A 56,920-nucleotide genomic window follows, 5' to 3' on the forward strand; every position below is an offset into this window, starting at 1 on the left:
TAGCCGCGCTCGGTAATCTGCGCGACAGCATCGCGCTTGAACTCGTCACTGAAATTGCCAGACCCCATCATGGCCTCCTTGCCTCAAAAATAGGGAAGAAAGCGTCCACAAATCTAGGGGCTATTCACATCTCCCCGCCTATTCGTTAAAATGCAGTGGAGATACTACGCCCTGAGACAGGAATTGCAGAGTCTCGCATTGACGACAATATGCTCCGGAAAGCCATACGGCCAAATCTCGCGAATATTCAGCGGCTGATGATCTATTGAAACAGAAGAAATGGCTGGGGCGCCTGGATTCGAACCAGGGAATGGCGGTACCAAAAACCGCTGCCTTACCGCTTGGCTACGCCCCAACAAATCACACCGAAGCAATCGGTTGCGCGGCCTTATAGCCGCTTCGAAACCCAAGTGCAATCGCCTAATACCGAAATCCTGCCCAAGCTGACAGGCCCTGTGAAGAACCTTTTCAACCCCATATCGCCACCGTCCCAGCAACAAAACAAAAGCGTCGATTTGCGTCCAGCCCCAAAGCTGCTACTTCCTACCAACGAGTGTATTTCCGTCGGTATTCGCCATGCTGTTCTTGTTGATTTCGTTTCTCGTCAGTGCCGCCCTCTGCGGTCTTGGTCTCTATCTGCTGAACCGGCTGTTGCCCGCACAGTTTCTGGCGGCACGGATGAGTTCGCGCTCCAACCATACAACCGTCGCGCGGCAGATCGGCGGCCTGGCGCTTATCCCCGCCATCATCGTGACCTTGCTCATCTTTGCGCCGGATCTGGAGGTGAACGCGCATCTGGCGCTTTGCCTTTCAGGAGCTTCGCTGCTGCTCTGGATCGTCGGCGGTCTGGACGATCGCTATGAGCTTTCGGAAATCATCAGGCTGGGATCGCAGTTCATTGCTGCCGGGCTGGTCGTCTACGGTCTGGGACCGGACTTCCGGCTGTTGCCCGGCCTCCTGCCCCACTGGCTGGAAGCGGCTCTCATTGTTCTGGCGCTGGTGGTTGCGATCAATGTCACCAATTTCATGGACGGTCTCGATCTCATGACCGCCGCGGGCATCGGGATTCCACTCGCCGGCATCGGTCTTCTGGCCGCCCTTGGTCTTGCGGGGCTGCAAAGCGGCGGCATTGGCATCATCGCGGCAGGCGGGATTGTGGGTTTTGCCATCTTCAACCGTCCACCGGCCACGATTTTTCTGGGCGATTCCGGCAGCTTGCCGCTCGGCCTGATTGCCGGCACCGCACTAATCCTGCTTGCACGAGAAACGCACATTGCCGTCGCGCTGATCCTGCCGCTTTATTATGTTCTCGATGCGGGAACGACCATCGTGATGCGGCTTGGCCAGGGCGAGAATATCCTGAAAGCGCATTCCAAGCACGCTTATCAGACGGCCAAGCGTTCAGGCTGGAGCGTCTTGAAGGTCGTCGGCCATGTGGCGTTCCTGAATCTCATCCTCATCGCCTGCGCCGTCGCATTGCTGGCGCTTGACCACACGATCACCCAGATCGCCTTCCTGCTGGTCGCCATTGTCGCGACGCTGGTTCTGCTGCTGGATTTCCGGGGACGCTTCAGGAAGCTATAACGTCGAACAACACCTTGCGGACCGCAGCCACGTCGCCGCTTTCCATGGCAGCGCGCAGTGCCTCGAGGCTCGCCGGAACATCGATCGCAGCCTTGCTGCCTTGCGGCGCGCGCATGATTTTCGGATGGCGCGTCGGTTCTGCCAGCGAAGGATCGTAGAAGAGTTCTTCATACATCTTCTCGCCTTCGCGAATCCCTGTCGTCTCAATGGCAATATCGCCATGCGGATTCTCATCATTCCGGACGGTCAGCCCGGCCAGAAGAATCATGTTTTCCGCCAGATCGCGGATTTTCACCGGCTCGCCCATTTCCAGCAGGACAGTGTCGCCGGATTCGGCGATGGCGCCCGATTGCACGATAAGCTCGGCCGCTTCCTTGATCGACATGAAATAGCGGGTCATGTCTTCATGGGTCAGCGTAACCGGGCCGCCATTGGCGATCTGTTCGCGAAAAAGCGGAACCACGGACCCGTTCGATCCCAGAACATTGCCGAAACGGACGGAATAGAATGCCTTTTTCTTCCCTGACTGTTCAGCCAGCTTGCCGCAATAATAAATGACGAGTTCAGCCCAGCGCTTGGTTGCCCCCATCACATTTGTCGGCCGCACGGCCTTGTCCGACGAGATGAGCACCATGCGTTCGACATCGGTGTCGAGAGCCGCTTCAGCCACTTCAAGCGTGCCGAAAACATTGTTGAAGATGCCGATCAGCGGGTTTTTCTCGACAAGCGGCACGTGTTTATACGCCGCGCAATGATAGACCGTGTCGACATGATGGTCGCGAATGGTTTTTTCCACGCAGGCCCGGTCACGCACCGAACCCAGGATCGGCACGATCTCGCAATTGGCGATCTGCCTCAATTGCCTGTCGATCGTGTACAGCGCAAACTCGCTCGACTCGAACAGCACGATGCAGGCGGGGTTCCACTGCGAAATGGTGCGGCAAAGCTGACTGCCGATGGAGCCGCCCGCTCCTGTTATCATGATGCGCCGCCCTTCGACAACTTCCCGCAGCAAGGCGACATCCGGCGGCACGGGTGAACGCCCGAGCAGATCGTCAATCTCGACATTGCGGAGCGAACTGACCAGATATTTGCCAGCCGTCAGATCGGCGATCGGCGGAAGAATACGCGTATTGACCGGAAGGCGTCCGAGCAGCCGCGCAAAATCCTGACGCTTTTTCTGGTCGAGCGTCGGTTCGGACACGACCACCTGCTTGATTCCGTAATTGTCGATCAGGGCAGGAATGTCCTCCACCCCATAGACGCGCAATCCGCTGATATCCATGCCGTTGAGCTGGCCATCGGGATCGATGAAGCCGACGATCAATGTATCGCTATGGCTGCGGAGCGCGGTGGCCAGCTGGCGGGCGGGCTCGCCCACGCCGATAATCAGCGCCGAGCTTGAATAATGCTTGTCCGATTCAGCACTGCGCAGAAGCCACTTCGCTCCAAAGCGGCTGGCGGAAATGAAAACCGTGCTCAAAAGCCAGTAGAGAAGCGGGACGGAACGCGGCAGACCGGCGCCGCCGTTGAGTTCCATCAGGAACACAAGCGCCACCCAGAACAGCGCGGCAATGGCGGTGGCCTGAAAAATCGGCCAGATCGAGCGTTCGGCCAGATAGCGGATAATGGCGCGGTAAAGTCCAAACCGGACAAAAACCGGGATCGCCAGAACCGGCGCGATGAAGATCAGAAATATTTGTCCTTCGTTCGGTACAAAAACGAAGCCGAGACGCATGACAAAGGCCAGATAGGCACTCAGCAACAGCAGAATACAGTCGCTCAGCATCAGAATGATCTGTTTGCTGGCGCGCGGCAAAAGCGCCAATCTCTGCCATGGATATTTCAAACTCATACGCGTTTTATCCCGCTCTCACTCAGAGAGAAATACCGGAAAGATTCCAGCACCATAAGGCTCATCAAACGACTATCAAGGACTGAAACCCAGTCAACGTCTCCGCAACATGTGTATCTGTTCTGGCTGCGAAGCGCTCCAATTTCTCGCCACCGTTACCATGAGTCCTCTGGCCAAACTATATGAATTGCCGTTTCAAGCGCTTAACAAACATGTTTTGGCGAAATTGCGGCCTATATGTTCTTGTCCGGCAATTGTGCGGACCAGTCCGCCGCACCTTTTTGTCAGGCGATGACAATGCCGCTGCGAACACTGCGCCAGTTCGTTCCATCCGAACAGGCCATTTCCGCACCCGATGGCGCATCGGTGACGAATACGATTGCGCCCGCCCCCTGGCTCCCGGCAGGGGGAAGCGATGCAACCGCATAGGATGCCGGACGGATCGGGCCGTCGACATCGAGCCGGGTCTGCGGCCAGATCGAACCGACGGCGACATTGCCGGTCGCGTGATCGATCCTGATCGCCTCGCGCCATTGTCCGCTGTCGCTGCTTACCTTCACGCTGAAATCATTGCTGCCATTCAGCCCCATTTCAGCAAAGCCCGTCCAGTTCGTCTGGTACAGAAGGCTTGCCGTATCGCCAGCCGCCTGCTTGTTCACCTTCACCTGATGCCCTGCCCCGGCATTGTTGAACAGGCTGGCATCCGACGAGATTGCAAGCCGGTTGACCGCATCCGCCGTGGCATGAACGCCCAGCATGGACAGGGACAGGTTTTCGGGCACCGATGAAACAGCCTTCCAGAGAGCGCCATCGTAAACGAGCAGCCGCGCTTCGTCCTCGACATAGGCCTGCCAGCCGATAGCAGGCACGACAAACAGCCAGCCACCATCGATGAAAGAGGCAATCGCGCCATCTTTTCCCGACCAGCTTCCGGTCGCCGGCGCGGCCACGAGATAGCGCTCTCCTTCGCCGGGCGTTGCGGGCGCCTCGGTCCGGCTTTGCGACTTGACGCTCAGATGCACCACCGCGTCAAGCAAGCGCAGGGCCTCGTTATGGGTGATATGCTTCTGCGCCTGGCTGGGCAGGATATAGGGCAATTTCAGATTTGGGGTTTGGTCCATGAACAACTCCTCGCAATGGATGATGCGAGAAGTCTAGTCCGCGAGCCCCGGAGGGGGATAAGTCCGGTTCAACTGCCCCGATAGGTCGAATAGGACCACGGGCTGACAAGCAGGGGCACATGGTAATGGCCATCGGCATCGGCGATTGAAAACCGGATCGGCACACGATCGAGGAATGGCGGATTGGCCTGATCCGCACCGCGCCCGTCGAAATATTCGGCCACATGAAACTGCAATTCATATGTGCCGGTCCGCATCTCATCCTCCGAAAGCAAAGGCGCGTCGGTGCGTCCGTCGAGATTGGTCACGGTGCGCTTGACAAGCTCGGCCGCGCCGTTTGCGCCGATGCGATAAAGGTCGACGCGCATCGCCGCCGCGGGGCTGCCATGGGCGGTATCGAGAACATGCGTGGAGAGTTTTCCCATAATATCCCTCGGATGAAGCTCAGGCCGGTTTGGTCGTTTCAATGCGGTAAGCGATGTCGGAGAAGAAGAACTCCTCCAGATTGTCCTCCCTGCCGGCCCGATCGACAACCAGAAAATCGGATTTCCGCTCAAGCGCAAGCAGCGGATGGTGCCATATATTGCGCAGATAATTGACGCCCTGATTGCCCTGCGCAAGAAAAACGCGCGGGCGGGCGGGCCTGCCGCCGGAATCTTCCGCGACCACCACGAGAAACGGCCTGCCGTTCAACGGAATGAATGCCTGCGAGCCGAAAGGATGGCGTTCCATCATGACGATGTCGATCGGCGCTTCGAACGACTGCCCCCGGAAGATATTGACGAGAACCCTTGCCTCTGTGCCAGCGGCTTCGACACGCGCGAGATCATGATACCGCTCCGTGGTGCCGTTGTTGATGAGCCGGAGCTCGGCCCCTTCCGTCTCGATGACATCGCCAAAGGGTGCAAAAGCTTCTTTTGTCAGCGGTTCAACCGCCAGCGTTTCGACGTGCAAATCAACCTCCCCGTAAGAACAGATTTCTTGGAGAGACAAAGCTTGGTGATCGCGCATCTGTCAATCGCGAAGCAGTTTCAACCGAAACAAAAAGCCGGGCGGACGGCCCGGCTTTCAGCAAGCGAATTGTCAACAACTCAGCGTTTGACAAGCGACATCATGGCGGGCACACCGCAGGCTGCGAGCGCAAGCTTGACCAGATCTCCGACGATAAAGGCGCCGAAACCGAAGGCGATGGCCTTTTCCAGACCGAAGAGATAGGCCATCCAGCCAGCGCCCATGACAAGAATGACGGCTTCCGCGAGCAGCATCGCACCGCCGAGAGCAAGCGGATTGCGCGCCAGCCCCTTGTCGGCGGCGCGTCCGACAATCCAGGCGGCGGCAAGATAGGAAAGAAGGTAGCCGCCCGTCGGGCCGACCATATAGGCAAGGCCGATGCCCTTTTCCGGCGTTCCGGTGAAGACCGGCATGCCGAGCGCGCCTTCCAGCAGATAAAGCGCGACAGTCGCCATGGCGAGCCGCGAGCCGTAAAGCGCTGAAATGGCAAAGAGAGCAAAGGTCTGCATGGTCACATTGAGGTAGACCAGATCGACCTTGATCTTGGCGGAAATGGCAAGAACAGCCGTCCCGATCAACGCAAGCCCGACAAACCAGAAGGCGCGGGCCAATTGTCTGGTCGGCAGATATTCTGCGGCGAGAGAGGCAGTGGCAATGCGAGACTTGGCTCTGTGAGGCATATCCAACTCCACTTTTGACGCGGCGGCAATTCTCCGGAAACTGCCCTCCGACACGATTGTCAGCGCGCGCGACTGTTCACGTTTGCAACCCGACTATATAAGGCCTATGCCGTTTCATCAATCAAACCAAAGAAGAATGGAAGCCGCTTCAATGGCGCTTGTTTTCGACAGCAGTTTCACGCCCCAATATGGGAAGCCGGTTGAACTGGGTAAAGGCATCTTGCGCCTCACCGTCAACAATCCGAGCGCCTTCACCTTTCATGGCACCAACAGCTATATCATCGGCACGGATACGCTGGCGATCATCGATCCCGGCCCGGAGGACGAGGCGCATTACAACGCCCTGATCGCGGCCATTGCCGGGCGCCCGGTCAGCCATGTTTTCGTCAGCCACACGCACCGCGACCATTCCCCTTTGGCGCGGCGCCTGAAGGAGAATCTTGGCGCCCGCACCGTCGCCGAAGGGCCGCATCGCCCTGCCCGCCCCTACTATGCGGGCGAAACGAACATGCTCGAAGCCAGCGCCGATACGGACTTCGTTCCGGATATCGTGCTTAGCGACGGCGATTCAATCGAAGGCGACGGCTGGACGCTGGAAGGAATTCATACGCCCGGCCATGCCGCCAACCACATGGCCTTCGGCCTGAAGAATACGGGCATCCTTTTTTCCGCCGATCATGTCATGGCCTGGGCGACATCCATCGTCGCGCCGCCCGATGGCTCGATGAACGACTATATGATTTCGCTCGAAAAGCTTTTGGCACGCGACGACAGGGTCTATCTGCCGGGCCATGGCGGCGCTGTGACCAAGCCTGCCGCCTTCGTTCGCGGCCTGCGCGCCCATCGCAAGATGCGCGAGCGCGCCATTTTGGAGCGCGTTCTGCAGGGCGACCGGACAATCGGCGACATGGTGAAGGTGATCTATCGCGACACAGATCCGCGCCTGCATGGCGCGGCTGCGCTCTCCGTGCTCGCACATCTGGAAGATCTGGTCGGGCGCGGAGAGGTCACGACCGATGGTCATCCGTCGCTCGACAGTATTTATCTTCCAGCCTGATCATTCCACATCCGCCGGAGCCTTGTTGACCTCACCCTCCAGCGCGCCCAGAAAATCGGTGATGAAGCCCGCATTCTGCCCCATATCGCGCTTGCCATAGCGGGAAAGCGAACGCACATCGACATAAGTTGTTTCGCCCTCATCGAGCAGGCGGATGACGATATCGCTTTCGAGCCCCAGGATGAAACTGTGCGCGGTCACGACAAATCGCGTGGTGTTCTGTTCCGGCGAAGAAGCGTTGCGCGCCAATTCCTGCCATCCGAAAGCCTTGAGAACCGTCTCGACCCCTTGCGCGACGCGGTCGGGCGCCGCTTCATAACGGCGTCCGACCACATCGGGATAGGCGGTCAGCTGGGTCAGCGCATCGCCGCTCACCGTCATCGTCAAGGGGTTCATCCATGGCAGGCGCGGCGGCATGCCGGACGGGAATTGCGGCGGCGTCTCGAAATCCGTGGAGATGTCGTAAAGCGGCGGGGAGAGATACCACAATGCTGTCACCAGCCCGACCGGGAGAAGCACGGCAAAGGCGAACATGCCGCCCCAGAAGGAGCGCGCCCCGCCCTTGTCGCCATTGACCCAGAGATTGCGAAAGCCTTTTGCCGAGCACAGGAGAGCCAGAATGGCGAGAGCGGTGCTCAATCCGGCAACCAGCACCAGATCCGGCGTCTCCAATGTCCAGAAACGATGCAGCACAAACGCCAGCGCAAGCAGCACAAGCGCAAAAAGGCCAAGCCGAAGCGCCCAGACCGCAGAGCGCGACTGACGCCGCTGGTAGCGAAGTTTTCTCATGCAGTCTCCGCGAGCATTTCCCTGTCTTCACGCCGTATGAATAGCAGAGAGATTTTCGCGCGGCAAAACCCCAACATGGAAATTCAAATGTCCCGCCTGTCAGGACGGGACATTTTTCCGCGCAATACCAATCAATAGCGCGCGTCTTTCGGCTTCTTCGTGTTCGGCCAGTCCTTCACCTTGCCCGCGAAATCAGGACGCGGCATGTGGGTGAAATATTCCGATACGTCAATCGCTTCCTGATCGGTCAGAACACCGCCCTGCCCGATGGGCAGATTGTCGTTCTGGGCAGGCGGCATCGCATATTTGACGAACTGCGCCGCCTTGTAGGTGCGCGCCAGCCCCGCGCCGATATTGAAGCTTTCATCGCCCCAGAGCGGCGGGAAGATATAGTCGCCCGCCTGATCCTTCATGCCCTGTCCGCCAGCGCCATGACAGGTCGAACATTGGGCCGCGTAGATTTTTGCACCGTTGACCGGATCGGGAACAAGGCTTTCGTCAATGGGACCGGCATTGCGGATCGCCACTTTCGTCCCCTTTTTCACATCCTGCCGCAGCCAGTCCATATAGGCGACCATCGCCTTCATGTCGGCTCCATCCGGCGGCAGCGGCTTGCCGTTCATCGAACGCTGGAAACAGCCATTGATGCGCATCACCAGATCGACTTCCTTGCCTGCACGCGGCATCACGGCGGGATAGAAGTTGCTGGTATTGATGTAGGAGGCGACATTATCCATCTTGCCCTGCCCCATATGGCAGGAATTGCAGTTCAGGCCGTTGCCGACATTGTCGGGCAGAAGCCGCGCCGTTTCGTTGAGCAGCCGCTTGCCATGCATGATCTCGGATGCGTTCGGCCGGGCGAGAATGTCCCGGTCCGGCGGGATGACATAGGTTCCAACCTGTTTCTTGTCCTTGTCCAGAACCGCATAGGCTTGAGGAGCCGGGGCATCCATCGAGGGCCGCAGGTGATTGAACAGGAAAGCACCGCCCGTTACAGCCACGGCAAGACCCGCACCAAGAACGACAATCGCACTGGTTTTCATTGCTTGTTCTCCGGAACGTAATGGACGGGCTTGTGAGCGATTTCACGCCGCATGCGCGCGATATCCTGCTCTGTTATGGGCGCGCCGTGATTGCCCCAGCCATTGCGGATGAAGTTGAGGATTTCGGCGACCTGCCAGTTGGGAAGACTGGCGAAGCCCGGCATGGTGAAAGCCATCCCGTCCGCCGGCGTATCCGGTGTCCTGCCCCCGGTCAGCGTGACCTGCATGAGCGAGCTTGGATCGTCGGCAAACACAATCGAATTGCCTGCAAGCGCGGGATAGATGCGCGGCGCGCCCTTGCCATCCATGCGGTGGCAGACCGAACATTGCTCGACATAGGACAGGGCGCCCGGCGCACTGAAATCTCCCGCCTTGAGCGCCGCCGTCGTGACGTCTTCCTTCGGCTGCCATTCGCGCGCGCGGCCTTCGCTCGGCGGCAGCGACTTCAGATAGCGGGCAATCGCACGCAGATCATCTTCCGCCAGATATTGGGTCGAGTGCTGCACGACATCGGCCATCGAACCGAACGCCGCCGTGCGATCGGTGCGCCCGGTCTTGAGGAAAGTGACGATCTCGTCTTCGGCCCATGTCGAAAGGCCCGTATCCTGATCGCGCAGGTTCTTCGCATACCAGCCTTCCAAAACCGAGCCGGACAGGAACCTGCCTTTCGGATCGTTCTTCACCGCCTTTTCCTCATAGGCGAGGCCGCGTGGCGTGTGGCACGCGCCGCAATGGCCAAGCCCCTCGACCAGATAGGCCCCGCGGGCGATCACCGGATCGGTATCGCCCGCGATCTCGAACGGACGCGAACTTCCAAAGAGAAGCTGCCAGTAAGCGAGCGGCCAGCGCATATTGGCCGGCCATGGCAGGGTGCTTGGCTGATTGTCCTGTCGTACCGGCTCCACCTTGGACATGAAGAAGGCATAAAGCGCCTTCATGTCCTCATCATTGACGACCGTATAGGACACAAACGGCATTGCCGGATAAAGATGGACATTATCCCGGCGCACGCCCTGCCGCACCGCACGCTCGAAATCGGCATAGCTGTAGCCGCCGATCCCGGTTTCATTGTCCGGCGTGATGTTTGTGGAATAAATCGTGCCGAGCGGCGTCTGCATGCCCAGCCCGCCGGCAAACGCCTTGCCCCCCGGCGCCGTATGACATGCGGCGCAGTCGCCCGCATGAGCAATATATTCGCCCTTTTCGATCAAGGACCTGTCGGTGATATCGACAGCGCTTTCGTGCCTTGCCGTCAGCCAATGGGGGGTTGAAAGCGCAAAGAGCCAGGCTGCGGCAAGCGCGCCTGCGCCGCCGACCGCCGCTTTCCAGATCAGTTTCATGTGCCCTCCGACACCATTCCCTCGTGATGTGGAGACTGTCGGAGATTCGCTCCCAATGAGCATTGAGCGCGATCAAAACCCGGCAGCAGGAATAGTCAGCAATCTATGAAAGTAATAGCTAATATATATTCAGCCTGCCTGATCGATGCGGCAAATCGCAGGGGAAGCAAAGCTTCGCGGCGCGCAATTGGACCGGATTGCGTCACATCAAAACCCGATGCGCCATCCTCATCCAGGCCCGGTATTAGCCTGCAAAGATCACCAGCTTTAAGAATAAGTGAAAAAAAAGCTAGCTAAATCAAATAAAAAGACATTGCAGCAGTCGCTAACAAAAGGCATGATTGCCCAAGGGGGGCTTATATTGCAATCGTCGGAGAGGACGGAATGGATCGCGCCCTTCAAAATGGCAACCAGTCATCGGATGGCACAATAGCGAACGACACGATGACGCTTGAGGCTGTCGAACTGGAGTTCGCACTCGGTGCCATTGACGTGTTGATCGAAGGTTTCGATGCCGCGCTTGCCAAGGCCGCCGAACGGGTCGGCGGCGAAGTTCTCTTCAACATGCCTGCCCTCGACACCAGCGAAGCGCAGCGCATCGGTGCAATCGCCATCGCCGGACAACCGGAAGATCAGGTCATCTTCGTGACCCTGCGCAACGACGGCACGACCCTGTCCGTCGAGCCGCCAACAGGCGAAAATGCCGTTTTCGAAAGTCTTGGCCGCAACTACGCCGCCGTCATGAAGAGCCTTTCCCCGAAGGAAAAGATCAACGACGCCTGAACGATTGGAGCATTTTCGAGCCAAAAGTGTGAAACGGTTTTGCGTAGGATAATGCGACAAAACAAATAGTTAGAGCGGTTCCAGCGGTTCTGTTTAAACGGGAATCGCTCTGGCCTCATCTATTTCGGCGCAGCGGGCTTTGGAGCGCCTGCGTGAAGATTGTGCGGCGCGATCGGGTTGAGCTCCATCGTGGTCTCCACATCCTTCAGACGCACAAATTTCATTCCCTTCGCCTTCAAGGCCAGAACGCCTTTGGCGACCCCCTCGCCCGCTGAACGCGTCGGCTGGTTGATATGCGAGATGATGACATCGCCGTCACGCGCGGCGGCAATGCGACGCTCCACCACCGGCGCCAGCAACGAGGCTCCCTGATCGCCATTGAGCGAATAACCGCCAATCTTGTAGCCCATGCTGATGACAAGCTTTACGGCGTCGGTCGAATAACGGGCCGTCGCATCGCGATACCAGATCGGCTTCGGCATGCCGGCATCGGTGATCGCCTTCGCGCCGCCGTCCACTTCCGCACGCACAGCCTCAAGCGAGCCAGCCGTCGTGATGCCGTACATTTTCGGCTCGTTGGTGATGGCGGGAACATGCATAGCGCCATGATTTTCGATATCGAACAGATCGGCATTGGCCTTCAGAACCGCCATGGCTTCCGGATTCTGCTTTATCCACCGGCCTGTCACGAAAATCGTTGCCGGAATGCGGTTCTGCACCAGCATATCGAGTATTCGATGGTCGGTCTTGCCCATGCAGGCATCCAGCGTCAACGCCACCTGCGGCGCGGCAGCGCCGCCGCGGGTGATATGCAATTGCGGCTCGACGATCTCGATCGTATCGTGCCCGGTCGTGTTCTCCGCGCGCTCCTGCGGCGTGATTTCATAGGCGCTGGCAATGCCGGTCGTGAGAAGAAGGGCGGCTCCTGCCGCGGCAATACAACGAAGCATGACAATATCTTCTTAAAATGACTCAACCAGCGGCAGGTTACGCCGCTGGTTGAGCCAAATTGTGGCGCGCTGTCAGACCTTGCGTATGGCCGACTGTGCCGCCGCAAGACGGGCAATCGGCACGCGGAACGGCGAACAGGAGACATAGTCGAGGCCGGTCTTTTCGCAAAAGGCGATCGAGGCCGGATCACCGCCATGCTCGCCGCAGATGCCGAGCTTCAGTTTCTCGCGGGTCTTGCGCCCACGCTCGGCGGCGATCTCCACCAGTTCACCGACGCCTTCCAGATCGAGCGACACGAACGGGTCCTGTTCGATCACGCCGCGGCTCTGATAGGACGTCAGGAAGGACGACGCGTCATCGCGTGAAATGCCGAATGTCGTTTGCGTCAAATCATTGGTGCCGAACGAGAAGAACTCGGCCGTTTCGGCAATTTCGGCAGCGCGCAAGGCTGCACGCGGCAGTTCGATCATCGTGCCGACCATATAGTCGATCCTGATGCCCGCCTCGGCCATGACTTCCCCGGCAACAGCGTCGATACGCGCCTTCACGAAATCGAGTTCGGCTTTCAGGCCCACCAGCGGCACCATCACTTCCGGCACCACCGGCTCGCCGGTTTTCTTGCCAGCCTCGACGGCGGCTTCGAAAATCGCCCGTGCCTGCATTTCCGCGATTTCCGGATAGGAGACAGCCAGACGGCAGCCGCGATGGCCCAGCATCGGATTGAACTCATGCAGGGCATCGGCACGCTCGCGCAGCTTTGCCGCATCGACACCCATCGAGCGGGCAACTTCCGCGGCCTCCTCGTCCGTATGCGGCAGGAATTCGTGCAATGGCGGGTCGAGCAGGCGGATCGTGACCGGGAGCCCCTTCATGATCTCGAACAGCTCGACGAAATCCGAACGCTGCATCGGCAGAAGCTTCGCCAAAGCCGCGCGTCGGCCTTCCTCATTGTCGGAAAGGATCATCTCGCGCATGGCGACGATGCGGCTTCCCTCGAAGAACATATGTTCGGTACGGCAAAGGCCGATGCCTTCCGCGCCGAAAGAGCGGGCTGTGCGTGCATCGGCAGGCGTTTCGGCATTGGCGCGAACCTTCATCCGGCGGGTACGGTCGGCCCATTCCATCAGCTTGCCGAAATCACCGGAAAGCTCCGGCTGCAGCATGGCGACAGCGCCCTTCAGGACCTGCCCGGTGCCGCCATCCACGGTGACGACATCACCCTTGCTGAAGGTCTGGCCGGCCGCGAGCATCACACCGTTGCGGTAATCGACGCGAAGCGATCCCGCACCGGAAACGCAAGGCTTGCCCATGCCGCGGGCAACGACCGCCGCATGGCTGGTCATGCCGCCGCGCGTCGTCAGAATGCCTTCCGCCGCATGCATGCCGTGAATGTCTTCCGGGCTGGTTTCGATGCGAACGAGAATGACCTTGCGGCCTTCCGACTTTGCCTGTTCGGCATCTTCGGAAGAGAAGACGATTTCACCCGTCGCAGCCCCCGGCGAGGCGGGCAGCCCCTGGCCAATGACCTGACGCTCCGCACGCGGGTCGATGGTCGGATGCAGAAGCTGGTCGAGCGCTGCCGGATCGACGCGCAGAACCGCTTCCTCCTCGGAAATCAGGCCCTCGCCGGCCATTTCCACAGCCATCTTCAACGCGGCCTTTGCGGTGCGCTTGCCCGAACGGGTCTGGAGCATCCACAATTTGCCGCGTTCGATGGTGAATTCGAGGTCCTGCATGTCGCGATAATGCTGCTCCAGCCGGTCGGCGACCTTGAGGAATTCAGCGAAGGCTTCCGGCATCACCTTTTCCAGAGACGGCTTGTCGGAACCGGCTGCAATACGCGCTTCCTCGGTGATGTTCTGCGGCGTGCGGATGCCGGCCACGACGTCTTCACCCTGCGCATTGACAAGGAACTCGCCGTAAAGCTTCTTCTCGCCGGTCGAAGGATTGCGTGTGAACGCAACGCCCGTCGCGGAGGTTTCGCCCATATTGCCGAACACCATGGCCTGGACATTGACCGCCGTGCCCCATGCCGCCGGGATATTGTGCAGGCGGCGATAGGTGATGGCGCGCGCATTCATCCAGCTGGAGAAGACGGCGCCGATGGCGCCCCAGAGCTGCTCGCGCGGGTCCTGCGGGAAAGGCTGGCCGAGTTCTTCCTCGACCTTCGCCTTGTAGGCGGCGATGACATTCTTCCAGTCTTCCGCCGTCAGCGCCGTATCGACCTCGACGCCGAGATCGGCCTTCTTGTCTTCGAGAATTTCTTCGAAGAAACCATGGTCGACACCCAGCACGACATCCGCATACATCTGGATGAACCGGCGGTAGCTGTCATAGGCAAAGCGCTCGTCCCCCGCTTCACGGGCAATGGCCTGCACGGTCTCATCATTGAGGCCGAGGTTCAGCACCGTATCCATCATGCCCGGCATGGACGCTCTGGCGCCTGAGCGCACCGACACCAGAAGCGGCTTTTGCGTATCGCCGAAATTGCGCCCCGTCACGGTCGCGATATGGTCCAAAGCCGCCTGAACCTGCTGGTCCAATTCGGATGGATAGGAGCGGTCATGATCGTAATAATAGGTGCAGACTTCGGTGGTGATGGTAAAGCCGGGCGGCACCGGAAGACCAAGGCTGCTCATCTCAGCCAGGTTTGCTCCCTTGCCGCCGAGAAGATTGCGGTCGCTCGCCGCGCCTTCCGCCTTGCCGTCGCCGAACGTGTACACCCACTTCGCCATCATGGCCTCCCTTGATGCAGGATGGGTTCATGAAAGACTCGCAACAGTTGCAAGCACTTCCAGAACCTGCTTCCCGTTGCTTATGCGATCCGCAAGGCTGCTGCCAACCAAAAAAGACAAGCCGCGACAATAGAATCGATTAGAGGCGATATTACCGGGACAAAGCCACACAACGGATTGACTCCGCGGGCGAGATACAGCAAAAATAAGAACAAACAAGGAACGTATGGGAGTTCGATCATGCGTATCACGGGCAAGCTCGATTAGAGCGGTTCCGGTTTAAATGGAATCGTCGGAACCGCTCTAATTATTTGTTTTGTCGCATTATCCTCACGCATCGAAGCGGGATCAGAAATCAGTCCAGTGGACTGATTTCCCCGCGTAGGCGTTTCACACTTTTGCTGGAAAATGCTCCATCTGGAAATGCCGACGGGCAACGGATCGCTCGATGCGACGAAGAGTTTCTATGCGCGCGCCTTCGGCTGGTCCTTTACCGATTACGGCCCGACCTATTCAGCTTTTTCGGAAGGGTTGGACGGCGGCTTTGATGCCGAAGGACAGGCTGCGGCAAAGCCCCTGCCCGTCCTTTATGCCGAACGGCTGGAAGATGCCCTGGACGCCGTTGCCGATGCGGGCGGCACCATCGTAAAACCCATATTCTCCTTCCCCGGCGGGCGGCGTTTTCATTTCACCGATCCGGCGGGAAACGAACTTGCCGTGTGGAGCGACCGATAAAGACCGCTTGCCGCCGCCGGGTGGATTTCAGTGGCTATGCTCGACGGAAGCGCGATCGACCGTTTCCGTCTGCAAGGTCGTGTGGTGGAGATCGTACTTCTTCTGCAAGACCTGTTCCACGGCGCGACGCACGGTTTCGCCGTCCGCGCCATCCGCCAGCACGATATGCGCGCTCAGGGATTTCCGGTTCTTGGTCAGCGACCAGACGTGCAAATCGTGCAGGCTCGCTACGCCGGGGACCGCCAGGACGGCCTTTTGCAGACCGGCAAGATCAAGCCCGGCCGGAACCCCTTCCAGCAGGATATTGATGCATTCCTTGAGCAGAACCCATGTGCGTGGGAAGACCATGAAGCCGATACCGATCGCGATCAGGGAATCCAGCCACGCCCATCCGGTCAGATAAATGACCACGGCGCCCACGATCACGCCGATGGACCCCAGCATATCCGCCCATACTTCAAGATAGGCGCCCTTGACGTTGAGGCTTTCATCCTTGTGGCCCGTCAAGACCCGCATGGATATCAGATTGACGATCAGGCCGATCACCGCCACCACCATCATGCCGACAGACTGCACATCGGCGGGGCGCGAAAGGCGCTCATAGGCTTCATAAAGAATGTAGAAAGCCACACCCAGCAAAAGAAGCGCATTGACCGTCGCAGCAAGGATTTCAAAGCGGCCATAACCGTAAGTGCGCAGGGTATCGGCGGGCCGTCGGCCCAGATAGATGGCGATCAGGGCAAGCAGAAGCGCAAAACCATCGGTCGCCATGTGCATGGCATCGGATAAAAGCGCCAGGCTCCCGGTGATGAAACTGCCGATAATCTCGACGATCATGTAAAGGCCGGTCAGGCCGAAGGCGATCCATAACCGTGGAAGCGGTGTATCGCCGACATCTCCATGATCGTGATCGCCACTCATGCCGCCCTCCCTGGCAATTGTGTTGTTCAGCCCGCCTCGCGCAGCCGTTCCGCAGTCTGCAAATCCACCGAAACGAGCTGGCTCACACCCTGCTCGCCCATCGTCACGCCGAAGAGACGGTTCATCCGCGCCATGGTGATCGGGTTATGCGTGATCACCACGAAGCGCGTTTCAGTCGACGCCGCCATTTCATCCATCAGGTTGCAATAGCGCTCGACATTGTGGTCATCGAGCGGCGCGTCCACTTCGTCCAGCACGCAGATTGGCGCCGGATTGGTGAGAAACACAGCAAAGATGAGCGCCATGGCTGTCAGCGCCTGCTCGCCACCGGAAAGAAGCGTCATGGTCTGCGGCTTCTTGCCGGGCGGGCGGGCCAGAATTTCCAGCCCGGCTTCCAGCGGATCATCGCTTTCGATCAGTTGCAGTTCCGCCGTGCCGCCGCCAAAAAGATGCGTGAACAGGCGCTGGAACTGCCCATTGACCACATCGAATGCAGCCAGCAGACGCTCGCGTCCTTCGCGATTGAGGCTCTGGATCGCCTGACGCAGCTTCTTGATCGCCTCGATCACATCCTCGCGCTCGGAGACAATGGTATCGAGACGCCCCGACAGTTCCTGCTGCTCTTCATCGGCACGCAGATTGACCGCGCCCAGCCGCTCGCGCTCGATCTTCAGCCGCTCCAGCTGGCGTTCCAGCTGATCCGGGTCCGGCAGGGCTTCATCCGGCTTCAATCCGGTCTGGCGGATCGCCTCATGCGGCGGGCAATTCAGCACTTCGGCAATACGGGCTTCGGCATCCTTGCGCCGCTCTTCCGCCGCCGCGAGGCGTTCTTCGGCGCGCGCCCTCTGTTCACGGCTTGCCGCCAGTTGCTGGATGGCAAGGGTTGCGGCCTTGTCCAGTTCCGCCTGCGCCGCCTCGGCCTCGGCCAGAATGTCGCCCGCCTGTTTGCGCAAAGCATCGGCCTGCGACAATTCATTCAGCAGCGCATGACGGCGGTTTTCGATTTCATCGGGTGCTTCGGCAAGCGCCTCGGCCTCATCTGCCGTTTCCGCACGGCGATCATTCAGCGCGGCGATTTGACGGCCGGCATTTTCGGCGCGGGATTTCCAGTTGCGGCGCTCCAGCGCAATCATGTCCAGTCGGCGCTTGCGCGCATCGGCCTCGCGCCGCAGCCCTTCATAGGCGGCGCGTGCCTCCGCCAGCGCCGTGCGATCCGCCATGACTTCACTGTTCAGCGCGGCAAGGCGTCCGCTTATCGCATCCACATCCGGCATTTCATTGAGCCGGTCTTCAGCTTCCGCGAGGCGAATCTGCGCCTCTTCGAGATTTTCCTCAAGATTGGCCTTGTTGTCTTCAAGACCCGCGCGACGTGTCGCAAGCTGCCCTGCGGCGCGTTCGGCAGCGGCCAGAGCTTCGCGCGCTTCATCAAGCTTGCGCTGGTTGGCGCGCCATTGATCGCGCGCGACACGCTCCTGCTCGACGGCCTCGCGCACGCCTGCTTCGGTGCGCTGCACATCCTGCGCGGCCTGCTCGGCCCGTTTGCGCGCGGCGATTGCTTCCTGTTCGAGTTCCGCCAGCCGGTTTTTTTGCGCCAGACGCTGGGCCGCCGGGGTCGGCGCATCGGCGCTCGCCGTGTAACCGTCCCAGCGCCAGAGTGCGCCCGCCCGGCTCACCAGCCGCTGGCCGGGCCGCAACATGGCTTGCAGGCGTTTGCCGTCGCCATCCGCGACGACACCGACCTGCGCCAGCCTGCGGCGCAATTGCTGCGGCCCTTCCACCAGCCGGTCCAAAGGCGTCGCACCGTCCGGCAGAGCGGGGTCGGCATTGGCAGCAGGGTTATAAGCCCAATAGACCGGCGCTTGTTCATCGCTGGCCGCATCGAGATCTTCGCCAAGCGCGGCACCGAGCGCGATTTCATAGCCCTTCTCGACACGAAGCTCCTCCACCACCGGCGGGAATTGTCCCGTTTCACCGGCATTCAGAATGCGGGCCAGCGTCTGTGCTTCCGTTTCGATGCGGTTCAGTTCGGTGCGTGCTTCGCTCAAAGGCTGGCGGCTGGCTGCTTCCGCCTCGCGGGCATTTGCAACAAGCTCTTCCGCGCTGGCCACCATCTCCTCCGCCGATGCCAGCGCTTCCGCGCAACGGTCGACGACGATGCGTTTTTCCGCCGGGTCGAACAGACCGCCAATCTGTTCCGCGACCGCGGCGATATCGCGCTCAATCGCTTCCATCTGGACGGAAAGACGATCACGGCGGTCACGCGTTTCCTTCAAGGCCCGTTCGACCTGCGCGCGCTCCGCGGCAGCTTCGGCGCGCTCCGCGGTCACACGCGACAGCGCATTCTCGCTGTCCTGCAAACGAATTTCCGCTTCCTCGAACAGTGCGCGCAGTTCCTGATCGCGTTCACCCGATTCCTCGGCAGAAGCGATCAGTTCCTGCTCCTCCTCATCGAGCCGCGCCAGAATATCGGCATTCTCGCGCATCATGTCTTCTTCACGCGCAATGTCGGCGGAAAGCTGCTCAAGACGCTTTATCAGTTCGGCCCGGCGGGCGCGCACACGCTCGCCTTCCTCATCAAGCTGGGTTCTGGCAATGGAAAGTCGCTGCAATGCAGCCGCAGCCTTCGCTTCCGCCTCGCGCAGTTCGGGCAGTTTGTGTGCGCCGACAGCTTGCGCCTTTGCGGCGTTCATCTGCGCCTGCGCCATATCGCCGACAGCCGACGTTGCCTGCGCCAGGGCGCTTTGCGCCTCCCCTTCCTGCATCTTTGCCTGCGACCAGCGCAAATGCAGGAGCGCGGCTTCCGCCCGGCGAATATCCGCGGAAAGGGCCTTGAAGCGGTTCGCTTGACGCGCCTGACGTTTCAGGCTTTCGATCTGGCTGCCCAGTTCGCCCACCACATCGTCCAGACGCTCCAGATTGGTTTCAGCGGCACGCAGGCGCAGTTCCGCTTCATGGCGGCGCGTGTGGAGGCCGGAAATGCCGGCCGCCTCTTCCAGAAGCGCCCGGCGCGCCTGCGGCTTTGCCTGAATGAGTTCGCCGATGCGCCCTTGCCCCACCATGGAAGGCGAACGCGCGCCGGTGGACTGGTCCGCGAAAAGAAGCTGCACATCCTTGGCGCGCGCTTCCTTGCCATTGATGCGGTAGACCGAGCCGGATTCCCGCTCTATGCGGCGCGAAACCTGCAACTCGTCCGCATCATTATAGCTGGCTGGGGCGCTGCGGTCCGAATTGTCGAGAAAGAGCGTGACTTCCGCCGTGTTGCGCGCGGGCCGCGTGGCCGAGCCGGAAAAGATCACATCATCCATGCCGGAGGCGCGCATGTTCTTGTATGAGTTCTCGCCCATCACCCAGCGCAGCGCTTCGACCAGATTGGATTTGCCGCAGCCATTGGGGCCGACCACGCCAGTCAACCCGCCTTCGATGACGAATTCCATCGGTTCGACGAAGGATTTGAAACCGACAAGGCGCAGCTTTGAGAAGCGCATCAGTATGCTCCCCCCGCTGTCAGCGCAGAAACGCAAAAAGCGGGCGCAGGGAAGCGCCCGCTTTTCGACCTGAAAAACGGATCAGAGAAGCTTGTCGATGATTGCCGACATTTCGTCAACCGAAAGGGCTCCAGCGTATTTTTGTCCGTTAATGAAGAAAGTCGGCGTTGCATTGACACCGAAATCCTTCGATCCACGCTCCATCGTTGCTCTCACATCATCGAGAAGTTGCTGGTTCGTCAAGCAAGCCTTGAACGACTCCTGTGTAAAACCGGCAAGTTTCGCAATTTGCAGGAGCGCGGCCTCGCCATCTTCGGCGGTTGCCCACTGCTGCTGCTGCTTGAAGAAGACGTCGACCATCGGGAAATAGCGGTCTTCCGGCGCGCAACGCGCCAGCATGAAAGCGGCCGTCGCACGCGGGTCGAACGGGAATTCGCGGAAGATAAGCCGTGCCTTGCCCGTATCGATATATTTTTCCTTGATCTTCGGGAAAGTGTTGATCGTGAAATCCGCGCAATGCGGGCAGGTCAGCGAGGCATATTCGACAATGGTGACGGGCGCGTCGGCCTTGCCATAGGTCATGTCCTTCAGCTTGCCGGGTTCGGCAAGCTTGGCCGCATCGACTGTGCCTTCCGGACTACGCTGCTGCGCATGCGCGCCACCGGCAAAAGCCAGCCCGGCAGCCGCCGCTCCGGCAAGAGAAATAACGTGTCTGCGATTAAGCGCTGCAGGCATCCGAATCATCCAGTCCTGTTTCAGTAGTTGACTTCGACATACAATCTAAAGCGGCAGATCGCACTTCGCTAGACCCGCAGCGTTCACATGAAAGTCAGCACCTTGCGTTTTTTGTCTTCATATTTGCGACAATCAATTGGGGTGCCGCATGCAAACTGCTGAAAGCTTGCATCAAATTTATGGCGGCAGGCCGAATTCAGCTATCCTTGCCGCCCTTTCGCCCGGTTGTCCGCTTCTCGGCCAGAATGTTCTTGCCGAGGCGCGCCAGGGCTGCGCGAAGCGCATCGTCTTCAATGGCGTCCGTCGCCTTGTCGATGCGGCGCTCATCCGCAGGTCCGAGCGGGGCCAATCGCTTCACGCGGCGCTTCCGAGGGATGACCGGCGGTTTCTGCTCGATGCGAATGCGCCCGACTGCGGAAAAGCCCAGAAAACCATTGATACGACTGATGATTTCCCCTGTCTCGTGCTGGACCTGGAGGGCTGCGAACCCTTCGCAGGCGATAATCAGCGTTGCCGGAGAAAAAGGATCGTCCTCATGCAGACGGCGCGGCCAGAGGATGCGCAAAGGGCGCGAGGTTGCGCCGATGGCGGGGCCGACGATATCTTCCCATGACTGAAGCAAGGCCAGATTGATACCGGCGCGCTTTTGCAGCATCGGGTCCACCAGACCCGAAGCCATATCTGCCAGCGGCCTGAAACCGCGTCTGGACGTTGGTTCGCTCATCGCGCTCCATTATAGCCGCGAAACCACTCCACGAACAAAGGAATACCCTGATCGAGCGTCGTTCTGGGGCTGAAATCGAGGTCGCGGGCAGCGAGCGCAATATCGGCATAGGTGCGCGGCACATCGGCGGCCGGCATGGGCTCCAGCTTGCGGATCGCTTCCTTGCCGGTCGCCTTTTCGATCGCGGCTATGAAATCGTTCAGCATGACGGGGCGGTTATTGCCGAGATTATAGACTGGCGCCGTCTCTTCCGGCTTGTCGAGAATGCGTCGCACCGCACCGACCACACCGCTGACGATATCGTCCACAAAGGTGAAATCCCGCTGCATCTCGCCATTGTTGAATACGCGGATCGGCTCTCCCTTGAGGATCGCGGATGTAAACAGCCACGGCGCCATGTCGGGCCGTCCATAGGGGCCATAGACCGTGAAAAAACGCAGGCCCGTTGCGTGCAGCTTATGCACGTGGCGGTAGGAATAGGCCAGCAATTCGCCCGAACGCTTTGTTGCGGCATAGATCGAAACCGGGTGATCGACAGGATCGCTTTCGGAGAAAGGAACCTTTTCATTCGCGCCATAGACCGACGATGAACTGGCATAGACGACCGGCGGACGCTTCTCCAGTCTCAGCGCGGTTTCGAAGACCGTAACCTGTCCCTGAACATTGGCGGAAATATAGGCCGCAGGGTTCTCGATGGAATAGCGCACCCCCGCCTGTGCCGCCAGATGCACGATAATGTCGGCATCCCGGTCAGTCCCTATCGCCGCATTGAATGCTTCCGCATCCGAAATATCCGCCTTGGCAAAACGGAAACCTTCACGCATATGAAGTTTCGAAAGGCGCGTTTCCTTCAAGGCGACCGGATAATAGTCATTCACATTGTCGATGCCGATGACCTGCCAGCCCTCATCCAGCAGGCGCTGTGCGGTATGGAACCCGATAAACCCGGCAGCGCCCGTTACAATCGCTTTCATGCAAGTGACTTCTTTCCAAAGATATATGAGGCGAGACCCGCGCGCCGCGCCGCCATGATGCGTCTCGATGCAGCCGCGTTCAGTGCCGCGAGGAAGAACATGGTCGAGGCGATGGTCACTTCATGCAGCAACGGGTTGTGCAGCATGCCATAGCTGCCGCACACCAGCGCGAAATAGATCAGCGCCCGCCGCATTGCCCAGCTATCGGCGGTCCGCCACAGATATATGAAGATGGAGATGAAGGCGCCAGCCATGAATATGAGACCGACAATGCCGTCATTGAGCAGTTCATCGAGGACCGTGTTATGCACATGGAGGAAACCGTCAAGCATCGCGGCCTTGTCGCCCGCTTCAGCCTTTACATAGTCCATCTTCGAATAGGCGCCGACGCCTGTAAACGGATGGGCTTCGATGACACGGGCCGCACTTTTCCACATTGTCTCACGGATATCGGCCGAAACCTTGTCATCCCAATTCGCGGCCCGTCCCGTATCGTAATATTCGACCATTCCGGAAAAGCGTTTGGAAATGATGCTGCCCACGGGGCCAACGACGACAAGGGCCGCCATCGCGGCAATCAAAGCAGCATAGACGGCGCCTTGCTGTCTCATGCTGAAACGTCTCAGGAAAAGGATAATCTCGACCGCGGCGAAAACCGGCAGGACCACGATGACCGCCCGCGTTTCGGATGTCAGAACGGCCGCAAATCCCAGCACCAGCCAATGCGGCCCGTTCGGCAGATAATTCGGGGCCTTGTGCAGCGGTATTGCGGCTGAAATCGCCGCCACCCCGGCGACGAATGCAAAAACGGCCTGATTGCCGCCAATACCGATGCGCCCGCCTTCCATCACGGAAAGATAGACCGCGGCAATCACGGCCAGCAAGGTGCCCGCCCGCGCACCCAGAACATAAGCCCGCAACGGATCGCGAATGAGCACCATTCCCGAACCCGCAAACGCAAAAATGGTTATGAGCAAGGTATAACCAATCTGCCGGTTGTCGTGGAAGGGTTCGCCCCGCAGGAGGATCAACCCCAACGACCAGGCACCATAGAGAACGATGAAAAGATAGAACTTCCTGGCGAACATGCGCGTGGTCGCATGGCGACCGCAGGCCAGATAGATACCGATACATGAAAAAAGGAACAATATCAGCGGCCCCAGCCCGAAACGTATGGGCATCGCCGCCGATGCGACCCCGAGGACCCAGGAATCCACCCGCCGCCGCAAGAGAAAAGATTTTTTGAAATAACTCAACTTTTAGCCTCTGTTAGCCCCTTCTTATTTAAACCGTAAGCGATTCGCCGAACATAGTCAGTCGCTCGAAAGACAAGCGTGCTCATCCTTTTGTATATCGGCAAACGCGCCTTGGCATAAATAAAACGGCTTGGAGTAATCGTCGATTCCGTGTCCGAAAAAGAAACAAGAGGCATGTTCGTCGTAAATATCTCATGGCCTCCCGACCACCCGCGTTCAAGCTCTACATCATAAGGCAAACGCATGGTGCGGATGGCATTGCTCAATTTTTTCGCGGCCTGCCTGGTCACGAGATAAGCGGCAGCACTTCCCATCGGCCCGTGCAGGCAACGTCCGACCGTTATTTGGTCATTCACCCGCAGGAATGGACGGAACGCCGAAAGGCGATGATTGACGAGCTTGATGACGTCCCAACCCTGAATATATGTCATTTGCTTTACCGAGGCACTGAATGCCGGCGCCAGCAACACATCGTCTTCCACAATTACCGCGAAAGGCTCAGGCGCATCGGCTATCATTTCCAATGCCCGGATATGGCTGAAGTAACAGCCTATTTCCGCAGGCAGCGCCACTTTTCCATGCCAGCGACGAAACCTTGCCTCATCGAAATTCGCCAGTTCTTCCGGAGAAAGCAATTTTCCCTCGACCGCTTCCACGCGCCGCAGATCGATCGAAAGCGCATCGGCATTGGACTTCAGCCTGTCCCAGCGGTCACGCGACCGCGCAAGATTGATGACATAGACAGGTACAGAACGATCCACTTATTCTCTTTCTGCCACAAGCACAGGAACACGTCGGGAGACTCACAGACAAACTTCTATGCGCCCTGCCCTAATATGCACAGCATTGTTTCTATCAATTGTAAAAATGAGGCATTAATCAGAATGAGGCCCAACTGTTACCCGATATCCTTCCCATGCTGAATTCCGCCATATCCGATCGAAGTACGATACTCCTGCATTGGTATGACCGCCACCACCGGGTTTTGCCGTGGCGCGTCAGCCCGGCTGAACAGGCATCGGGCGTCAGCCCAGACCCCTACCGCGTCTGGCTCTCGGAAATCATGCTTCAGCAGACGACGGTTGAGGCGGTAAAATCCTATTTCACAAAATTTGTCGAACGCTGGCCCGCTGTCCAGGACATGGCGCGGGCGAGCGAAGACGATATTCTGCGCGCATGGGCGGGACTTGGCTATTATTCACGCGCGCGCAACCTGAAAAAATGCGCCGATGCCATAGTCCACCGGCATGGCGGCAGGTTTCCCGACAATGCCCTCGCCTTGAAGGAGCTTCCCGGAATAGGAGATTACACCTCGGCGGCAATCGCCGCGATTGCATTTGGCGAGGCAGTTGCCGTCGTCGACGGCAATGTGGAGCGCGTGATCGCGCGGCTTTATGCGATAGACACACCCCTCCCCGCGGCAAAAACGGAAATTCGGGCACGGATGGGGCAATTGACCCCAGCCAACAGGCCCGGAGATTTTGCACAGGCCATGATGGACCTGGGGGCAACCATATGCACGCCAAGGCGTCCGGCCTGCGCGATCTGTCCGCTCAATGACGGTTGCCTCGCGCTCACCTCGCGCGACCCGGAGGAGTTTCCCGTCAAGGCGCCCAAGGCCGAAAAGCCCATCCGCACCGGAGCGGCATTCATCGCCATAGCGGAAGACGGCTCGATTTTCCTGCGCAAACGGAAGGGTGAGGGCCTGCTCGCCGGGATGACTGAAGTTCCGGGCAGCCATTGGACCGCCCGCATCGACGGAGATGCGACCATCGCCGCCGCACCGTTCCCGGCCCAATGGACCGCTTCCGGTTCGATTACGCATGTTTTCACCCATTTCGAACTGCGGCTCTCCGTCTATCGGTCGGACAATGTCGGCAAGGCCGCGTCCACGGATGGATGGTGGTCCCGTCCGGATGAGCTTTCGGATGAGGCATTGCCGACCGTCATGAAAAAGGCGATCACCGCCGCCATACCAGAAGCTTTCAAACGGGGGAGGAAACACCGTTGAACCATTCCGTCAAACATGTGGTTTTCGATATAGGCAAGGTCCTTATCCATTATGACCCGGAACTTGCCTATCTGGATATCATTCCTGACGCTGCCGAACGGCGCTGGTTTCTGGAAAACATCTGCACCAGCGCATGGAATATCGAACAGGATCGCGGCCGGGGCTGGCAGGAGGCCGAAGCGCTTCTGATCGATGCCTATCCCGAGAAAAGCGATCATATCCGTGCTTTCCGGCAAAACTGGAACCGCATGGTGCCGCATGCCTATGCGGATAGCGTCGCCATTCTTCGCGGACTGATCGGACAGGGCCACGATGTTACCATGCTGACGAATTTCGCTTCCGATACGTTTCGCGAAGCACAGGCGCGCTTTCCGTTTCTGACCGAAAGCCGGGGCGTGACCGTATCGGGCGATGTCCGCATGCTGAAACCCGACCGGGAAATCTACGATCATCACATTGCTTCGTTCGACCTCGACCCGGCCGCAACCCTTTTCATCGATGACACGATGCACAATGTCGAAGGCGCCAGACAGGCTGGCTGGCAGGCCGTGCATTTTACGGATGCGGGCAAGCTTGGCGCCGATCTGAAGGCGCTGGGTCTCACTTTCTGAAACTCGTTTCCCTGCCCCAAAAACAGCGAAGGCGCCCGAAGCCGATGCTTCGAGCGCCTCACTATCAGACTATGCTGGAGGCCGTCCGATAACTGATCGTCTGCGCATGTCCCTATCCCGAAACCGGTTCCCGCCTTCGGGAGACATGTTTTAAGCGCCTGCAACTGCCATTTGGTCGCGAATGACCTTGCGCAAGGCATCGATTGGCTTCAGCGCGCCGTTTTCCTCATAGTGCCAGAAGGTCCATCCATTGCAGGCATCGAAGCCCTGGACTTTTGCACCGATGCGATGGATCGAACCCGCTTCGCCATTGGCAGCCAACGTACCATCGGCGCGAACAATGGCAGCAAAACGGCGACGCTCATCACAAAGCACCGTGCCGGGACGCAAAAGGCCAGCCTCAAGAACACTGGTGAATGCGACACGCGGTTCAGCCCGTTTGCCGGTCATGACCGTCAGTTCGGCCTTGCCCAGCGGTTCCACAGCGTCGATACGCGCCGTTGCCGCCTCGATATAGCTCTGTTCGCGCTCGATGCCGACGAAGTGGCGTCCGAGGCGCTTGGCAACCGCGCCGGTCGTGCCGGAACCGAAGAACGGGTCGAGAATGACGTCGCCCGGCTTGCTGGATGCCATCATGATGCGGGCAAGCAGCGCTTCCGGCTTCTGGGTGGGGTGAACCTTGTCGCCGTTTTCGTCCTTCAGGCGTTCGGAACCGGTGCAGATGGGGAACAGCCAGTCCGAGCGCATCTGCACATCGTCATTGGCGGCCTTCATCGCTTCATAATTGAAGGTGTAGCCCTTGCCCTTCTGGTCTCGCGAGGCCCAGATCAGCGTTTCGTGCGCATTCTGGAAACGTCGGCCACGGAAATTCGGCATCGGGTTCGTCTTGCGCCAGATGATGTCGTTCAGCAGCCAGAAGCCGAGATCCTGCAACTGCGAGCCAACGCGGAAGATGTTGTGATAGGAGCCGATGACCCAGATGGTGCCGTTCGGCTTCAACACGCGGCGGCAGGCCATCAGCCAGGCCCGCGTGAAGGCATCATAGGCCTGAAAGCTCTCGAACTGGTCCCAGTGATCGTCCACCGCGCTGACCATGGACTGGTCGGGGCGGTGCAGGTCGCCGCCAAGCTGGAGATTGTAGGGAGGATCGGCAAAGATCACGTCCACGGAATGATCCGGCAGGCGCTCCAGGGCGGACACGCAATCACCCTTGATGATGGAGTCAAGCCAGGCGGTACGCGGAGCCTCGATGGGCAACTCATGTGCAAGACGTACAAGAGACATGGGATACTCGATTACCTGTGGACGCAAAAAACTTGTCCTTATGGTTACCGGGTAGGGTAAATATGCAGTTAACGCCAAGTAGTTGAAATCGTAAATCTTTTCTTAAACGGCAGGGAAAGACCGCAGTTCCGGGCTTTTTGGTCGCTGCGGGCTTCTCAACATTTTGCCGCCTGTCATCTTAACGCCGCGATCGCTGTGCAATGGTGGTTTTATCGTCTTGCCATCGATAAGGCTTGGTTATCCCTTTTTGCCTATAGTCGACCGTCAATTCCAGAGTTTGCGTAGCGGGCATGCGAGCCGCCCGCTGGTCCGGTGTATTTTATGATGAATATCGCTGAGCTGCGACATAACCGGTATTTGCGGGTTCTCTTTGTACCCTTTCGCATGCGCGCACTGGTTCGCGGCAGTGAAATTGGCCTTGTCATTGCCGGCACCCTGATCGGCATCATTTCAGGACTGATGGTCGCCGCCATTGGCGGCATTTCGCAATGGATGCACCAGGCGATATTCGCCCTCGAACCGGGCGAAAAACTGAGTTCGGCATCCTCGCTGCAATCGAGCGCCTATATCGCCCCGCTTGCGGGCGGCATCTTGATGGGGATCGTGATCTGGGTTCTCGCACGCTGGCGCAAACGCCCCATCGTCGACCCCATCGAAGCCAATGCGCTTCATGGCGGGCGCCTATCGCTCACGGACAGTTTCATTCTGGTCGGCCAGAACCTGATCTCCAACGGCTTCGGCGCGTCGGTCGGCCTGGAAGCCGCCTATACGCAGCTTGCGAGCGGTTTTGCCTCCCGCATCGGCCGGGCGCTCAAGCTTCGCCGCGCAGATTTGCGAACGCTGGTCGGCTGCGGTGCGGCTGCGGCCATCGCCAGCGCATTCAATGCGCCGCTGACAGGGGCTTTCTATGCCTTCGAACTCATCATCGGCGTCTATTCTATTGCCACGCTCGCGCCCGTCGTCGTGGCCGCGATCGTTGGCGCGCTGGTGACGCAGGCAATCGGCGGCACGCCCTTCGTCATCGATATCGGCCAGATCAACGACATCACCCCGCGCGATTACGTTCCCGCGCTCGTTCTCGGTTTCTTTTCGGCGGGCATTGCCATTCTCATCATGCGCGGCGTTACCTTTGTCGAAACGCTCGCCCGACGCAGCGTGGTTCCCAATGTCATGGCTCCGGCAATCGGCGGTGCGATTGTCGGCATGATCGCGTTCTTTTCGCCGCAGGTTCTGGCCTCCGGTCATGGCGCCCTGCATCTCGATCTCAATGCGCACATCACCATACCGGTGCTCCTGCTCCTGATCTTCACCAAATCGCTCGCCTCGGCGGTTTCCATCGGCGCGGGCTTCCGCGGCGGCCTGTTCTTCGCATCGCTGTTTCTCGGCGCATTGACGGGCAAGCTTTTCGCCGCAGTGGCGGGAACCGTACTCCCTGCCGGTCTTGCCCTTTCGCCGGAAGTCTATGCCGTCATCGGCATGAGTTCGCTTGCCGTCGCGGTTGTCGGCGGGCCGATGACCATGACGTTCCTCGCGCTGGAACTGACCGGCGACTTTCCGATTTCCATGCTCGTGCTGGGTGCGGTGGTTTCATCGTCGCTGATGGTGCGCAAGACCTTCGGCTACTCCTTCGCAACGTGGCGCTTCCACCTGCGGGGCGAGGCCATCCGGTCCGCCCACGATATCGGATGGATACGCAATCTGACCGTCAACCGGATGATGCGTCACGATGTGCGCACCGTGCCGATCGACACGGACATCGATACATTCCGCCACGATTTTCCGCTTGGATCAACGCAGCGCGTGATCGCGGTCGATGCCGAGGGGCGCTATGTCGGCATGATTCCGGTCCCGGAGGTTTATGCCGACAGCTTCGACACATCCGATGGCGAGCACAGCATCAGCGCGCTCCTCAAATATCAGGACGAGTTCCTGTTGCCGCAGATGAACGCCAAGGAAGCGGTTGCCCGTTTCGACCGGGCGGAAAGCGAAGCGCTGGCCGTCGTGAACAATGCGCAGGAGCGAAAGGTTCTGGGCCTTTTGAGCGAGGCGCACACACTTCGCCGCTACAGCGAGGAGCTGGACCGGCGGCGGCGCGAAGTTTCCGGCGAGGTCTGAGAGACTGAATCAAAAAGCGGCATGTGTGTGCGAAAATGGTGATTTTCGAGTACCGGAGCGCAATGTACTTCCAAGCATAGTCCCGAAAAGTTGCAGACTTTTCGGATAAGACTATGCGCCTGAGAAAGCTACATGAGCACCGGAACGCAAAAAATTGCCATTTGCAGCCACACAGGACGACTTTTGGAACAGGCTCTGAATTCGGACAGCATCCGATTTGACGACCTCACTATAAAAGTGTAGCTCAACCCCGGTATTTCCGGCTGCTGCCGGTGCCCTCCCCTCCCAATAAAAAGGCTATGATCATGGCGGCAGCGTCCCTCATCATTTTCGATTGCGACGGCGTTTTGGTGGATTCCGAAATCATCGCGGCGGAAGTCGAATCCGCTCTTCTCACCGAAGCCGGTTATCAGATCGCCGCCGATGAAATGGCCGAGCGTTTTGCCGGCCTGACCTGGCAGGATATTCTTCTGACGGTGGAACGCGAGGCCGGAATTCCGCTTTCAGCATCGCTTCTCGACAAATCCGAAAGGATTCTGGACGAGAGGCTCGCCAACGAGGTTCAGGCGGTTGAAGATATCGGGGATGTCGCATCGGCGCTGAAGCTGCAAAAATGCATCTGCTCCAACTCCACCGGCCATCGGTTGGAAACAATGCTGAAGCGCGTTGGGCTTTATGATCTGTTTGCGCCCAATATTTTTTCGGCAAAGGAAGTCGGCACGAAGAAGACCAAGCCCGCCCCCGACGTCTTCCTCTACGCCGCCAAGCATTTCGGGGTCGACCCGAAGAATGTCATCGTGATCGAGGATTCCGCGCATGGCATAGAGGGCGCGCGCGCCGCCGGCATGCGCGTGATCGGCTTTACCGGCGGCGCCCACACCTATCCCGGCCATGCCGACAAGCTGACCGATGCCGGTGCGGAGACGGTTATCCATCGCCACAAGGACCTGCCCAGCGTTATTGAAGCCCTGTCCATCTGGACCGATGCCTGAAGGAGATAATCCGACGCCTGGCCTTGTCAGGCGGCGGATTGCTTGTTGCGCCCCTTGGGCGGCGCGTTGAGAATGGCCAGAAGCTCTTCGGCTTCGCTTTCCGAGAGGCCGATCAGCATACGGGTTCCCATGATGACGGGTTCGCCAGTGGACGTATCGAAGATCGCCCAAGTGTCCGTCGGTTCAAGAATGCGTTCGTATTTGTGTTGCATGGGCCCACATTAGCGCAAAGCCGTTGCCATTCCTTTCACACTGACAATCGCATTTAATTCGAATTTTATCGATCCGTATTTATCCACAAACCGGAAGCTCAGGCTCCCCGAGAGAGCGCTTTGGCGCGTTTCGGTCTGGTTTTCGGCACCGTGATTGCCACCAGAGCGATTGCGCCGTCCGCCGAAATCGGCTTGCCGTAAAACCAGCCCTGAGCGGTCATCGGCGTCTTCATCCTGCGGAAATAATCCGCCTGGGCTTCCGTCTCTATCCCCTCGACCACGATGCCCAGATTATGCTGGCGCGCCATCGATATGATCTGCGGCACAATCGACACCGTCTCGCCATCCACGGAGACGGTGCGCGTGAAAGCCTTGTCGATCTTGATGGCATCGATCTGCAATTCGCCAAGATAGGCAAGGCTGGAATAGCCGGTTCCAAAATCGTCGATGTAAATTCGATGCCCCTGCTCGCGAAGCTGGCGGATACCTTCCGACGCCCTGGAAACATCGACAGCCGTTCGCTCCGTCAATTCAAGCCCGATCTGGCGGGGATCGATGCCGGCCACAGCCAGTTTCGCCCGGATGTTCTTCAGAAACGCAGGCGCCTGGACATCGTTTGCAGTGATATTGATATTGATCTGGATATCGCGGTTGCGGCGCAGCAGATCACCCATTTCCTCCATGACGCGATCGATGACATAGGCCGTCACACGGCAGGCCATCCCCTTTTCTTCCGCCTTCGCGATGAACACATCGGGCGGAACCAGATCGCCCGTTTGCAGCTGCCAGCGCAAGAGTGCCTCAAACCCCGTGATCTTCCCATCAGCAACATTGACCACCGGCTGGTAAACGACATCCAGCTGCCGCGCCTTCAAGGCCTTGCCGAGCATGGAAGCCAGCGGACGTTCGCGATTGTGATAGGCAAACCAGCCCAGACCGAGGCTCGCCCCGGCAAGGAGGCCAAGACCGATCGCGATAACGGACTTCCAGCGGGCGGAATTGCTGGAATTGTCCAGCTTCGCTTCGAGCGCGATGCAGACGCTCGTATTGTCGTCGCAACGAAACTCCCTGATGCCGCTGCTCAGCACATCATATTTCCGTCCGGGGTCATTGAAGTCGGGAACAGGCACATTGCCCGACGGATAGCCGTAAAGGCGTGCAAATCGCTTCTGATCGGCATCGCGCATATAGATGGCAAAGCCGTATTGCTGCGTGTGGAGCAGATCGAATGCCGCCGAACTGAGAACAACATTGACCGTGTCCTTGCCAATCACGGAACCGTGGCTGCCCGGCGTAATCAGGGACCTGTCGCTGTAGACATAGGTGCCATCCTGCAAATGAATGTCGGCAGCCGAACGCCTCGGCTGTCCGGGAATATCGCCCATGAGCGTCGAACAGATCAGGCGATCACCGCGAAACCGGCCTATATCCTTGATATGATATGCGGAAAAGACCAGCTTGCGCAGATAGGTCATCTCTTCCGGGGAGCACATTTCATACGATGAATGATCGGCTGCCTCTATCGTTTCGCGGGCGGACACGACCACGCGGTTCGCATGGGCAAGCAGGGCGGCCATGTAGATATTCATGTGCCGCTCTTCATCCGCAATTCGAAGTCGATTGCCTATCCATTGTCCAAATGCTGCGCCCAAAAACAGCATGACAAGCAAAACAAGTGGAACAGGCTTTAAAAATTTACTGCGATCAAATCGCATATGGTCTTGTCCCTGAATATATCGCAGTCCGCTCGGGGATCTCTCGCAATCAACCATTGCCGCCATTCAATTGCGACGCGACGAAACCCGGCGATAAAAATCACACACAAATCAAATCGAATGCACAAATACTACTATGATTTTCATTAATACCGCATTAAAATAAAAAACGAACTATATCATCATCCAATCATAAAATTAAAGACCCACAAAGAACCATATATACTAACGAATAGACTAAATTAATATATGTTTATACAGCCCCTAAAAATGATGCGCAGAAAATATCCCTGCGCATCATTCTGAAAATCATTTCAAGAAGAAAAGCCTTTTGGCAGTTCTTTATTTCGTGTTGTATGGACCTTCATCGAAACCGACGAAAATCTGGATATTGTTCTTGTCCGTCATCGGCACCGTGATCGCCTTGTCATTGAAGACGAACTGGGTGGCGGTGTCCCCATTGGCGATCGTAACCGACTGCTTGTGCAATTTGGAATAGATCACCTGATCGCCCTGGCGGACAGCGACACGGACGGGCATGGTGATGGTGCCGCTCTTGTATTTCGGGCCGGGCACAACCTTGCCGGCAGCCGCAACATCGATCGTCATCGTACCGGCGCCATACTGGCAGGCGCGGGTCGTATCGGTCAGGGCGGCCTGATAGATCACGCGGGCCGGATCCTTATCGCCGCCCTTTTCGTAGGTGTTGAAAAAGGCCGTGCCGTCCCGCAGCGAAACGGATGGGCAGAAAGCGCGCAGCTCGGATTCCTTGACGCGCTGGTCGCCGGATGCGGCAGGCGTGGTCAGCGCGGCGCCTGCGGCTCCGTCCGCGGCCTTATCCGTGCCGCTGGTTGTGCAGCCTGCGAGGGCTGCGAGCAAAACCGTTGCAAAGACTGGAAACAACGATGAACGATTCTGTGGTGCTGTTTGCATAAACCGGGCTTCCCTGCACTGATCGACCTGTCTTCTACATCACGCATGCGTGTAGCGCGATGACGTTTTCCCGTTTTTTGCTCCGGAGAGCAACCCCCATCCATGTCGACATGCTTTAAAACCTTGCGGCTTTTTTAGGGAGGCTCTATTGGATTACGCGGCTCAAAACCGCACCGATCTGAAACGAAGGCCCAAGAAATGAAATATGTAAGCACGCGTGGGGAAGCGCCGGTCCTGGGGTTCAGCGATGCATTGCTCGCCGGTCTTGCCCGGGATGGCGGTCTTTATCTGCCGCAGGATTATCCCCAGTTTTCGCCGGAACAGATCCGCGAGCTGCGCGGAAAATCCTATGTGGATATTGCGCTGGCCGTGCTCACGCCTTTTGTCGACGGCGAAATTCCCCATTCGGATTTCCGCCGCATGGTGCATGAAGCCTATGGGACTTTCCGCCACGATGCGGTCTGCCCGCTGGTCCAGACGGGTGCAAATGAATTCGTCCTGGAGCTTTTTCATGGCCCGACGCTCGCCTTCAAGGACGTCGCCATGCAGCTTCTCGCCCGCATGATGGACCATGTTCTGGCACAGCGCGGCGAACGGGCAACGATCGTCGGTGCCACGTCCGGCGATACAGGCGGCGCGGCCATCGAAGCCTTCGGCGGGCGCGACAATACCGACATCTTCATCCTGTTCCCCAACGGGCGCGTGTCGCCGGTGCAGCAGCGCCAGATGACATCATCCGGCTTCTCCAATGTCCATGCCCTTTCCATCGAAGGCAATTTCGACGATTGCCAGAACCTTGTGAAAGGCATGTTCAACGATCTTCCGTTCCGGGATGCGCTGTCGCTTTCGGGTGTGAACTCGATCAACTGGGCCCGCATCATGCCGCAGGTGGTCTATTACTTTACGGCGGCGCTGAGCCTCGGCGCACCGGACTGCGCCGTATCCTTCACAGTGCCGACGGGCAATTTCGGCGATATTTTCGCGGGCTATGTCGCCAAGCGCATGGGACTGCCCATCGAACGGCTCATCATCGCCACCAACGACAATGACATTCTCTCGCGCACGCTGGACAGCGGCGCCTATGAAATGCGCGGCGTCGCGCAGACGACATCGCCATCGATGGATATCCAGATTTCCTCGAACTTCGAGCGCCTTCTGTTCGAAGCCCATGGACGCGACGCGGCCGCATTGCGCGGCCTGATGGAAAGCCTGAAGCAATCCGGCGGCTTCTCCATCTCCGAAAAGCCGCTTGCGGCGATCCGCGGCGAATTTTCTGCGGGCCGTTCCAATGTTGCAGAGACCGCGCAAACCATCAAATCCGTGCTGGAGGCCGACGGCTATCTGCTTGATCCGCACTCGGCAATCGGGGTGAAGGTCGCTCGCGAAAATGTGTCCGGGGCCGCGCCGATGGTTGTCCTTGCGACCGCCCATCCGGCCAAATTCCCCGATGCCGTAAAGGCTGCGAGCGGTGTCGAACCGCAGCTTCCGGCATGGCTTTCGGACTTGATGCAGCGAAAAGAAAGCTTCACAGTTCTTCACAACGACCTGAAAATCGTGGAAGAATACGTTCGCCGCCATTCGAGAGCTTAAAGACCGGCTCCGAGACGAGAACCAGAGCGGGAATGCAGGGAGCAATTTGCTTATGGGTGTTGAAGTAACGCGTCTTCCCAACGGGTTGACGATAGCCACCGATACGATGTCCCACGTGGAAAGCGTGGCGCTTGGAATCTGGGTCAAGGCCGGAGCGCGAAACGAAGCCCCAGACCGTCACGGCATTGCTCACCTGCTGGAGCACATGGCCTTCAAGGGTACGGAAAATCGCACGGCCTGGCAGATCGCATCGGATATTGAAAATGTCGGCGGCGAGATCAATGCCGCCACCAGCGTCGAGACCACATCCTATTATGCGCGTGTACTGCGCAATGATGTGCCGCTTGCCATCGACATTCTTTCCGACATCCTGACGGCCTCCAAATTCGATGAAGCCGAACTGGAACGCGAGAAACAGGTCATCATGCAGGAAATCGGCGCGGCGCACGACACGCCCGACGATATCGTCTTCGATCGTTTCACCGAAACAGCCTATCGCCATCAACCGATCGGACGCGCCATCCTGGGCGAGCCCGACACGGTCATGTCTTTCACCTCCGCCGATCTGCGCCAGTACATGGAAGAGCAGTACAGCGCCGACCGCATGGTCGTGACGGCCGCGGGCGGCGTCGATCACGATGCTTTCGTGAAGGAAGTGGAAAAGCGCCTCGGCGGCTTCCGCGCCCACAATACGGCTCCCACGCTCGACCTTGCCCATTATGTCGGCGGGGATTTCCGCGAACACCGCGAACTCATGGATGCGCAGGTCCTGATCGGCTTCGAGGGACGCGCCTATCATGTGCGCGATTTCTACGCCTCGCAGCTTCTTTCGATGATCCTTGGCGGCGGCATGTCCTCGCGGCTTTTCCAGGAAGTACGCGAGAAGCGCGGGCTCTGCTATTCGGTCTATGCCTTCCATTGGGGCTTTTCCGATACGGGCCTGTTCGGCATCCATGCCGCGACGGGGCGCGACGAGCTTGTCGAACTCGTGCCGGTCATTATCGACGAATTGCACAAGGCAGCCCACTCCATCGGCCTGGACGAAGTGGACCGCGCCCGCGCGCAATATCGGGCAAGCCTGCTCATGTCGCAGGAAAGTGCGGCAAGCCGCGCGGGCCAGATCGCGCGCCAGTTCCTGCTCTATGGGCGCCCGGTTGAAAACAGCGAATTGCTGGACCGTTTGTCCCTCATCACGCCCAAACGCCTGACCGATCTTGCCGGACGGCTTTTTCTCGACAGCAAACCCACTATCGCAGGCGTCGGCCCCATTGGCCGCCTCATGAGCTTCGATCACCTGACCGATGCGCTTTCGACCAATGCGCATACGAGGAAGATTGCTGTTTAAGGGAATAAGTGAGTAGGGGAATAGGGGAGTATGTGACCTTGAACATTTTGTTTTTCCTACTCCCCTATTCCCCTACTCCCATACTCCCCTAACCCGTCATGATCGGCCTGCCCTTCCGCAAAAGCAATCCGACCACACTGCGTGGGCAGCGCATTTACCTGCGCGAGCCGATGATGAGCGATTTTGCAAGCTGGGCCGGCCTGCGCGAGCAAAGCCGGGCCTTTCTCACGCCGTGGGAGCCGACCTGGCCCGATGACGACCTGACCAAAAGCGCCTTTCGCCATCGGATAAGACGGTTTCAGGATGAAATATCGGCCGGGACCGCCTATCCGTTCTTTGTGTTCCGCAACAGCGACAACAAGCTTGTCGGCGGCATTACGCTCGGCAATATCCGGCGCGGCGTCGGCCAGAGCGGCATGATCGGCTACTGGAGCGGCGCACCCTATGCCGGCAAGGGTTATATGACCGAAGCGCTATCGCTGGTTATCCCCTTTGCATTTGACCAACTGCGGTTGCACCGGATTGAAGCAGCCTGTATCCCTCATAACATGCGTTCGATACGGCTTCTCGAAAAAGCCGGATTTGAGAGAGAAGGACTGTTGCGTTCCTATCTCAAGATAAACGGCTTCTGGCAGGACCACCTGCTTTTTGCCCTTATAGAAGGCGACAAACGTATGACGGATAGCCGCATGATCAATGGCAAGGTTGAACGCTCGTGAAGGGTTTTGCGGATAAGTGGTTTGTTGCTGGTGCGCGTTTTCTCGCGCTCATGGTTTTTCTGACCGTTTCGGTCGTCCAGGCATCAGCCATCGAACCGATCAAGATTTCCAAGGAAGATACCGCCCTCGACCTGTCCCGCGCTGTCGAACTTCTGCGCAACAAGGGCGAAAGCGTGCAGGTATCGACCGCTCCCGGTCCCGACGGCATTGTCCGCCGCATCGAAGTGCAGGCAGACCAGAACAGCAAGGCATCCGGCGACTGGGCCGCTTTTTCCATCGCAAACCCGACCGACGAGCAGATCGACCGCCTGATTGTGGCGCCGCATTTCCGTCTCGTCGACTCCGGCGTCATCTGGCCCGATCTCGGTTCTCCGCGCATTGCATCGATCACGCCCAGCGAAGGCTTTGCGCTCGACCGCCAGCCAAGTGCGGATGCGGACGTCTTTCGCATCACGCTCAATCCCGGCAGCGTCATCACCTTTGTGGCAGAGCTCTCCTCGCACAACCTGCCGCAGCTCTATCTGTGGGAGCCGGAGGCCTACAAGGATGCGGTCAATTCCTACACGCTCTATCGCGGCATCCTGCTCGGCATTTCCGGCCTGCTGGCGCTGTTTCTGACTATCCTTTTCGTGGTCAAGGGCACTTCCCTGTTCCCGGCCACCGCCGCGCTTGCCTGGGCGGTTCTGGCCTATATCTGCGTGGATTTCGGCTTCTGGAACAAGCTGATGGAGATTACGCCCGGCAATGAGCAGATTTGGCGCGCCGGGACCGAAGTGGCGCTTGCCGCCTCGCTTGTGATCTTCCTCTTCACCTATCTCAATCTCAACCGCTGGCACGATCATTTCAGCTATGGCGCGGTGACATGGGTATTGGGCCTGCTGGCACTTGCGGGGGTGGCCGTCTTCGATCCGCCGGTCGCCTCCGGCGTTGCACGCATTTCTCTAGCGCTCACCGTCCTGTCCGGTGTTGCCATCATCGGTTATCTGGCGGTCAAGGGGTATGATCGCGCCGTCATGCTGATACCCGCCTGGCTGCTCACCCTCATATGGTTGCTGGGCGCCTGGATGACGGTTTCGGGCAGCCTCGATAACGATATCGTGCAGCCTGCCCTTGGCGGCGGTCTTGTCCTGATCGTGCTTCTGATCGGTTTCACCGTCATGCAGCATGCATTCGCAGGCGGAGCGCTGCAACAGGGGCTGCTCTCCGACATGGAGCGACAGGCCCTCGCCGTCATCGGTGCGGGCGATATCGTCTGGGACTGGGATGTGCCGCGCGACCGCGTGGTGACGACACCCGACATCGCCAATTATCTCGGCAATACAGCCAGCAGCCTGCAAGGCCCGGTGCGCAACTGGCTTCCCGTCATGCACGCCGATGACCGCGACCGGTTCCGCTCCACGCTTGATGCCATTCTGGAAAACCGGCGCGGGCGCATCGGCCAGATTTTCCGGCTGCGCGCCAATGACGGCCACTATCACTGGTATGCGCTTCGCGCCCGTCCGGTCATCGGATCGGATGGCGAAGTGGTGCGCTGCGTCGGCACGCTGGTCAATGTGACGGAACAGAAGAAAGCCGAAGAACGGCTCCTGCACGACGCCGTGCACGACAATCTGACCGGCCTTCCCAATCGCGAACTGTTCCTCGACCGTCTGAGCAACGTCATGAACATGGCGCGTGGCGAGAACAATCTCCACCCAACGGTGTTCATCATCGACATAGACCGCTTCAAGCAGGTCAATGACAGCCTTGGCATGTCGGCAGGCGATACGATCCTGCTCACCGTTTCGCGCCGCCTGGCGCGGCTCATGAAGCCGCAGGATACGCTCTCGCGCCTGTCTTCCGACCAGTTCGGCCTGTTGCTGGCTTCCGAAAGCGATCCGGGGCGCATCGCCTCCTTTGCCGAGGCCCTGCGTCAGGCTGTGCGCGCGCCCATTGCCTATGCAAAGCGCGAGATCGTTCTCACATCGTCCATCGGCCTGATTACCTGGACGAAAACGGCAACAACTGCCGAGGATTTCGTGAAGGATGCCGAACTTGCCATGTATCAGGCCAAGCGTTTCGGTGGGGATCGCATCGAGCCGTTTCGTCCGGCATTCAGAGCCATCGGCAGCGACAAGCTCCAGCTTGAATCCGATCTGCGGCGCGCGCTTGAACGCGATGAAATCAGCCTTGTCTATCAGCCGATCGTCAAGCTTGATGAAGGCACCATTGCCGGTTTTGAGGCGCTCATGCGCTGGGAGCATCCGCGGCGCGGCGCCATTTCACCATCGGAGTTCATTCCCATTGCCGAGAATTCCGGTCTTATCATCCAGCTTGGCCTGTTTGCGATGCAACGGGCTGCGGAAGATCTGTATGCGTGGCAGGAACTATTCCCGAAGCTCGACCTTTTCGTTTCGGTCAACCTGTCATCCACGCAACTCATCCGCCAGGATCTCATCAACGATGTCCGTTCGGTGCTTTCCCGTATCCATCTCAATCCGGGCAGCCTGAAGCTAGAACTGACCGAATCCGTCCTGATGGAAAACCCCGAGCAGTCCACGCACGTCCTGGCCCGGCTTAAAACCATGGGCATCGGCTTGTCGCTCGACGATTTCGGGACGGGTTATTCCTCGCTCGCCTACCTCACGCGCTTTCCGTTCGATATCATCAAGATCGACCGGTCCTTCGTGAAGGGCGACCAGCCACAGAAAGCCACCCTGCTGCGCTCGATTGTGAGCATGGCGCACGATCTCGGCCTCGCCGTCGTGACCGAAGGCGTGGAGAGCGAAAGCGATGCGCTTCAGCTTCGCCAGATGGGTTGCGAATATGTGCAGAGCTTCATGTTCGGCCAGCCGACGAGCCGTGACGAAGCAACCCGCATGATCCGCGATCAGCTGGACGCGGCAGCGGCGTGAGTAGGGCAGTAGGGCAGTAGGGCAGTAGGGCAGTAGGGCAGTAGGGCAGTAGGGCAGTAGGGCAGTGAAGAATATGGTGGTTGCGGTCATGCGCAACCAAAACATACTCCCCTACTCCCTTATTCCCCTATTCCCTTAACATACTGCCTTACTGCCCTACTGCCTTATTGCCTTAAATCAGGCATGCCCCGCATCGGAGACAAGCCGGGACATATCGATGCCCATGTGGAGCATCAGGCGCGCATATTTGCCCTCGATATCGCTGTCGAACAGCATGTCGAGCGGCGCGTCGCAGGTCAGCCAACCATTCTCGGCAAGCTCCGCTTCGATCTGGCCCGGTGCCCAGCCAGAATAACCAAGGGCCATCAGGGCGCGTGACGGTCCCCTGCCCCCATAAATGGCGCGCAGAATATCGACCGTTGCCGTGAGGCAGACATCTTCCGAAACAGGCATGGTGGAATCGACCATATAGTCGTCGGAATGCAGCACGAAGCCGCGCGTGCGATCCACCGGTCCGCCATTGCGCACCATCATATTCTGAGCCCGATCCGGCAGAATAATCAGTTCATCCTCGTCTATGACCCCGATTTGACGCAGAAGATCCGGAAACTCGACAGGCTGAAGCTGGTTGATGATGAACCCCATCGCGCCTTCATCGGAATGCGCGCAGATATAAACCACCGACCGGGCAAAACGCTCGTCGCTCATTCCGGGCATGGCAAGCAGGAATTGCCCGTTCAGAAAACCCTGCTCTTTGTTTGGCGTCTTGAGAATGGTCATGAATATGAAGGTAGCAAGACTGCGCAAAATAACAATGGCCATTTGCTGGGACCGCCGGTCCCGGTGCGAAAACCAATTGAATGGCAGGCGGCCTCTTGATCGCGCGGTGCAAATCGCAGGTCCTCACGATTGGACTTGAAGCGACCACCTTTTCATTCCATCTTTCAATCATGAACATTCGGACATTCGCCATCGCTCCATTTTTGTTGGCCTCGCTCGCACTTCCAGCCTTGGCGTCCGCCTCGGACTGGACCGAGACGCCCGGCGGGCGTGTGCGTGTCATTCTCGAAGACAGTGGCCCGGACAACGCAACCGGCCGCGAACGACGCGGTGCCTTGCAGATCGAGTTGCAGCCCGGCTGGAAAACCTATTGGCGCAATCCGGGCGATGCGGGCGTTCCGCCCCAGATCAATATTGAGGGGGATGCGAAAGCGCAGATCGATTTCCCGGCCCCCATCCGGTTTGGCGGGAGCGACGAAGGCGGGATCGGGTATAAGCAACCCGTCTCGTTGCCGATCGTCTTTCATCTGCCATCCGGCGACACACGGCTGAAGGGCCATGTCTTTCTTGGGGTTTGTGAGAAAATCTGCGTTCCGGTGCAGGCCACGTTCGATTTCCCGCTCGATCAAAGAGAACAGCAAGCCTCGCCGCAGGCGATCGCCGCCCGCACGATCATCGAGACGGCATTCGACCGGCTCCCCACACCGGCAACAGCGGCGTTCGGCATAAGCAAGGTGAAGCGGGAAGGAGACAAGGCCGTCTTCGACCTTGCCGTTCCCGACCCTTCAGCCCCGGCAGAACTGTTCGTCGCCAGCGACAAGGTCAGGCTTTCCGACGCCGTTGCGGTTGAGAAGAGTCAATCCGGCCAGCAGTTTACAGCCAAGGTGCATGGAAAGGCAGACAATGCCACTATCGATTACACAATCGTGCAGAACGGAAAAGCAGTCTCCGGTCAAGTAACGCTGAATTAGGCTGCTCTTATCCGTCTTTTGAAATTGTCCGCCGGCCTGTTATCGGTTTAACTGTGCCGCCCGTGCTTCGCGGCGCGGATGAGAATTTTTGACCATAGGCAGCGGAACACCCCTGCCCCCTAGGAGAAAACAGATGACGATCAAAGTTGGCGACAAGCTGCCCGCAGCAACTTTCAAGGTAAAGACTGCCGATGGCGTCAAGGAAATGACGACCGACGATATCTTCAAGGGCAAGAAGGTCGTTCTCTTTGCCGTTCCTGGTGCCTTCACGCCGACTTGCAGCCTCAATCACCTGCCGGGCTATCTCGAAAACCGCGACGCGATCCTCGCCAAGGGCGTCGATCAGATCGCCGTCGTGGCGGTCAACGATCCATTCGTCATGGGCGCCTGGGCACAGAGCACCGGGGGCGAAGGCAAGATTCTCTTCCTTGCCGATGGAAGCGCCGTCTTCACCAAGGCCGCCGGTCTCGATATCGATCTTTCCGGCGGCGGCCTCGGTGTGCGCTCCAAGCGCTATTCGGCCATCATCGAAGACGGTGTGGTCAAGTCTCTCAATATCGAGGAACAGCCGGGGCAAGCGGTCACATCCGCAGCCGCAGCCCTTCTCGAACAGCTTTGAGAATAAACAAAGGGCGGCGAAAGTCGCCCTTTTATTTCACCTTCAAAGTCCGGTGTCCGGCATATTTGAACGGTTCCATGCCGGCGCGGGCAAGCTCGTCGGCGCGCTCGTTTTCAGGGTGTCCGGCATGGCCCTTGATCCAGTGCCAGCTGACCTTGTGCGGTTTGCGCGCTTCATCCAGCGCCTGCCACAGTTCGGCATTCTTGACCGGCTTCTTGGCAGCAGTCTTCCAGCCATTGCGCTTCCAGCCTTCGATCCAGCCGGAAATGCCGTCGCGCACATAGACCGAGTCCGTGTAGAGATCGACTTCGCATGGCTCCTTGAGCGCGGAGAGCGCGGAGATTGCAGCCATCAGCTCCATGCGGTTGTTGGTGGTATCGGCTTCGCCGCCCTTCAGTTCCTTGACATTGCCGTTCCAGCGCAGGATTGCGCCCCAGCCGCCGGGGCCGGGATTGCCCGAACATGCGCCATCCGTAAAAGCCTCGATCCGCTTCACGCAGCCGCTCCCTGCTGCTCAAGGCCATATTCGGCGGCGGTTTCGATCTGGCGATGAAAGCGCATCTTGCGCACATATTCCATCGGGTCCTTCTTGACCACGAAACTGCCGTCGGGAACATTCAGCCAGTCATAAAGCCGGGTCAGCATGAAGCGGAGGGCGGCCCCGCGCGCCAGAACCGGCAAGGCATCTGCTTCCGCCGCAGAAAGCGGACGAACCGAGGTATAGCCACGCAGAAGTGCCGCCCCCTTGGTGCGATTATAGGAAAAATCCTTCTCAAAGCACCATGCGTTCAGGCAAACGGCGACATCGTAGGCCAGAATATCCGTGCATGCGAAATAGAAGTCGATGAAGCCCGAAAGCCTGTCGCCCAGAAAGAAAACATTGTCCGGGAAAAGATCGGCATGGATCACGCCCTGCGGCAGATCGGCAGGCCAGTTCTTTTCCAGGAAATCCAGATCGGCTTCGGCCTCGCGGACAAGGCCCGGTTCCACCTTATCCGCACGTTCACGCGAGAGGTCCCACAATGGACGCCAATCGGCTAGCGTCAGGCCATTGCGGCGGCGCAGCGAAAAATCGGCGCCTGCCAGATGCATCTGGGCCAGCCCCTCGCCAACCGCTTCGCAATGCTCCACCGTCGGGCGGCGCATCCACATGCCCTCAAGGAAGGTGACAATTGCGGCGGGCCGCCCGGCAAGCTCACCGATCATCGTGCCGTCAAGGCGGATCACCGGCTGCGGGCATTCCAGACCGCGGCGCGCCAGATGCTGCATCAGCCCAAGAAAGAACGGCAAATCTTCACGGTTGGTGCGCTTTTCATAGAGCGTCAGGATGAACGAGCCCGTCGTGGTGTGCAGAAGATAGTTGGAGTTCTCCACCCCTTCCGCAATGCCCTTGTAAGACGTCAGCGTGCCGATGTCATATTGCTGCAGGAAAGCGCCAAGCTCGATTTCATTGATATCCGTATAGACGGCCATGCCGCTTATGTCCCTTATATGTCCTTGGGCATCAGTTTCGGAATGCCGACAAGCCGGTGTTCTCCGTTGACGAATGCCATATCCTGCGCCGTCAGTTCCACATCGCGAATTTCGCGGTTCACAAGGAAATTTTCGGTTTCCACGGTGGTTTCCGCCAGTTCGATCGTCACATCGAAACGTGCCTTGAAGGCATCAATGATTTCATCGACGATGATTTCAGGTGCCGAGGCCCCGGCCGACAAGCCCACCACCGCCACGTCGCCAATCCGGTCCCATTCGATATCGGCAGCGCGTTGGACCAGCATCGACATGCGCGCGCCCGCCTTCTCCGCAACTTCAACCAGGCGCTTGGAATTGGAGGAATTCGGCGCACCGACGATCAGGAACAGATCGCATCCGGGAGCGGCGGATCGCACCGCATCCTGCCGGTTGGTCGTGGCATAGCAGATCGATTCTGCCGCCGGGGCTGACAGGTTCGGAAAACGCGCCTGCAATTCCTCGATGATGCCCGCCGTGTCATCCACCGAAAGCGTCGTCTGCGTCACGAAGCCCAGATTGTTCTCGTCATCGAAATGGCAATTGCGCGCATCTTCCACGGTTTCGATCAGCGTCACCGCGCCATCCGGCAGTTGGCCCATGGTGCCGATCACTTCCGGATGGCCGGAATGGCCGATCAGGATGACATGGCGACCGAGGCGCTGATGGCGCATGGCCTGCTTGTGCACCTTGGAAACCAGAGGACACGTGGCATCGAGATAAAAGAGGTTCTTGGCTTGCGCATCGGCCGGCACCGACTTCGGCACGCCATGGGCGGAAAACACGACCGGCTGGTTGCGGTGCTCCGCCGGGATTTCATTCAGTTCCTCGACAAAGATCGCGCCGCGCGACTGCAAGCCCTCGACCACATAACGGTTGTGAACGATCTCATGGCGCACATAAACCGGCGCACCGTATTTCTTCAGCGCCAGAACGACGATCTGGATCGCCCGGTCCACCCCGGCGCAAAAACCGCGGGGGCCGCAAAGGCGAATTTCCAGAGGGGGGCGCTGATCGGTCATGAAGCGTGCTCGCAAGGTTCGGCGTGGCTTGAAATTCAATCTTGAAACTATGTCCCGGAGTTGGGCCGCAACGCGGTCATTGTCAACCCCTTCCCCCCTTATCCTCGCTGTCTTGGCCTGAAAATCGGTCTCCACCTTTCTCAAGGCGGCGATAGCGCCACAACCATGTTCCGACAACCCCGATCAGGGCCAGAGCGAGGCCGTACCATGTTACCGCATACTGCAGATGGTTGTTGGGAAAATCGATAATCGTCACGCCGCCAATGGGTAGACCACCCGGATTGGGCTTGTTGTCGGCATCGATGAAGAACGGCACGACCGCATCCAGATTTGGCAAACCGGCGCTTGTCCCCATCGCGACCCAGTCTTTCCAGTAGAAAATATTCTTGGGCGCATCATTGTCGGGCAGGAAGAAACCCGGCTTCGCCGACAATGGATCGCGTGCCAGACCGGTCACACTGACCGGGCCATCAACCTGCCCTTCCATCCGCGTTGCCGGATCTTTTTTCTCGTATGGAACAAAGCCGCGATTGACCAGAATGAAGCGTCCGTCTTCCAGCATCAGCGGCGTATAGACATTGTAACCGGCAGCCCCGTCATGCGTGGCCAGAAAATGCCGCTCACCCTGATGCATGAAGGTGCCCGAAACCGTCACCGGACGATATTCGACGGTGCCTTCCTGCTTGTAGAGCTTTTCCATTTCCGACAGCGGCAATGGCGGTTCGTGAATGCGCTGTTCGGTCGATGCGATCAGCGCTTCCTTCCATTGCAGGCGTTCCATCTGCCACGTGCCGAGCGCCAGCAGAATGACCAGCGCAATGGAGGACGCGATGACGACGCCCCATGGAAAACGCGATGTATGTTTCAGCGTCATTTGTTGCTGTCCAGACGCCCCTGCTCGGCCTTGTGGCGATATTGCATATTGATGAGAATGCCCTTGGCCCATCGCATGGCCACAAGGCTGAGGATGATCGCAAGCGGCACCCACAGGATGAAGTGCACCCAGAGCGGCGGCCCGACATTCACTTCCATCCAGAGCGCGAGGCCGACGACGATGAAACCGATGATCAGGATGACGAAAGCCGCCGGGCCGTCACCGGAATCCGCAAAGGAATAATCCAGCCCGCAAGCCTTGCAGCGCGGGGCGACTTTCAGAAAACCGTCGAACAGCTTCCCCTCGCCGCAACACGGGCAATGTCCGGCGATGCCGCTCTTTATGGGATCGACCGGAGGATAAATGTTCTGATCCGGCATCGCGTTTCCCTTTTCAACATCGGTTCACAAACAAAAGGCGGCCATGTTGCCAGGGCCGCCTCGAAACTTGTCGCCACCGGCGATCAACCGCCATGCATCGGCGCGCCCCAGCCGCCCCATACATAAATGGCGAAGAACAGGAACAGCCAGACCACGTCAACGAAGTGCCAGTACCAGGCAGCGGCTTCGAAACCGAAATGCTGCGTCGGCGTGAAGTCGCCGCCAATCGCCCGGAAGAGGCACACCAGAAGGAAGATCGTACCGATGATAACGTGGAAACCGTGGAAGCCGGTCGCCATGAAGAACGTTGCACCGTAGATCGAATCCTTGAACGCGAATGGTGCGTGGATATATTCGTAGGCCTGCACGAAGGAGAACAGGACACCGAGAGCGACAGTGATCGCCAGGCCGGTAATCATGCCCTTGCGGTCATTGTGCAGCAGGGCATGGTGCGCCCAGGTCAGTGTCGTGCCCGACAGAAGCAGGATCACGGTATTGTAGAGCGGCAGGTGCAGCGGATCGAGAACCTCGATGCCCTTCGGAGGCCAGACGCCACCCGTAAATTCGGCGCGCGCCACCTGATGCACTTCATTCGGAAAGAGGCTGGCATCGAAGAACGCCCAGAACCAGGCCACGAAGAACATGACTTCCGAGGCGATGAACATAATCATGCCATAGCGCAGATGCAGCGACACGACACGGGTATGGTGCCCCTCATGCCCTTCCTTGATCGTATCGGACCACCAGCCATACATGCAGTAGAGCACGATGGCGAGGCCGATGAAGAAAATCCATGGCGTCACCACATTGAGGCCGAAGAACGGCAGCTCGCCTGCATTGATGTAACGCATCCAGGCAATACCGCCGACGGCAAGCACGAATGCACCCACGGAGCTCAGGAACGGCCAAGGGCTGGGCGCGATGATATGATAGTCGTGATTTTTCTGATGAACGTCGGCCATGTCTCTCCCCGTAAATCCCCTTAGGGGCTCCTCTCTCGTACCTTCCTGCTTAACCCCCAACCGGGCTGCCAAGCAAGTCTGTCTGTAACAAGCGGTATCTCAATCAGAATAAAACCGCTTCAGTCTTTTGTCTTTGCGGCATTATGCGCCGCTCGGTCTCAGCTTCCGTTGTTTGACGTCTCAACCTTGGCATTCGCCACCGGCTTCGGCTTCTCGATCGGAAAGAATGTATAGGACAGCGTGATCGTCTTGACGTCCTTCAGGTCAGGATCGTTGACGATCTCCGGATCGACAAAGAACACGACCGGCATTTCCATGTCTTCGCCCGGCTGCAAGGTCGTATCCGTGAAGCAGAAGCATTCGACCTTGTTGAAATAGGCCCCTGCCCGACCCGGCGCGACGTTGAAGCTTGCGCGGCCATAGGTCGGCTCATCGAAGAGATTGCGCGCCTCGTATTTGATCATCGTCGTTTCGCCGATGCGGACCGTCACCTCACGCTGCACAGGCTTGAAATCCCATGGCAGGCCATTGGCCATGTTCGCGTCGAAACGCACCTTGATGGTCTTGTCCAGAATGGTATCGGAATATTGCTCGACACGTTGTGTCGTGCCGCCATAGCCCGTCACCTGGCAGAAAATGCGGTAAAGCGGAACGGAGGCATAGGCTGCACCGATCATGCAGACAAAGAAAGACAGGCAAGCAAAAGCAATCGTTGCATTGGAACGCTGCTGCTTTTTCAGCTTTTGATCCTTCTCCCGCAGATCCGCCATTTTCTCCTCCCAGATGATTTTTAAAGCGGCCGCACCAGAATATTCGCGCCCAGTTTCGCAATCGTGCCGACGTAAACAAGGAGCACAAACAGCGCCAGCGCGATTGCCAGTCCCCACGAGCGATTGCGCTGGGCTCGCTTCTGCTGCTCCGTCGGAACAATCAATTCCAGCTTGCTGTCCACCGGCTTTTGTGCGGTTTTATCCATCAGAACACTCCAAAGGCGGCCAGCGCCTTCATGACCAGCGCTTCCACAAGCAGCACCGCAAACAATCCCGACAGGTAAAGCAGCGAGAAACGGAACAGCTTGCGGGCAGCGGCCAGCATTGCAGATTGCGAACCGGCAGCCCACAGGCGCCACGCATAATAAACGAAAGCCAGGCCAAGCAGCGTCGAGATCGCGCCATAGACAGGGCCTGCGAAGCCCAGCACCCACGGCAGAACGCCGACCGGCGCCATAAGGATCGCATAGAACAGCGCCTGACGCCGGGTCGAAAGCTCACCCTTCACGTTCGGCATCATGGGGATGCGCGCTGCTTCATAATCATTGGCTGAAAAGAGCGACAATGCCCAGAAATGCGGCGGCGTCCACAGGAAGATAATCATGAACAGGACAACACTGTCCCAGGTGATCTCGCCGGTCGCGGCGGCCCAGCCGATCATCGGCGGAAATGCGCCCGCAGCACCGCCGATAACGATATTCTGCGGTGTCGAACGCTTCAGCCACATCGTATAGATGACGGCATAGAAGAAAATCGTGAAAGCGAGCAACGCAGCCGCCAGCCAGTTGACCATCAGCCCAAGCGTGATGACGGAAAAGGCGGAAAGTGTCAGGCCGAAAGCCAGCACCTGGCCGGGCGCGATGATGCCCGCCGGAATGGGCCGGTTGCGCGTGCGCTTCATCACCGCGTCGATATCGGCATCATACCACATGTTCAGCGCGCCGGACGCTCCGGCGCCGACGGCGATGCACAAGATGCTGATGGCGGCAAGGACAGGGTTCATATGTCCCGGTGCGACCACCAGCCCGACCAGCCCGGTGAAGACCACGAGGGACATCACGCGGGGCTTCAAAAGAACAAGGTAATCGCGCGCAGTCGCCTCGGAGAGAGCGAGCGAATCGTCGGTACCTGCGTTTTTTTCCACCAGAGACATTTTAACTTCAAAAACCTCAAGTTCACCGGTCCGGACACCGCGCCCCCTACAGCGCGGATCGGCACCAATCACAACAATGTCCTCCCGGAAACCATTCTGTTTCCACCGGAAATGCCGTGCCTGATGGCCGACTTTTCGTCTACCGGCGACGGGCGGAACAGAATGCCGCCCGCCAATAGCACATTTTACAAGGCCGGGCGAAGTCTTTTCCGGACTCCGCCCGACGCACAATTACTTGATGCGCGGCAACTGTTCCCACTGGTGGAACGGCGGCGGCGACGAAAGCTGCCATTCCAGCGTGGTTGCACCTTCACCCCACGGATTTGCACCGGCTTCACGCTTCTTCGCGAATGCCTCGAAGACATTGTAGAGGAAGATCAGGACGGCGAAGCCCGAAATATAGGAGCCGTAAGACGACACCATGTTCCAGCCCGCATAGGCATCAGGATAGTCGATGTAGCGGCGCGGCATGCCGGCCAGACCAAGGAAATGCTGCGGGAAGAAGACCAGGTTCACACCAACGAATGTGACCCAGAAGTGCAGCTTGGCCGTGAACTCATTGTACATGTAGCCGCTCATCTTCGGGAACCAGTAGTACCAGCCCGCGAAGATCGCAAACACTGCACCAAGCGATAGCACGTAATGGAAGTGCGCCACGACGTAATAGGTGTCATGCAGTGCGCGGTCGAGACCGGCATTGGCGAGCTGAACGCCCGTTACACCGCCAACGGTGAACAGGAAGATGAAGCCGATCGCCCACAGCATCGGCGCCCGGAAGGTGATCGAGCCGCCCCACATCGTCGCGATCCATGAGAAGATCTTGATCCCTGTCGGAACCGCGATCACCATCGTGGCGAACACGAAGTAACGCTGCGTATCGAGCGACAGGCCGACCGTATACATGTGGTGGGCCCAGACGACGAAGCCGACGACACCGATCGCGACCATGGCGTAAGCCATGCCGAGATAACCGAAGATCGGCTTGCGCGAGAAGGTCGATACGATGTGGCTTACGATGCCGAAGCCCGGCAGGATGAGGATGTACACTTCCGGGTGCCCGAAGAACCAGAACAGGTGCTGGTACAGAATCGGATCACCGCCGCCATCGGGCGCGAAGAAAGTCGTTCCGAAGTTGCGATCGGTCAGCAGCATGGTGATGCCACCAGCCAGAACCGGCAGCGAAAGCAGAAGCAGGAACGCCGTCACCAGCACGGCCCATGCAAAGAGCGGCATCTTGTGCAGCGTCATGCCCGGTGCGCGCATGTTGAGGATCGTGGTGATGAAATTGATCGCACCGAGGATCGACGAGGCACCGGAAATGTGGATGGCGAGGATGGCGAAGTCCACAGCCGGTCCGGGCTGGCCCGAGGTCGAAAGAGGCGGATAGAGCGTCCAGCCGCCGCCCGGACCCCAGCCGCCGGGCGCGGATGGCATGAACAGCGAGATCAGCAGCAGAAGCAGCGCTGGCGGCAGAAGCCAGAACGAAATGTTGTTCATGCGCGGGAAGGCCATGTCCGGCGCGCCGATCATCAGCGGCACCATCCAGTTGGCGAAACCGCCGATCAGCGCCGGCATGACCATGAAGAAGATCATGACCAGAGCATGCGCCGAAGTGAACACATTGAACATCTGCTTACCGGCATCGAGCGCGGCGTCGCCCTCAACACCGTAGACCATGGATGCAAGGCCATGGAAAATCTGGATGCCCGGCTCCTGGAGTTCGGCGCGCATCGCGATGGACAAGGCGCCGCCGATGATCCCGGAGATGATTGCAAAAATCAGGTACAGTGTACCGATGTCTTTATGATTGGTCGAGTATACCCAACGAACCCAGCCATGCGGCTTGTGATCGCCATCTTTATCATGGGCATTTTGGGCACCATGTTCGTGAGCTGCTGTGCCAGCCATGGAATTCGCTCCCGTTTTTCAACAGTCTTGGCGTTCGGGATCTAAAGACCCGCCGCAGCCACCTTATCGTTTGCGCCACCTTCAACAGCGGCCTGAAGCGCCTTGTTCGCACCGTTCAGATCCGATCCCGCAGCGGCGATCCAGGTCTGATACTGATCTTTTGAGACAACGCGCACGGCAATCGGCATGAAGCCATGATCCTTGCCGCAAAGCTCGGAGCACTGACCGTAATACAGGCCTTCCTTGTCCGCCTTGAACCAGGCTTCGTTGATGCGGCCCGGAACAGCGTCCATCTTCACGCCGAACGCCGGGATGGTCCAGGAATGGATCACGTCGGCGGCGGTGACGAGAAGGCGAACCGTTTCGCCAACCGGAACCACGACTTCATTGTCGACAGCCAGAAGACGCGGATAACGCGCACGATCCTCTTTCCCGGCGGCGGCGCGATCGGCATCCTTCAACAGAAGGGAATCGAAGCTGACCGGATTATCGACCTGATATTCGTAACCCCAGTACCACTGATATCCCGTCGCCTTGACCGTCAGCGTCGGATCTTCAGGCGAATATTGCGCCGTCAGAAGCTGGAAGGACGGAACCGCGAGGAACAGCAGAATGATGACCGGCCCAACGGTCCAGATCACCTCGATAGCGGTATTGTGGCTGGTTTTGGATGGCTCCGGATTTGCGCTGGCGCGAAAGCGCAGCACGACCCAGACCAGCAAAAACAGAACCAGCAAGGTAATGGGAATGATAAACCAGAGCGTATAACGCTCAAACCAATGAATCTGTTCGGCAATCCCAGTCGCTGCGTCCTGAAATCTCCATTCCCAGGGACGCGGCTGGTCCGCGAAAGCGGCACCAGTCGTCCACAGCACTGCAAGAGCGCCGCCGAAGGCGCCCCTCGTTGTGGCAACAATCTTATCCACCAGAACTCTCTCCCTTTTCGCCCTTTCGAGCTGGACGCCGGACGCTAAAGACGGCCGCATCCCCCGTCGGCGTTCAAACCACACCTTAGCGCACACCGCAAGGAAGGCGAATATGTTCCTGTGCGGCATTTTTGCGCGCAGCCCCCATGCGGAAAAGCCAATGTTCAAGCTTATTCAATGTACAGGAAGGGGCACAGGAAGGGTTCGCCTCCACCGCGAAAACTTGGGAAAACCGCAGGAAACCCATAATGAAGCCATGATTTGACAAGACGTTTCTTTTAACGTGCCGCGTGACAATCGATGCAACAGACGGTATCACCGTTGCGATGATGGCCAAGACCGTTAAACGCCAGTCACGGCGCTTTTCATGGCCAATGCAGCGCGTTAACGTCCCGGTGATTCGATCTGGAGATTTCATGACTTTTCGCATGCCTGCCCGCCGCACGATCAGCCAGCGCCTCGCAATCCTTGCAACAGGCGCCAGCATGGCACTCGCCGTTGCAACGCTTCCGTCCGTTGCCCAGGACAAACCGGCGCAATTACAAACCCTGCAGGAGGCTCCCGCAGCCCAGTCGCAGGCGGCCCCGACCAGCCCGCAGCAGAGCGGCAAGCTCAAGTCGCAGCATGGCGCCTGGTCCGTCCTTTGCGACACACCTGCCGGCGCCAAGACGGAACAGTGCGCGCTGATCCAGAACGTGGTGGCCGCGAAACGCCCGGAACTCGGCCTTTCGGTCGTCGTCCTCAAGACCGCGGACAACAAGGCGCGCATTCTGCGCGTTCTGGCCCCGCTTGGCGTTCTGTTGCCCAACGGCCTGGGCCTCAATGTCGATGGCAAGGATATCGGCCGCGCCTATTTCGTGCGCTGCTTCGAAGACGGCTGCTATGCAGAAGTGATCCTTGAAGACGATCTTTTGAAGACGTTGCGCAGCGGCAAGGCGGCAACCTTCATCGTCTTCCAGACGCCGGAAGAAGGCGTCGGCATTCCGGTGGATCTGAAAGGGTTTGGCGAAGGCTTCGACGCCCTCCCCTAAGAACTGTCGATATTCCGGCACCGGAATATCGATAGTTCTTCATCGCGTGGTTGTCCTCAACCGATTTAAGGCTTACATCCTGCAACAGACACATGCTGCAGGATTTGTTTTCATGAAAAGCCTGATCGACAGTTTCGACGCCTCCCGCGACGATATCGAGCGCCTTGTCGCCCAAAGCCTGAAGGGCGGCGACGATGGCGAACTCTTCGTGGAGTATCGCGAAGCCGAAGCCCTCGTTTTCGATAATGGCCGCCTCAAGACCGGCTCTTTCAACCAGGATCAAGGCTTTGGCCTACGCTCGGTTGCGGGTGAAGCCATCGGCTATGCCCATGCCGGCGATCTTTCGCTTGCCGCGCTGAAACGCGCCTCGGACGCGGTTTCCGCCACACTGAAAGGCTATGGCGGCACCTATTCCCCTGCTCCGGCGGGCACCAACCGCCACCTCTATACGGATGAAAACCCGATCGGCGCACCGGGCTTCGACGCCAAGGTGCAGCTTCTGCAACAGATCGACGCCTATCTGCGCGCCAAAGACCCAAAAGTCCGTCAGGTTTCCGTTTCGCTTGCTGGTTCATGGCAACAGGTGGAAATCCTGCGCGCCGACGGTCATTTCGTCCGTGATATACGGCCCATGGTGCGATTGAGCGTTTCCGTGGTGGCAGGCAGCGGCGACCGTCAGGAGTCGGGTTCCCATACTGTGGGCGGACGCAAGGGCTTTGGCGAATTCATCAGCACGACAAGCTGGCAGCATGCCGCCGACGAAGCATTGCGTCAGGCGCTCGTCAATCTGGAAGCCATCCCGGCCCCGGCAGGCACATTCGATATCGTTCTGGCCAATGGCTGGCCGGGCGTGATGCTGCATGAAGCGGTCGGGCATGGGCTGGAAGGCGATTTCAACCGCAAAAAGACATCTGCTTTCGCTGGCCTGCTCGGACAGCAGGTCGCCGCCAAGGGCGTAACCGTGGTGGACGACGGCACGATTGCCGAGCGCCGTGGCTCACTGACCATCGATGATGAAGGCACGCCCACCAACCGCACCGTGCTGATCGAGGATGGCAAGCTCGTCAATTACATGCAGGACAGGCAGAATGCGCGGCTGATGGGCATGGAAGCGACCGGCAATGGACGCCGCGAATCCTATGCGCATGCGCCGATGCCGCGCATGACCAACACCTATATGCTGTCCGGCGACAAGACGCCGGAAGAAATCATCGCCTCGATGAAGAAGGGAATCTATGCGGTTTCCTTCGGCGGCGGTCAGGTGGATATCACATCGGGCAAGTTCGTGTTCGGCTGCACCGAGGCCTATATGATCGAGGACGGCAAGGTGGGAGCGCCCATCAAGGGTGCGATGCTGATCGGCAACGGACCGGATGCGATGAAGCGTATATCCATGATCGGCAACGATATGAAGCTCGATACCGGCAGCGGCAATTGCGGCAAGGGCGGGCAATGGGTGCCGGTCGGCGTCGGCCAGCCGCATCTGCGCATGGACCAGGTAACAGTGGGCGGCACCGCGCTCTAAACCCTATTCAGGAGCAAAAACATTGATGGAATTTCGCCGGACTCCACGCCAAACAGTCAATGCAACAATTAATCTCCTTCTATGTGGCAGTGTTGCAGTATCGTTTCTTTATGATGGCTACACAGAGCAGTCCAAACTTCAGACAGCAATCGGCTGTCTTTTCGCTATATGGAGTTCATTTATCGCAATATCTCTACTGCGTAGGCGTATTATTTTGAAATTGGACGATACAGGGCTAAACATCTCTAAATATGTTCGTTCACCGGTTCATATAAAATGGAGCGAAATAGAACGTGCCATTTTTCGTGATGACCGCCGTCCGGTCATGTTTGCATGGCGGTCGTCCGATGATACAAAACTGCGCTATACAGGCTTATCTGCACGGTCTTTAGGACCCGAAAATTTAAAAACCTTGCAAGACATTGTTTTTACAAAACGACCCGATCTCTTGATCGAAAATAGTCAAACTACGCACAGTCAATAAGCCAGCCACTATGGGGAGAAACTGGCAATCTGGAGCATGATTCCCAAAAGCGGGAACCGGTTTTGGGAATCATGCTCAAACAAAGGAATAGAGGGGCATGGCGCTCCTTCTTAAACACCTGCCGCTCTAATACCGTTTTTCTCAGCAAATACTTATTAAGTTTCATATTCGTCAGATTTGCGGATTTTCTTCCAGCAAACCGGTTACGAAATCGAAAAGTCCGGGGCGACGGTCGCGGCGAAGACGCTCGGCTTCAATGATCGACTTGATAGCCGCAAAGGAGCGGTCGAGATCTTCATTGATGACGATATAATCGTATTTCACCCATTTCTGGATTTCAAAACGGGCATTCTGCAAGCGCGTCTCGATGACTTCCGCCGTATCCTCCGCGCGGCGGTTCAGGCGCTGCTGCAATTCGCGCATGGTGGGCGGCAGGATAAAGATCGACACCACATCGGCCGGCATCTTCGCTTGCAGCTGGTCCGCGCCCTGCCAGTCAATGTCGAACAGCATGTCCTGACCGTCCGCCAGCGCAATCTCTGCGGTTTCGCGCAGCGTGCCGTAGAAATTGCCGTGCACTTCCGCCCATTCGATCAGCTCGTCATTGTCGCGCAGGCGCTCGAATTCACGTGTCGTGATGAAATGATAATGCACCCCCTCGATCTCGCTCGGGCGGCGCTGACGCGTCGTCACGCTGACCGACAGCGAGAGGTTCATCTTCTTGTCTTCCAGCAAAAGCCGGGCAATCGTGGACTTTCCGGCCCCGGATGGCGACGAGATCACCACCATCAAGCCCCTGCGTGCGACGCCATTTTCAACCGAAGAGATGGCCATGATAACTGTTACTCCAGATTTTGTACTTGTTCGCGAAACTGATCCACGACAGCCTTCAGTTCCAGACCGATGGCTGTGATCGACGCTGCATTCGATTTAGAACACAGTGTATTAGCCTCACGATTAAATTCCTGTGAAAGAAAATCGAGCTTGCGCCCGACGGGGCCGCCCTCTGCCAAAAGCTTGCGCGCGGAGGCCACATGGGTATCCAGCCGGTCGAGCTCCTCCTGAATGTCGGCCTTGGTCGCAAGAAAGGCCGCTTCCTGATAGAGCTGGGCCTCGTCGAGTTCGCGGGCTGTATCCATCAGCAGGGCCACCTGTCCGGCAAGGCGCGCCTTGATGGCGTCCGTACCGCGCGACGGATCGCGGCGGGCGCGACCGGTCAAGCTTTCTATGCTGTCGACATGGGCCGATAAAATGCTGAAAAGGGCCCTGCCCTCCTGCCGGCGCGCGTCGGCAATCGCCTTGAGCGCTCCCTCGAAACCGGAAACGATGGCAGCTTCCAGCCGCACGCGGTCATCTTCGTCATCAGCCATCTGCGCCTGGTCGATGATACCACGCAGTGAAAGGATGCCGTCCACGCTGGCAGGCGCCAGCCCATGTTTCGCCTGCAAATCGGCGCCAAGCTTCAAGACCTCGGCGAGCATCGCCTGGTTGATGCTGAAACCGGCCTGCGCTTCACTGCGTTCCACGCTGAGACTTGCTTGAAAATTTCCCCGTGAGAAATGACGCGCCAGCATCGAGCGGACCGGATGTTCAGCCGCTTCAAGCCCTTGTGGCAGACGCAAACGGAGATCGAGCCCCTTGCCATTGACGGAGCGCACTTCCCAGACGATGCGCGCCTCACCGCCTTCCATGGCATGCTGCACGGCATGGCGTGCAAATCCGGTCATACTTTGGAGCGCCATGCATTCCATCCCCTCAACTCACGCCCGCCAATGCGGACCCACTCCAGAACATTTCTGCTTCGAT

At 58.5% G+C, this 56,920-nt stretch carries 53 protein-coding genes, 1 tRNA gene and 1 pseudogene; 17 read left to right on the forward strand and 38 right to left on the reverse strand.

The genetic code is table 11. The features are described from left to right. Nucleotides 1-280: 280 nt before the first annotated feature. Nucleotides 281-355 (reverse strand) — tRNA-Gln (locus tag AVM02_RS10210). 221 nt (nucleotides 356-576) lie between these two features. Here AVM02_RS10210 and AVM02_RS10215 point away from each other — a divergent pair. Beyond that, entirely contained in the window at nucleotides 577-1,584 is a 1,008-nt protein-coding gene (locus AVM02_RS10215) for an MraY family glycosyltransferase (RefSeq protein WP_411506860.1), read from the forward strand. Here AVM02_RS10215 and AVM02_RS10220 read toward each other — a convergent pair. The 5 genes from AVM02_RS10220 to AVM02_RS10240 all read right to left on the reverse strand — a co-directional run bounded on the left by AVM02_RS10220 (nucleotide 1,571) and on the right by AVM02_RS10240 (nucleotide 6,251). Beyond that, nucleotides 1,571-3,439 (reverse strand): polysaccharide biosynthesis protein, encoded by a 1,869-nt coding sequence (locus AVM02_RS10220; protein WP_411506861.1) that lies wholly within the window; start codon nucleotides 3,437-3,439, stop codon nucleotides 1,571-1,573. The genes AVM02_RS10215 and AVM02_RS10220 overlap by 14 nt on opposite strands. 284 nt (nucleotides 3,440-3,723) lie before the next feature. Beyond that, nucleotides 3,724-4,560 carry a DUF2793 domain-containing protein gene (locus AVM02_RS10225; RefSeq protein WP_411506862.1) on the reverse strand — a complete coding sequence of 279 codons (837 nt, stop codon included), beginning with the start codon at nucleotides 4,558-4,560 and terminating at the stop codon, nucleotides 3,724-3,726. 68 nt (nucleotides 4,561-4,628) lie between these two features. Next, nucleotides 4,629-4,985, reverse strand: coding sequence for a hydroxyisourate hydrolase (uraH, locus tag AVM02_RS10230; RefSeq protein ID WP_411506863.1), 357 nt, complete (start codon nucleotides 4,983-4,985; stop codon nucleotides 4,629-4,631). Nucleotides 4,986-5,004: 19 nt separating this feature from the next. Next, on the reverse strand, nucleotides 5,005-5,514 hold the full coding sequence (locus tag AVM02_RS10235; RefSeq protein WP_411506864.1) for an ureidoglycolate lyase: 510 nt from the start codon (nucleotides 5,512-5,514) through the stop codon (nucleotides 5,005-5,007). Nucleotides 5,515-5,651: 137 nt separating this feature from the next. Beyond that, the gene (locus AVM02_RS10240) at nucleotides 5,652-6,251 is read right to left on the reverse strand and encodes a biotin transporter BioY (protein WP_411506865.1); all 600 of its coding nucleotides are present in this window, start codon (nucleotides 6,249-6,251) and stop codon (nucleotides 5,652-5,654) included. 151 nt (nucleotides 6,252-6,402) lie between these two features. Here AVM02_RS10240 and AVM02_RS10245 point away from each other — a divergent pair, with 151 nt between their 5' ends. Next, on the forward strand, nucleotides 6,403-7,308 hold the full coding sequence (locus tag AVM02_RS10245; RefSeq protein ID WP_411506866.1) for an MBL fold metallo-hydrolase: 906 nt from the start codon (nucleotides 6,403-6,405) through the stop codon (nucleotides 7,306-7,308). On the opposite strand, the gene AVM02_RS10250 is transcribed toward AVM02_RS10245, so the two are convergent. The 3 genes from AVM02_RS10250 to AVM02_RS10260 form a co-directional block, all read right to left on the reverse strand. Beyond that, the gene (locus AVM02_RS10250) at nucleotides 7,309-8,097 is read right to left on the reverse strand and encodes a DUF1499 domain-containing protein (RefSeq protein WP_411506867.1); all 789 of its coding nucleotides are present in this window, start codon (nucleotides 8,095-8,097) and stop codon (nucleotides 7,309-7,311) included. 131 nt (nucleotides 8,098-8,228) lie between these two features. Beyond that, nucleotides 8,229-9,140, reverse strand: coding sequence for a c-type cytochrome (locus tag AVM02_RS10255; RefSeq protein ID WP_411506868.1), 912 nt, complete (start codon nucleotides 9,138-9,140; stop codon nucleotides 8,229-8,231). After that, a complete protein-coding gene (locus AVM02_RS10260) occupies nucleotides 9,137-10,480 on the reverse strand; it encodes a c-type cytochrome (protein ID WP_411506869.1) in 1,344 nt (447 codons plus the stop codon). The genes AVM02_RS10255 and AVM02_RS10260 overlap by 4 nt, the downstream gene beginning before the upstream one ends. A gap of 384 nt (nucleotides 10,481-10,864) precedes the next feature. Here AVM02_RS10260 and AVM02_RS10265 point away from each other — a divergent pair, with 384 nt between their 5' ends. After that, nucleotides 10,865-11,263 (forward strand): hypothetical protein, encoded by a 399-nt coding sequence (locus AVM02_RS10265; RefSeq protein ID WP_411506870.1) that lies wholly within the window; start codon nucleotides 10,865-10,867, stop codon nucleotides 11,261-11,263. A gap of 119 nt (nucleotides 11,264-11,382) precedes the next feature. Here AVM02_RS10265 and AVM02_RS10270 read toward each other — a convergent pair whose 3' ends face one another. After that, nucleotides 11,383-12,213: a polysaccharide deacetylase family protein gene (locus tag AVM02_RS10270; RefSeq protein WP_411506871.1), complete on the reverse strand. Its 831-nt coding sequence runs from the start codon at nucleotides 12,211-12,213 to the stop codon at nucleotides 11,383-11,385. Nucleotides 12,214-12,285: 72 nt separating this feature from the next. Next, the gene (gene ppdK, locus AVM02_RS10275) at nucleotides 12,286-14,949 is read right to left on the reverse strand and encodes a pyruvate, phosphate dikinase (protein ID WP_411506872.1); all 2,664 of its coding nucleotides are present in this window, start codon (nucleotides 14,947-14,949) and stop codon (nucleotides 12,286-12,288) included. A gap of 408 nt (nucleotides 14,950-15,357) precedes the next feature. Between ppdK and AVM02_RS10280 the strand changes: the two genes are divergently transcribed. Further along, nucleotides 15,358-15,684 (forward strand): VOC family protein, encoded by a 327-nt coding sequence (locus AVM02_RS10280; protein WP_411506873.1) that lies wholly within the window; start codon nucleotides 15,358-15,360, stop codon nucleotides 15,682-15,684. Between the two features lie 27 nt (nucleotides 15,685-15,711). Here AVM02_RS10280 and AVM02_RS10285 read toward each other — a convergent pair whose 3' ends face one another. The 7 genes from AVM02_RS10285 to AVM02_RS10315 all read right to left on the reverse strand — a co-directional run bounded on the left by AVM02_RS10285 (nucleotide 15,712) and on the right by AVM02_RS10315 (nucleotide 24,540). Continuing rightward, nucleotides 15,712-16,605 carry a cation diffusion facilitator family transporter gene (locus AVM02_RS10285; protein ID WP_411506874.1) on the reverse strand — a complete coding sequence of 298 codons (894 nt, stop codon included), beginning with the start codon at nucleotides 16,603-16,605 and terminating at the stop codon, nucleotides 15,712-15,714. A gap of 26 nt (nucleotides 16,606-16,631) precedes the next feature. Then, complete coding sequence (gene smc, locus AVM02_RS10290; RefSeq protein WP_411506875.1) at nucleotides 16,632-20,090, reverse strand: chromosome segregation protein SMC; 3,459 nt, start codon at nucleotides 20,088-20,090, stop codon at nucleotides 16,632-16,634. Nucleotides 20,091-20,171: 81 nt separating this feature from the next. Further along, a complete protein-coding gene (locus tag AVM02_RS10295; protein WP_411506876.1) occupies nucleotides 20,172-20,825 on the reverse strand; it encodes a DsbA family protein in 654 nt (217 codons plus the stop codon). A 196-nt stretch (nucleotides 20,826-21,021) separates the two neighbouring features. After that, nucleotides 21,022-21,549, reverse strand: a complete 528-nt coding sequence (locus AVM02_RS10300; protein ID WP_411506877.1) for a DUF721 domain-containing protein — start codon at nucleotides 21,547-21,549, stop codon at nucleotides 21,022-21,024. After that, nucleotides 21,546-22,523, reverse strand: a complete 978-nt coding sequence (locus tag AVM02_RS10305; protein WP_411506878.1) for an SDR family NAD(P)-dependent oxidoreductase — start codon at nucleotides 22,521-22,523, stop codon at nucleotides 21,546-21,548. The genes AVM02_RS10300 and AVM02_RS10305 overlap by 4 nt, the downstream gene beginning before the upstream one ends. Further along, nucleotides 22,520-23,671, reverse strand: coding sequence for an O-antigen ligase family protein (locus AVM02_RS10310; RefSeq protein ID WP_411506879.1), 1,152 nt, complete (start codon nucleotides 23,669-23,671; stop codon nucleotides 22,520-22,522). Before AVM02_RS10310 ends, AVM02_RS10305 begins: the two co-directional genes overlap by 4 nt. Before the next feature lie 104 nt (nucleotides 23,672-23,775). Next, complete coding sequence (locus tag AVM02_RS10315; RefSeq protein WP_411506880.1) at nucleotides 23,776-24,540, reverse strand: glycosyltransferase family 25 protein; 765 nt, start codon at nucleotides 24,538-24,540, stop codon at nucleotides 23,776-23,778. Nucleotides 24,541-24,695: 155 nt separating this feature from the next. Between AVM02_RS10315 and mutY the strand changes: the two genes are divergently transcribed. Further along, nucleotides 24,696-25,790: an A/G-specific adenine glycosylase gene (gene mutY, locus AVM02_RS10320; protein ID WP_411506881.1), complete on the forward strand. Its 1,095-nt coding sequence runs from the start codon at nucleotides 24,696-24,698 to the stop codon at nucleotides 25,788-25,790. Next, nucleotides 25,787-26,401: an HAD family hydrolase gene (locus AVM02_RS10325; RefSeq protein WP_411506882.1), complete on the forward strand. Its 615-nt coding sequence runs from the start codon at nucleotides 25,787-25,789 to the stop codon at nucleotides 26,399-26,401. Before mutY ends, AVM02_RS10325 begins: the two co-directional genes overlap by 4 nt. Before the next feature lie 150 nt (nucleotides 26,402-26,551). Here AVM02_RS10325 and AVM02_RS10330 read toward each other — a convergent pair whose 3' ends face one another. Continuing rightward, a complete protein-coding gene (locus tag AVM02_RS10330) occupies nucleotides 26,552-27,685 on the reverse strand; it encodes a site-specific DNA-methyltransferase (protein ID WP_411506883.1) in 1,134 nt (377 codons plus the stop codon). A gap of 324 nt (nucleotides 27,686-28,009) precedes the next feature. Between AVM02_RS10330 and AVM02_RS10335 the strand changes: the two genes are divergently transcribed. Next, nucleotides 28,010-29,800: a chloride channel protein gene (locus AVM02_RS10335; protein ID WP_411506930.1), complete on the forward strand. Its 1,791-nt coding sequence runs from the start codon at nucleotides 28,010-28,012 to the stop codon at nucleotides 29,798-29,800. Here the strand turns inward: AVM02_RS10335 and AVM02_RS10340 are convergent. Then, nucleotides 29,796-30,012 (reverse strand): annotated as a pseudogene (locus AVM02_RS10340) (hypothetical protein); the annotation flags it as partial. The gene AVM02_RS10335 and the pseudogene AVM02_RS10340 sit on opposite strands and share 5 nt — an antisense overlap. 93 nt (nucleotides 30,013-30,105) lie before the next feature. Here AVM02_RS10340 and AVM02_RS10345 point away from each other — a divergent pair. After that, entirely contained in the window at nucleotides 30,106-30,792 is a 687-nt protein-coding gene (locus AVM02_RS10345) for an HAD family hydrolase (RefSeq protein WP_411506884.1), read from the forward strand. A 26-nt stretch (nucleotides 30,793-30,818) separates the two neighbouring features. On the opposite strand, the gene AVM02_RS10350 is transcribed toward AVM02_RS10345, so the two are convergent. The 3 genes from AVM02_RS10350 to AVM02_RS10360 form a co-directional block, all read right to left on the reverse strand. Continuing rightward, a complete protein-coding gene (locus AVM02_RS10350) occupies nucleotides 30,819-31,004 on the reverse strand; it encodes a hypothetical protein (RefSeq protein ID WP_411506885.1) in 186 nt (61 codons plus the stop codon). 98 nt (nucleotides 31,005-31,102) lie between these two features. Then, complete coding sequence (locus tag AVM02_RS10355) at nucleotides 31,103-32,719, reverse strand: EAL domain-containing protein (RefSeq protein ID WP_411506886.1); 1,617 nt, start codon at nucleotides 32,717-32,719, stop codon at nucleotides 31,103-31,105. Nucleotides 32,720-33,061: 342 nt separating this feature from the next. After that, nucleotides 33,062-33,652, reverse strand: a complete 591-nt coding sequence (locus tag AVM02_RS10360; RefSeq protein WP_411506887.1) for a hypothetical protein — start codon at nucleotides 33,650-33,652, stop codon at nucleotides 33,062-33,064. Between the two features lie 198 nt (nucleotides 33,653-33,850). On the opposite strand from AVM02_RS10360, the gene thrC reads away from it, so the two are divergent. The 4 genes from thrC (at nucleotide 33,851) to pdeA (ending at nucleotide 40,200) form a co-directional block, all read left to right on the forward strand. Then, nucleotides 33,851-35,242 carry a threonine synthase gene (gene thrC / locus AVM02_RS10365; RefSeq protein ID WP_411506888.1) on the forward strand — a complete coding sequence of 464 codons (1,392 nt, stop codon included), beginning with the start codon at nucleotides 33,851-33,853 and terminating at the stop codon, nucleotides 35,240-35,242. A gap of 52 nt (nucleotides 35,243-35,294) precedes the next feature. Next, the gene (locus AVM02_RS10370) at nucleotides 35,295-36,587 is read left to right on the forward strand and encodes a M16 family metallopeptidase (protein WP_411506889.1); all 1,293 of its coding nucleotides are present in this window, start codon (nucleotides 35,295-35,297) and stop codon (nucleotides 36,585-36,587) included. A 98-nt stretch (nucleotides 36,588-36,685) separates the two neighbouring features. Then, nucleotides 36,686-37,306, forward strand: coding sequence for a GNAT family N-acetyltransferase (locus AVM02_RS10375; protein WP_411506890.1), 621 nt, complete (start codon nucleotides 36,686-36,688; stop codon nucleotides 37,304-37,306). Between the two features lie 50 nt (nucleotides 37,307-37,356). Further along, nucleotides 37,357-40,200: a phosphodiesterase PdeA gene (gene pdeA / locus AVM02_RS10380; RefSeq protein WP_411506931.1), complete on the forward strand. Its 2,844-nt coding sequence runs from the start codon at nucleotides 37,357-37,359 to the stop codon at nucleotides 40,198-40,200. Between the two features lie 177 nt (nucleotides 40,201-40,377). Here the strand turns inward: pdeA and AVM02_RS10385 are convergent, their stop codons facing one another. After that, nucleotides 40,378-40,980, reverse strand: a complete 603-nt coding sequence (locus tag AVM02_RS10385; RefSeq protein WP_411506932.1) for a YqgE/AlgH family protein — start codon at nucleotides 40,978-40,980, stop codon at nucleotides 40,378-40,380. Between the two features lie 170 nt (nucleotides 40,981-41,150). On the opposite strand from AVM02_RS10385, the gene AVM02_RS10390 reads away from it, so the two are divergent. Next, complete coding sequence (locus AVM02_RS10390) at nucleotides 41,151-41,951, forward strand: protein-disulfide reductase DsbD domain-containing protein (protein ID WP_411506891.1); 801 nt, start codon at nucleotides 41,151-41,153, stop codon at nucleotides 41,949-41,951. 133 nt (nucleotides 41,952-42,084) lie between these two features. After that, nucleotides 42,085-42,570, forward strand: coding sequence for a peroxiredoxin (locus AVM02_RS10395; protein ID WP_411506892.1), 486 nt, complete (start codon nucleotides 42,085-42,087; stop codon nucleotides 42,568-42,570). Nucleotides 42,571-42,601: 31 nt separating this feature from the next. Here AVM02_RS10395 and rnhA read toward each other — a convergent pair whose 3' ends face one another. The 12 genes from rnhA to AVM02_RS10455 all read right to left on the reverse strand — a co-directional run bounded on the left by rnhA (nucleotide 42,602) and on the right by AVM02_RS10455 (nucleotide 52,492). Beyond that, on the reverse strand, nucleotides 42,602-43,066 hold the full coding sequence (gene rnhA / locus AVM02_RS10400; protein WP_411506893.1) for a ribonuclease HI: 465 nt from the start codon (nucleotides 43,064-43,066) through the stop codon (nucleotides 42,602-42,604). Continuing rightward, on the reverse strand, nucleotides 43,063-44,043 hold the full coding sequence (locus tag AVM02_RS10405; RefSeq protein WP_411506894.1) for a homoserine kinase: 981 nt from the start codon (nucleotides 44,041-44,043) through the stop codon (nucleotides 43,063-43,065). The genes rnhA and AVM02_RS10405 overlap by 4 nt, the downstream gene beginning before the upstream one ends. A 14-nt stretch (nucleotides 44,044-44,057) precedes the next feature. Next, on the reverse strand, nucleotides 44,058-45,101 hold the full coding sequence (ispH, locus tag AVM02_RS10410; RefSeq protein ID WP_411506895.1) for a 4-hydroxy-3-methylbut-2-enyl diphosphate reductase: 1,044 nt from the start codon (nucleotides 45,099-45,101) through the stop codon (nucleotides 44,058-44,060). 82 nt (nucleotides 45,102-45,183) lie between these two features. Next, a complete protein-coding gene (locus AVM02_RS10415) occupies nucleotides 45,184-45,975 on the reverse strand; it encodes an SURF1 family protein (RefSeq protein WP_411506896.1) in 792 nt (263 codons plus the stop codon). Beyond that, the gene (locus AVM02_RS10420; RefSeq protein WP_411506897.1) at nucleotides 45,972-46,355 is read right to left on the reverse strand and encodes a DUF983 domain-containing protein; all 384 of its coding nucleotides are present in this window, start codon (nucleotides 46,353-46,355) and stop codon (nucleotides 45,972-45,974) included. Before AVM02_RS10420 ends, AVM02_RS10415 begins: the two co-directional genes overlap by 4 nt. A gap of 83 nt (nucleotides 46,356-46,438) precedes the next feature. Next, complete coding sequence (locus AVM02_RS10425) at nucleotides 46,439-47,317, reverse strand: cytochrome c oxidase subunit 3 (RefSeq protein WP_411506898.1); 879 nt, start codon at nucleotides 47,315-47,317, stop codon at nucleotides 46,439-46,441. 158 nt (nucleotides 47,318-47,475) lie between these two features. Further along, nucleotides 47,476-48,087 carry a cytochrome c oxidase assembly protein gene (locus AVM02_RS10430; RefSeq protein WP_411506899.1) on the reverse strand — a complete coding sequence of 204 codons (612 nt, stop codon included), beginning with the start codon at nucleotides 48,085-48,087 and terminating at the stop codon, nucleotides 47,476-47,478. A gap of 20 nt (nucleotides 48,088-48,107) precedes the next feature. Further along, entirely contained in the window at nucleotides 48,108-48,293 is a 186-nt protein-coding gene (locus AVM02_RS10435) for a hypothetical protein (RefSeq protein ID WP_411506900.1), read from the reverse strand. Then, entirely contained in the window at nucleotides 48,293-49,240 is a 948-nt protein-coding gene (locus AVM02_RS10440; protein WP_411506901.1) for a heme o synthase, read from the reverse strand. Before AVM02_RS10440 ends, AVM02_RS10435 begins: the two co-directional genes overlap by 1 nt. 231 nt (nucleotides 49,241-49,471) lie before the next feature. Continuing rightward, nucleotides 49,472-51,148, reverse strand: coding sequence for a cytochrome c oxidase subunit I (gene ctaD, locus AVM02_RS10445; protein ID WP_411506902.1), 1,677 nt, complete (start codon nucleotides 51,146-51,148; stop codon nucleotides 49,472-49,474). A 41-nt stretch (nucleotides 51,149-51,189) separates the two neighbouring features. After that, nucleotides 51,190-52,074, reverse strand: coding sequence for a cytochrome c oxidase subunit II (coxB, locus tag AVM02_RS10450; protein WP_411506903.1), 885 nt, complete (start codon nucleotides 52,072-52,074; stop codon nucleotides 51,190-51,192). A gap of 85 nt (nucleotides 52,075-52,159) precedes the next feature. Beyond that, on the reverse strand, nucleotides 52,160-52,492 hold the full coding sequence (locus AVM02_RS10455) for a hypothetical protein (protein WP_411506904.1): 333 nt from the start codon (nucleotides 52,490-52,492) through the stop codon (nucleotides 52,160-52,162). Between AVM02_RS10455 and AVM02_RS10460 the strand changes: the two genes are divergently transcribed. The 3 genes from AVM02_RS10460 to AVM02_RS10470 all read left to right on the forward strand — a co-directional run bounded on the left by AVM02_RS10460 (nucleotide 52,491) and on the right by AVM02_RS10470 (nucleotide 55,114). Continuing rightward, nucleotides 52,491-53,105, forward strand: a complete 615-nt coding sequence (locus tag AVM02_RS10460; protein ID WP_411506905.1) for an invasion associated locus B family protein — start codon at nucleotides 52,491-52,493, stop codon at nucleotides 53,103-53,105. The two genes, AVM02_RS10455 and AVM02_RS10460, sit on opposite strands and share 2 nt — an antisense overlap. A gap of 112 nt (nucleotides 53,106-53,217) precedes the next feature. Beyond that, the gene (gene tldD / locus AVM02_RS10465) at nucleotides 53,218-54,630 is read left to right on the forward strand and encodes a metalloprotease TldD (RefSeq protein ID WP_411506906.1); all 1,413 of its coding nucleotides are present in this window, start codon (nucleotides 53,218-53,220) and stop codon (nucleotides 54,628-54,630) included. 22 nt (nucleotides 54,631-54,652) lie between these two features. Beyond that, a complete protein-coding gene (locus AVM02_RS10470; RefSeq protein WP_411506907.1) occupies nucleotides 54,653-55,114 on the forward strand; it encodes a hypothetical protein in 462 nt (153 codons plus the stop codon). A gap of 171 nt (nucleotides 55,115-55,285) precedes the next feature. Here AVM02_RS10470 and gmk read toward each other — a convergent pair whose 3' ends face one another. Both gmk and AVM02_RS10480 read right to left on the reverse strand, forming a co-directional pair. Further along, a complete protein-coding gene (gene gmk, locus AVM02_RS10475; RefSeq protein ID WP_411506908.1) occupies nucleotides 55,286-55,948 on the reverse strand; it encodes a guanylate kinase in 663 nt (220 codons plus the stop codon). A gap of 8 nt (nucleotides 55,949-55,956) precedes the next feature. Then, on the reverse strand, nucleotides 55,957-56,856 hold the full coding sequence (locus AVM02_RS10480) for a YicC/YloC family endoribonuclease (protein WP_411506909.1): 900 nt from the start codon (nucleotides 56,854-56,856) through the stop codon (nucleotides 55,957-55,959). Between the last annotated feature and the right edge of the window lie 64 nt (nucleotides 56,857-56,920).

The organism is Brucella anthropi (genome assembly GCF_046630315.1).
GTDB classification, from domain to species: domain Bacteria; phylum Pseudomonadota; class Alphaproteobacteria; order Rhizobiales; family Rhizobiaceae; genus Brucella; species Brucella anthropi_A.

Bases quoted from the DNA above. Each gene is read 5' to 3' on its own strand.
- AVM02_RS10225 (WP_411506862.1), bottom strand. From the start codon at position 4,560: ATGGACCAAACCCCAAATCTGAAATTGCCCTATATCCTGCCCAGCCAG.
- gmk (WP_411506908.1), bottom strand. From the start codon at position 55,948: ATGGCCATCTCTTCGGTTGAAAATGGCGTCGCACGCAGGGGCTTGATG.
- AVM02_RS10385 (WP_411506932.1), bottom strand. From the start codon at position 40,980: ATGACCATTCTCAAGACGCCAAACAAAGAGCAGGGTTTTCTGAACGGG.
- AVM02_RS10295 (WP_411506876.1), bottom strand. From the start codon at position 20,825: ATGCCTGCAGCGCTTAATCGCAGACACGTTATTTCTCTTGCCGGAGCG.
- ctaD (WP_411506902.1), bottom strand. From the start codon at position 51,148: ATGGCTGGCACAGCAGCTCACGAACATGGTGCCCAAAATGCCCATGAT.
- AVM02_RS10390 (WP_411506891.1), top strand. From the start codon at position 41,151: ATGAACATTCGGACATTCGCCATCGCTCCATTTTTGTTGGCCTCGCTC.
- AVM02_RS10415 (WP_411506896.1), bottom strand. From the start codon at position 45,975: ATGACGCTGAAACATACATCGCGTTTTCCATGGGGCGTCGTCATCGCG.
- AVM02_RS10370 (WP_411506889.1), top strand. From the start codon at position 35,295: ATGGGTGTTGAAGTAACGCGTCTTCCCAACGGGTTGACGATAGCCACC.
- thrC (WP_411506888.1), top strand. From the start codon at position 33,851: ATGAAATATGTAAGCACGCGTGGGGAAGCGCCGGTCCTGGGGTTCAGC.
- AVM02_RS10420 (WP_411506897.1), bottom strand. From the start codon at position 46,355: ATGCCGGATCAGAACATTTATCCTCCGGTCGATCCCATAAAGAGCGGC.
- AVM02_RS10480 (WP_411506909.1), bottom strand. From the start codon at position 56,856: ATGGCGCTCCAAAGTATGACCGGATTTGCACGCCATGCCGTGCAGCAT.
- AVM02_RS10260 (WP_411506869.1), bottom strand. From the start codon at position 10,480: ATGAAACTGATCTGGAAAGCGGCGGTCGGCGGCGCAGGCGCGCTTGCC.
- AVM02_RS10250 (WP_411506867.1), bottom strand. From the start codon at position 8,097: ATGAGAAAACTTCGCTACCAGCGGCGTCAGTCGCGCTCTGCGGTCTGG.
- AVM02_RS10345 (WP_411506884.1), top strand. From the start codon at position 30,106: ATGGCGGCAGCGTCCCTCATCATTTTCGATTGCGACGGCGTTTTGGTG.
- AVM02_RS10460 (WP_411506905.1), top strand. From the start codon at position 52,491: ATGACTTTTCGCATGCCTGCCCGCCGCACGATCAGCCAGCGCCTCGCA.
- AVM02_RS10305 (WP_411506878.1), bottom strand. From the start codon at position 22,523: ATGAAAGCGATTGTAACGGGCGCTGCCGGGTTTATCGGGTTCCATACC.
- AVM02_RS10435 (WP_411506900.1), bottom strand. From the start codon at position 48,293: ATGGATAAAACCGCACAAAAGCCGGTGGACAGCAAGCTGGAATTGATT.
- AVM02_RS10280 (WP_411506873.1), top strand. From the start codon at position 15,358: ATGCTCCATCTGGAAATGCCGACGGGCAACGGATCGCTCGATGCGACG.
- AVM02_RS10425 (WP_411506898.1), bottom strand. From the start codon at position 47,317: ATGGCCGACGTTCATCAGAAAAATCACGACTATCATATCATCGCGCCC.
- AVM02_RS10455 (WP_411506904.1), bottom strand. From the start codon at position 52,492: ATGAAATCTCCAGATCGAATCACCGGGACGTTAACGCGCTGCATTGGC.
- AVM02_RS10240 (WP_411506865.1), bottom strand. From the start codon at position 6,251: ATGCCTCACAGAGCCAAGTCTCGCATTGCCACTGCCTCTCTCGCCGCA.
- smc (WP_411506875.1), bottom strand. From the start codon at position 20,090: ATGCGCTTCTCAAAGCTGCGCCTTGTCGGTTTCAAATCCTTCGTCGAA.
- AVM02_RS10335 (WP_411506930.1), top strand. From the start codon at position 28,010: ATGAATATCGCTGAGCTGCGACATAACCGGTATTTGCGGGTTCTCTTT.
- AVM02_RS10265 (WP_411506870.1), top strand. From the start codon at position 10,865: ATGGATCGCGCCCTTCAAAATGGCAACCAGTCATCGGATGGCACAATA.
- uraH (WP_411506863.1), bottom strand. From the start codon at position 4,985: ATGGGAAAACTCTCCACGCATGTTCTCGATACCGCCCATGGCAGCCCC.
- tldD (WP_411506906.1), top strand. From the start codon at position 53,218: ATGAAAAGCCTGATCGACAGTTTCGACGCCTCCCGCGACGATATCGAG.
- AVM02_RS10245 (WP_411506866.1), top strand. From the start codon at position 6,403: ATGGCGCTTGTTTTCGACAGCAGTTTCACGCCCCAATATGGGAAGCCG.
- AVM02_RS10285 (WP_411506874.1), bottom strand. From the start codon at position 16,605: ATGAGTGGCGATCACGATCATGGAGATGTCGGCGATACACCGCTTCCA.
- AVM02_RS10330 (WP_411506883.1), bottom strand. From the start codon at position 27,685: ATGTCTCTTGTACGTCTTGCACATGAGTTGCCCATCGAGGCTCCGCGT.
- AVM02_RS10270 (WP_411506871.1), bottom strand. From the start codon at position 12,213: ATGCTTCGTTGTATTGCCGCGGCAGGAGCCGCCCTTCTTCTCACGACC.
- AVM02_RS10440 (WP_411506901.1), bottom strand. From the start codon at position 49,240: ATGTCTCTGGTGGAAAAAAACGCAGGTACCGACGATTCGCTCGCTCTC.
- AVM02_RS10405 (WP_411506894.1), bottom strand. From the start codon at position 44,043: ATGGCCGTCTATACGGATATCAATGAAATCGAGCTTGGCGCTTTCCTG.
- AVM02_RS10395 (WP_411506892.1), top strand. From the start codon at position 42,085: ATGACGATCAAAGTTGGCGACAAGCTGCCCGCAGCAACTTTCAAGGTA.
- AVM02_RS10350 (WP_411506885.1), bottom strand. From the start codon at position 31,004: ATGCAACACAAATACGAACGCATTCTTGAACCGACGGACACTTGGGCG.
- AVM02_RS10255 (WP_411506868.1), bottom strand. From the start codon at position 9,140: ATGAAAACCAGTGCGATTGTCGTTCTTGGTGCGGGTCTTGCCGTGGCT.
- AVM02_RS10220 (WP_411506861.1), bottom strand. From the start codon at position 3,439: ATGAGTTTGAAATATCCATGGCAGAGATTGGCGCTTTTGCCGCGCGCC.
- AVM02_RS10355 (WP_411506886.1), bottom strand. From the start codon at position 32,719: ATGCGATTTGATCGCAGTAAATTTTTAAAGCCTGTTCCACTTGTTTTG.
- AVM02_RS10375 (WP_411506890.1), top strand. From the start codon at position 36,686: ATGATCGGCCTGCCCTTCCGCAAAAGCAATCCGACCACACTGCGTGGG.
- AVM02_RS10215 (WP_411506860.1), top strand. From the start codon at position 577: ATGCTGTTCTTGTTGATTTCGTTTCTCGTCAGTGCCGCCCTCTGCGGT.
- ppdK (WP_411506872.1), bottom strand. From the start codon at position 14,949: ATGGCGAAGTGGGTGTACACGTTCGGCGACGGCAAGGCGGAAGGCGCG.
- AVM02_RS10360 (WP_411506887.1), bottom strand. From the start codon at position 33,652: ATGCAAACAGCACCACAGAATCGTTCATCGTTGTTTCCAGTCTTTGCA.
- mutY (WP_411506881.1), top strand. From the start codon at position 24,696: ATGCTGAATTCCGCCATATCCGATCGAAGTACGATACTCCTGCATTGG.
- pdeA (WP_411506931.1), top strand. From the start codon at position 37,357: ATGGTTTTTCTGACCGTTTCGGTCGTCCAGGCATCAGCCATCGAACCG.
- ispH (WP_411506895.1), bottom strand. From the start codon at position 45,101: ATGACCGATCAGCGCCCCCCTCTGGAAATTCGCCTTTGCGGCCCCCGC.
- AVM02_RS10430 (WP_411506899.1), bottom strand. From the start codon at position 48,087: ATGGCGGATCTGCGGGAGAAGGATCAAAAGCTGAAAAAGCAGCAGCGT.
- AVM02_RS10300 (WP_411506877.1), bottom strand. From the start codon at position 21,549: ATGAGCGAACCAACGTCCAGACGCGGTTTCAGGCCGCTGGCAGATATG.